The 56,760-nt window shown below is 64.7% G+C and carries 57 protein-coding genes and 1 tRNA gene (1 of these 58 only partly in view); 18 read left to right on the plus strand and 40 right to left on the minus strand.

The annotated features are described in order from the left end of the window. Window positions 1–227 precede the first annotated feature (227 nt). Entirely contained in the window at window positions 228–875 is a 648-nt protein-coding gene (locus AB0366_RS25355) for a pyridoxamine 5'-phosphate oxidase family protein (RefSeq protein ID WP_366246430.1), read from the minus strand. 148 nt (window positions 876–1,023) lie between these two features. Between AB0366_RS25355 and AB0366_RS25360 the strand changes: the two genes are divergently transcribed. Further along, the gene (locus tag AB0366_RS25360; RefSeq protein ID WP_366246432.1) at window positions 1,024–2,421 is read left to right on the plus strand and encodes a PLP-dependent aminotransferase family protein; all 1,398 of its coding nucleotides are present in this window, start codon (window positions 1,024–1,026) and stop codon (window positions 2,419–2,421) included. Here the strand turns inward: AB0366_RS25360 and murA are convergent. Beyond that, entirely contained in the window at window positions 2,414–3,667 is a 1,254-nt protein-coding gene (gene murA, locus AB0366_RS25365; RefSeq protein ID WP_366246433.1) for a UDP-N-acetylglucosamine 1-carboxyvinyltransferase, read from the minus strand. The genes AB0366_RS25360 and murA overlap by 8 nt on opposite strands. A 54-nt stretch (window positions 3,668–3,721) precedes the next feature. Here murA and AB0366_RS25370 point away from each other — a divergent pair, with 54 nt between their 5' ends. Further along, complete coding sequence (locus AB0366_RS25370; RefSeq protein ID WP_128645507.1) at window positions 3,722–4,324, plus strand: cob(I)yrinic acid a,c-diamide adenosyltransferase; 603 nt, start codon at window positions 3,722–3,724, stop codon at window positions 4,322–4,324. Here the strand turns inward: AB0366_RS25370 and AB0366_RS25375 are convergent, their stop codons facing one another. From AB0366_RS25375 to argS, 22 genes are all read right to left on the minus strand, one after another. Then, the gene (locus AB0366_RS25375; protein WP_094647098.1) at window positions 4,325–4,762 is read right to left on the minus strand and encodes a DUF2550 domain-containing protein; all 438 of its coding nucleotides are present in this window, start codon (window positions 4,760–4,762) and stop codon (window positions 4,325–4,327) included. It abuts the gene before it with no gap. A 29-nt stretch (window positions 4,763–4,791) separates the two neighbouring features. Next, on the minus strand, window positions 4,792–5,151 hold the full coding sequence (locus AB0366_RS25380; protein WP_366246506.1) for a F0F1 ATP synthase subunit epsilon: 360 nt from the start codon (window positions 5,149–5,151) through the stop codon (window positions 4,792–4,794). 30 nt (window positions 5,152–5,181) lie between these two features. Further along, the gene (gene atpD, locus AB0366_RS25385) at window positions 5,182–6,630 is read right to left on the minus strand and encodes a F0F1 ATP synthase subunit beta (protein WP_094638681.1); all 1,449 of its coding nucleotides are present in this window, start codon (window positions 6,628–6,630) and stop codon (window positions 5,182–5,184) included. Window positions 6,631–6,633: 3 nt separating this feature from the next. Next, entirely contained in the window at window positions 6,634–7,605 is a 972-nt protein-coding gene (locus AB0366_RS25390) for a F0F1 ATP synthase subunit gamma (protein WP_121873648.1), read from the minus strand. A gap of 52 nt (window positions 7,606–7,657) precedes the next feature. Further along, on the minus strand, window positions 7,658–9,301 hold the full coding sequence (gene atpA, locus AB0366_RS25395; protein ID WP_037193380.1) for a F0F1 ATP synthase subunit alpha: 1,644 nt from the start codon (window positions 9,299–9,301) through the stop codon (window positions 7,658–7,660). Window positions 9,302–9,389: 88 nt separating this feature from the next. After that, the gene (locus AB0366_RS25400; RefSeq protein WP_121873649.1) at window positions 9,390–10,217 is read right to left on the minus strand and encodes a F0F1 ATP synthase subunit delta; all 828 of its coding nucleotides are present in this window, start codon (window positions 10,215–10,217) and stop codon (window positions 9,390–9,392) included. A gap of 8 nt (window positions 10,218–10,225) precedes the next feature. Continuing rightward, complete coding sequence (locus tag AB0366_RS25405; RefSeq protein ID WP_121873650.1) at window positions 10,226–10,786, minus strand: F0F1 ATP synthase subunit B; 561 nt, start codon at window positions 10,784–10,786, stop codon at window positions 10,226–10,228. A 7-nt stretch (window positions 10,787–10,793) separates the two neighbouring features. Then, window positions 10,794–11,033 (minus strand): ATP synthase F0 subunit C, encoded by a 240-nt coding sequence (locus AB0366_RS25410; RefSeq protein WP_128645511.1) that lies wholly within the window; start codon window positions 11,031–11,033, stop codon window positions 10,794–10,796. A 78-nt stretch (window positions 11,034–11,111) separates the two neighbouring features. Continuing rightward, window positions 11,112–11,888, minus strand: coding sequence for a F0F1 ATP synthase subunit A (atpB, locus tag AB0366_RS25415; RefSeq protein WP_183130561.1), 777 nt, complete (start codon window positions 11,886–11,888; stop codon window positions 11,112–11,114). Window positions 11,889–12,278: 390 nt separating this feature from the next. Further along, window positions 12,279–12,710, minus strand: coding sequence for a hypothetical protein (locus tag AB0366_RS25420; protein ID WP_366246507.1), 432 nt, complete (start codon window positions 12,708–12,710; stop codon window positions 12,279–12,281). Window positions 12,711–12,776: 66 nt separating this feature from the next. After that, complete coding sequence (locus tag AB0366_RS25425; RefSeq protein WP_121873654.1) at window positions 12,777–13,988, minus strand: MraY family glycosyltransferase; 1,212 nt, start codon at window positions 13,986–13,988, stop codon at window positions 12,777–12,779. Window positions 13,989–14,006: 18 nt separating this feature from the next. Further along, a complete protein-coding gene (locus AB0366_RS25430; protein WP_121873655.1) occupies window positions 14,007–14,669 on the minus strand; it encodes an L-threonylcarbamoyladenylate synthase in 663 nt (220 codons plus the stop codon). Between the two features lie 66 nt (window positions 14,670–14,735). Further along, on the minus strand, window positions 14,736–15,620 hold the full coding sequence (gene prmC / locus AB0366_RS25435; RefSeq protein WP_366246436.1) for a peptide chain release factor N(5)-glutamine methyltransferase: 885 nt from the start codon (window positions 15,618–15,620) through the stop codon (window positions 14,736–14,738). A 34-nt stretch (window positions 15,621–15,654) separates the two neighbouring features. After that, entirely contained in the window at window positions 15,655–16,464 is an 810-nt protein-coding gene (locus AB0366_RS25440; protein ID WP_121873657.1) for an SHOCT domain-containing protein, read from the minus strand. Window positions 16,465–16,571: 107 nt separating this feature from the next. After that, window positions 16,572–17,648, minus strand: coding sequence for a peptide chain release factor 1 (gene prfA / locus AB0366_RS25445; RefSeq protein WP_314145325.1), 1,077 nt, complete (start codon window positions 17,646–17,648; stop codon window positions 16,572–16,574). A gap of 98 nt (window positions 17,649–17,746) precedes the next feature. After that, entirely contained in the window at window positions 17,747–17,980 is a 234-nt protein-coding gene (gene rpmE / locus AB0366_RS25450; RefSeq protein ID WP_008715081.1) for a 50S ribosomal protein L31, read from the minus strand. Window positions 17,981–18,179: 199 nt separating this feature from the next. Continuing rightward, window positions 18,180–20,300 (minus strand): transcription termination factor Rho, encoded by a 2,121-nt coding sequence (gene rho / locus AB0366_RS25455; protein WP_366246437.1) that lies wholly within the window; start codon window positions 20,298–20,300, stop codon window positions 18,180–18,182. A 308-nt stretch (window positions 20,301–20,608) separates the two neighbouring features. Further along, a complete protein-coding gene (thrB, locus tag AB0366_RS25460; RefSeq protein ID WP_366246439.1) occupies window positions 20,609–21,541 on the minus strand; it encodes a homoserine kinase in 933 nt (310 codons plus the stop codon). Window positions 21,542–21,560: 19 nt separating this feature from the next. Next, window positions 21,561–22,628, minus strand: coding sequence for a threonine synthase (gene thrC, locus AB0366_RS25465; protein ID WP_366246440.1), 1,068 nt, complete (start codon window positions 22,626–22,628; stop codon window positions 21,561–21,563). Next, window positions 22,625–23,926 (minus strand): homoserine dehydrogenase, encoded by a 1,302-nt coding sequence (locus AB0366_RS25470; RefSeq protein ID WP_121873660.1) that lies wholly within the window; start codon window positions 23,924–23,926, stop codon window positions 22,625–22,627. Before AB0366_RS25470 ends, thrC begins: the two co-directional genes overlap by 4 nt. Beyond that, entirely contained in the window at window positions 23,923–25,344 is a 1,422-nt protein-coding gene (lysA, locus tag AB0366_RS25475; protein ID WP_366246442.1) for a diaminopimelate decarboxylase, read from the minus strand. Before lysA ends, AB0366_RS25470 begins: the two co-directional genes overlap by 4 nt. Next, entirely contained in the window at window positions 25,341–26,993 is a 1,653-nt protein-coding gene (gene argS, locus AB0366_RS25480; RefSeq protein WP_366246443.1) for an arginine--tRNA ligase, read from the minus strand. The genes lysA and argS overlap by 4 nt, the downstream gene beginning before the upstream one ends. Window positions 26,994–27,224: 231 nt before the next feature. Here argS and AB0366_RS25485 point away from each other — a divergent pair, with 231 nt between their 5' ends. The 8 genes from AB0366_RS25485 to AB0366_RS25520 all read left to right on the plus strand — a co-directional run bounded on the left by AB0366_RS25485 (window position 27,225) and on the right by AB0366_RS25520 (window position 33,434). After that, window positions 27,225–28,106 carry a DUF3105 domain-containing protein gene (locus tag AB0366_RS25485; RefSeq protein ID WP_366246444.1) on the plus strand — a complete coding sequence of 294 codons (882 nt, stop codon included), beginning with the start codon at window positions 27,225–27,227 and terminating at the stop codon, window positions 28,104–28,106. Then, entirely contained in the window at window positions 28,106–28,828 is a 723-nt protein-coding gene (locus AB0366_RS25490) for a DUF305 domain-containing protein (RefSeq protein WP_366246445.1), read from the plus strand. The genes AB0366_RS25485 and AB0366_RS25490 overlap by 1 nt, the downstream gene beginning before the upstream one ends. 68 nt (window positions 28,829–28,896) lie before the next feature. After that, window positions 28,897–28,969, plus strand: a tRNA-Arg gene (locus tag AB0366_RS25495). A gap of 60 nt (window positions 28,970–29,029) precedes the next feature. After that, window positions 29,030–29,911: a hypothetical protein gene (locus tag AB0366_RS25500; RefSeq protein ID WP_366246446.1), complete on the plus strand. Its 882-nt coding sequence runs from the start codon at window positions 29,030–29,032 to the stop codon at window positions 29,909–29,911. Between the two features lie 14 nt (window positions 29,912–29,925). Continuing rightward, window positions 29,926–30,513 (plus strand): class I SAM-dependent methyltransferase, encoded by a 588-nt coding sequence (locus tag AB0366_RS25505; protein WP_366246447.1) that lies wholly within the window; start codon window positions 29,926–29,928, stop codon window positions 30,511–30,513. 81 nt (window positions 30,514–30,594) lie between these two features. Beyond that, on the plus strand, window positions 30,595–31,938 hold the full coding sequence (locus AB0366_RS25510) for a DUF2254 domain-containing protein (protein ID WP_366246449.1): 1,344 nt from the start codon (window positions 30,595–30,597) through the stop codon (window positions 31,936–31,938). 35 nt (window positions 31,939–31,973) lie between these two features. Further along, on the plus strand, window positions 31,974–32,507 hold the full coding sequence (locus tag AB0366_RS25515; RefSeq protein WP_121873715.1) for a MarR family transcriptional regulator: 534 nt from the start codon (window positions 31,974–31,976) through the stop codon (window positions 32,505–32,507). A gap of 102 nt (window positions 32,508–32,609) precedes the next feature. Beyond that, window positions 32,610–33,434, plus strand: a complete 825-nt coding sequence (locus AB0366_RS25520) for a hypothetical protein (protein WP_366246451.1) — start codon at window positions 32,610–32,612, stop codon at window positions 33,432–33,434. Between the two features lie 47 nt (window positions 33,435–33,481). Here AB0366_RS25520 and AB0366_RS25525 read toward each other — a convergent pair whose 3' ends face one another. The 7 genes from AB0366_RS25525 to AB0366_RS25555 form a co-directional block, all read right to left on the minus strand. Next, window positions 33,482–34,258, minus strand: coding sequence for an enoyl-CoA hydratase (locus tag AB0366_RS25525; protein ID WP_366246452.1), 777 nt, complete (start codon window positions 34,256–34,258; stop codon window positions 33,482–33,484). Then, window positions 34,255–35,163: a 3-hydroxyisobutyrate dehydrogenase gene (gene mmsB, locus AB0366_RS25530; protein WP_094633230.1), complete on the minus strand. Its 909-nt coding sequence runs from the start codon at window positions 35,161–35,163 to the stop codon at window positions 34,255–34,257. The genes AB0366_RS25525 and mmsB overlap by 4 nt, the downstream gene beginning before the upstream one ends. Then, complete coding sequence (locus tag AB0366_RS25535; protein ID WP_366246454.1) at window positions 35,160–36,218, minus strand: enoyl-CoA hydratase/isomerase family protein; 1,059 nt, start codon at window positions 36,216–36,218, stop codon at window positions 35,160–35,162. Before AB0366_RS25535 ends, mmsB begins: the two co-directional genes overlap by 4 nt. Continuing rightward, window positions 36,215–37,354: an isobutyryl-CoA dehydrogenase gene (locus AB0366_RS25540; protein WP_366246455.1), complete on the minus strand. Its 1,140-nt coding sequence runs from the start codon at window positions 37,352–37,354 to the stop codon at window positions 36,215–36,217. Before AB0366_RS25540 ends, AB0366_RS25535 begins: the two co-directional genes overlap by 4 nt. A gap of 7 nt (window positions 37,355–37,361) precedes the next feature. Continuing rightward, the gene (locus AB0366_RS25545) at window positions 37,362–38,870 is read right to left on the minus strand and encodes a CoA-acylating methylmalonate-semialdehyde dehydrogenase (protein WP_366246456.1); all 1,509 of its coding nucleotides are present in this window, start codon (window positions 38,868–38,870) and stop codon (window positions 37,362–37,364) included. Between the two features lie 77 nt (window positions 38,871–38,947). Further along, complete coding sequence (locus AB0366_RS25550; protein ID WP_366246457.1) at window positions 38,948–39,700, minus strand: SWIM zinc finger family protein; 753 nt, start codon at window positions 39,698–39,700, stop codon at window positions 38,948–38,950. Continuing rightward, window positions 39,700–42,534: a DEAD/DEAH box helicase gene (locus AB0366_RS25555; RefSeq protein WP_366246458.1), complete on the minus strand. Its 2,835-nt coding sequence runs from the start codon at window positions 42,532–42,534 to the stop codon at window positions 39,700–39,702. The genes AB0366_RS25550 and AB0366_RS25555 overlap by 1 nt, the downstream gene beginning before the upstream one ends. A gap of 81 nt (window positions 42,535–42,615) precedes the next feature. On the opposite strand from AB0366_RS25555, the gene AB0366_RS25560 reads away from it, so the two are divergent. From AB0366_RS25560 to AB0366_RS25570, 3 genes are all read left to right on the plus strand, one after another. Continuing rightward, window positions 42,616–43,521: an NADP-dependent oxidoreductase gene (locus AB0366_RS25560; protein WP_366246459.1), complete on the plus strand. Its 906-nt coding sequence runs from the start codon at window positions 42,616–42,618 to the stop codon at window positions 43,519–43,521. A 98-nt stretch (window positions 43,522–43,619) separates the two neighbouring features. Beyond that, window positions 43,620–44,342 carry an HNH endonuclease family protein gene (locus tag AB0366_RS25565; protein ID WP_366246460.1) on the plus strand — a complete coding sequence of 241 codons (723 nt, stop codon included), beginning with the start codon at window positions 43,620–43,622 and terminating at the stop codon, window positions 44,340–44,342. 10 nt (window positions 44,343–44,352) lie between these two features. Then, a complete protein-coding gene (locus AB0366_RS25570; RefSeq protein WP_366246461.1) occupies window positions 44,353–45,180 on the plus strand; it encodes a shikimate 5-dehydrogenase in 828 nt (275 codons plus the stop codon). Between the two features lies 1 nt (window position 45,181). Here the strand turns inward: AB0366_RS25570 and nagB are convergent, their stop codons facing one another. From nagB to AB0366_RS25585, 3 genes are read right to left on the minus strand one after another with little or no spacing between them, the layout of a single operon-like run. Beyond that, entirely contained in the window at window positions 45,182–46,006 is an 825-nt protein-coding gene (nagB, locus tag AB0366_RS25575; RefSeq protein WP_366246462.1) for a glucosamine-6-phosphate deaminase, read from the minus strand. Next, window positions 46,007–47,191 (minus strand): amidohydrolase family protein, encoded by a 1,185-nt coding sequence (locus AB0366_RS25580; protein ID WP_366246463.1) that lies wholly within the window; start codon window positions 47,189–47,191, stop codon window positions 46,007–46,009. Next, entirely contained in the window at window positions 47,188–48,435 is a 1,248-nt protein-coding gene (locus AB0366_RS25585; protein WP_121873684.1) for a PTS transporter subunit EIIC, read from the minus strand. Before AB0366_RS25585 ends, AB0366_RS25580 begins: the two co-directional genes overlap by 4 nt. A gap of 176 nt (window positions 48,436–48,611) precedes the next feature. On the opposite strand from AB0366_RS25585, the gene AB0366_RS25590 reads away from it, so the two are divergent. After that, window positions 48,612–48,842: a glucose PTS transporter subunit EIIB gene (locus tag AB0366_RS25590; RefSeq protein ID WP_032393491.1), complete on the plus strand. Its 231-nt coding sequence runs from the start codon at window positions 48,612–48,614 to the stop codon at window positions 48,840–48,842. After that, complete coding sequence (locus AB0366_RS25595) at window positions 48,839–49,303, plus strand: PTS glucose transporter subunit IIA (protein ID WP_366246464.1); 465 nt, start codon at window positions 48,839–48,841, stop codon at window positions 49,301–49,303. The genes AB0366_RS25590 and AB0366_RS25595 overlap by 4 nt, the downstream gene beginning before the upstream one ends. Window positions 49,304–49,305: 2 nt before the next feature. On the opposite strand, the gene AB0366_RS25600 is transcribed toward AB0366_RS25595, so the two are convergent. After that, window positions 49,306–50,052 (minus strand): GntR family transcriptional regulator, encoded by a 747-nt coding sequence (locus AB0366_RS25600; RefSeq protein WP_037193713.1) that lies wholly within the window; start codon window positions 50,050–50,052, stop codon window positions 49,306–49,308. A gap of 178 nt (window positions 50,053–50,230) precedes the next feature. On the opposite strand from AB0366_RS25600, the gene AB0366_RS25605 reads away from it, so the two are divergent. Together AB0366_RS25605 and AB0366_RS25610 are read left to right on the plus strand one after the other, a co-directional pair. After that, complete coding sequence (locus AB0366_RS25605; protein WP_366246466.1) at window positions 50,231–51,448, plus strand: benzoate/H(+) symporter BenE family transporter; 1,218 nt, start codon at window positions 50,231–50,233, stop codon at window positions 51,446–51,448. Between the two features lie 10 nt (window positions 51,449–51,458). Next, window positions 51,459–51,932 (plus strand): thioesterase family protein, encoded by a 474-nt coding sequence (locus tag AB0366_RS25610; protein ID WP_121873686.1) that lies wholly within the window; start codon window positions 51,459–51,461, stop codon window positions 51,930–51,932. 4 nt (window positions 51,933–51,936) lie between these two features. On the opposite strand, the gene AB0366_RS25615 is transcribed toward AB0366_RS25610, so the two are convergent. Together AB0366_RS25615 and AB0366_RS25620 are read right to left on the minus strand one after the other, a co-directional pair. After that, window positions 51,937–52,962, minus strand: coding sequence for a phosphotransferase family protein (locus AB0366_RS25615; RefSeq protein WP_121873687.1), 1,026 nt, complete (start codon window positions 52,960–52,962; stop codon window positions 51,937–51,939). 115 nt (window positions 52,963–53,077) lie between these two features. Next, window positions 53,078–53,404, minus strand: coding sequence for a hypothetical protein (locus tag AB0366_RS25620; protein ID WP_121873688.1), 327 nt, complete (start codon window positions 53,402–53,404; stop codon window positions 53,078–53,080). Window positions 53,405–53,996: 592 nt separating this feature from the next. Here AB0366_RS25620 and AB0366_RS25625 point away from each other — a divergent pair. Further along, a complete protein-coding gene (locus tag AB0366_RS25625) occupies window positions 53,997–54,710 on the plus strand; it encodes a hypothetical protein (protein WP_366246467.1) in 714 nt (237 codons plus the stop codon). A gap of 45 nt (window positions 54,711–54,755) precedes the next feature. On the opposite strand, the gene AB0366_RS25630 is transcribed toward AB0366_RS25625, so the two are convergent. The 3 genes in view from AB0366_RS25630 to AB0366_RS25640 are tightly spaced (each overlapping or abutting the next) and all read right to left on the minus strand, a layout consistent with a single transcriptional unit that may run on beyond the window. Continuing rightward, window positions 54,756–56,177 carry an NAD(P)(+) transhydrogenase (Re/Si-specific) subunit beta gene (locus tag AB0366_RS25630; RefSeq protein WP_366246468.1) on the minus strand — a complete coding sequence of 474 codons (1,422 nt, stop codon included), beginning with the start codon at window positions 56,175–56,177 and terminating at the stop codon, window positions 54,756–54,758. Further along, window positions 56,177–56,500 carry an NAD(P) transhydrogenase subunit alpha gene (locus tag AB0366_RS25635; protein WP_068048360.1) on the minus strand — a complete coding sequence of 108 codons (324 nt, stop codon included), beginning with the start codon at window positions 56,498–56,500 and terminating at the stop codon, window positions 56,177–56,179. Before AB0366_RS25635 ends, AB0366_RS25630 begins: the two co-directional genes overlap by 1 nt. Next, a protein-coding gene (locus tag AB0366_RS25640) for a Re/Si-specific NAD(P)(+) transhydrogenase subunit alpha (protein ID WP_121873691.1) crosses the window boundary here: on the minus strand, window positions 56,500–56,760 show its 3' end. Its footprint extends 858 nt past the window's final position; the window shows 261 of its 1,119 coding nt (coding positions 859–1,119); its start codon lies beyond the right edge, outside the window; its stop codon occupies window positions 56,500–56,502. Before AB0366_RS25640 ends, AB0366_RS25635 begins: the two co-directional genes overlap by 1 nt.

Genomic DNA, 56,760 nt, shown 5'->3' on the forward strand with positions numbered 1-56,760 from the left:
GTCCAACCTCGTTCACCCTGTCCGTGAAGACCGGGTCGGTGTCCGTCGCTCTGACTCGACAAAAGTTACGCCACCAACCACACCAACGCAAATCGGCAGGTCGACTGACACTCTCGAGGCATTCACGCAGCTCGACCTCGTAGTGTCACGTCACCGCGCCTGCCACATGCCCCAACGCGCAGATGTGATGCCAGCCACAGCCCGAACTGCCACTGCCGCAACAGCGTTCACCCCCGCATCGCGTTCCGGCGCACATTGTCCACATGCTCCGGCACTGGAATATCCCCCGTGAGGTCCGCGGCAGGTTCGGCGGGGCCGAGTGCCTCCCACACCGGAACAACTCCGGCCCACACGTCTCCCCGCTGGATGTCGAGGTCGTCGTCGACCGGTCCACCGGACCGCGATTTCACCGATGCCTCGTACATCGGAAGCGCCAGCACTGCGGTGGCAGCCAGCTCTTTCCGCGTATGCGAACGCACATGCGCGCTCCTTCCGGGGACCACCTGATCGACTATCGCGTCCAAGGCTCGAATCCGTTCGTCGGCGTCCTCCACTCGGCGAGGCCGGCCGACCACGACGGCACTTCGGTAGTTCATCGAATGGTGGAATGCCGATCGGGCCAGGACCAGTCCGTCGATAACAGTTGTGGTGACGCAGATGTCCTGGTCAGGAGCGTCGATCATGCTGCGTGACGCCACGGATCCGTGCAGGTACAGCGTGCCTTCCCTGTCCGGACCGGCGGGATCGACGCCGAACACCGTCGGTACGACGCGAGGCACCCCAGCGACGATCACGCCGAGATGACAGATGCGCGCCGAGCGCAGGACGTCGAGCAGCGCCGCCCGTTCGAGGCCGGCACGATTTCTACCCCTCATCACTACGGTTCGCGCTGTCGGGGAAAGAGGCACGTCGTCGGCTGTCATGGTGTCCAGGATGCGGCACGAGTGGCCTTCCGTCATGGTCCAATGGAGATGACTTTGTACAGGCCACTTTTACACGGATGCCGAAGGAGACCGAAACTCGATGCTCCCGATCTCTCTGTCGATCACCATCGATCGCGCCGACGCTCGGACGCTGCCCGTCCAATTGGCCGATCGCATCCGATCCGCAATCGACGACGGAGAGCTGCAACCCGATTCTCGATTGCCCAGTACCCGAGCGCTTTCCGTCGATCTGGGCATTGCGCGTGCGGTCGTGGAGAAGGCATACGAACAGCTCGTCGCAGAAGGCTGGCTCGATGCCCGGCGCGGTTCGGGCAACTACGTCCGACGAATCCCCCACGCAAGTCGATCGGCTGCGATGGCCTCGAGCGCACTTACTGCCCCACGAACACCCCCGCGGATATCGCTCCGCCCGGGAATCCCGTGGACTCCACCCTCGGCATCCGATGCCTGGAAGCGCGCGTGGCGCGATGTCGGCGGCACACCACCTCCCGGCGACTATCCGGATTCCGCCGGCACTCTCGAACTGAGGACTCGCGTCGCCGAACTACTCCGCCGCGCACGCGGACTGCACACCACTCCAGCGTCGATCGTGATCACGACGGGCAGCATTCACGGTCTCGATCTCGCCCTGGGTGCGCTCTCCGTTTCCGAATCCGTCGAACATGTTCTTGCACTGGAGAATCCGGGATACAAGTCCGCTGCTGCTCTCGCGACGCACCGCGGGTGGTCCCTACACGACGTTCCCGTCGATCGCGATGGCTTGATCGTCGAACAGCTCGACTCGGCTCCTCCGCGGACACCAGCCGTGTACGTCACGCCGTCGCATCAGTACCCGACCGGCGCATTCATGCCCATCGGCCGTCGCCGCGCCCTGGCGGACTGGGCACGCGGCAACGATTCGATGATCATCGAGGACGACTACGACTCCGAATTTCGTTATGGTGCAGCACTTTTGCCCACAGTGGCCGAACTGGCACCCGATCGAACCGTCTACCTCGGCACCGTATCCAAGACCCTCGGTGCCGGGATACGTCTCGGCTGGATGGTGGCACCCCAGGCGATGGTCGACCGCATCTCGGCAACGCGCCGCGCGATCGGCGACCACCCATCGGTTCCCGTCCAGCAGGCAATGACGTCCATGATGCGCGACGGCGAATGGGACAGAGCCGTCCGAACTGCGCGGCGAATATATCGCACCCGTGACCGCATGGTCGCCGCAGCGCTGGCCAGGTTCGGCGAGCTCCGGGGAGTCGGAGCCGGGCTGCATACGGTGTTGATCGTCGATACCGGCACAGCGCGCGACGTCGCTGCCGCGTGTGCAGCGAGTGGCGTGGACGTACCGACACTCGAACACTCGACCCGCTCGCACACAGCCCGGGGTGGAATCGTCGTCGGATACGGATCCGTCTCCGACGACGAATTGGACTATGCCATAAGCATATTGGTCGAAGCGCTGGAAGCCGCGCTACTCAGCTGACCCGCTCGATGCTGCCACCGAGTGCACTCAGGTTCTCGACGAATCTCGGATAACCGCGATCGATGTGGAACACGTCATGCACCTCTGTCGTACCGTCGGCCACCAACCCCGCGAGAACCAAGCCGGCCCCGGCCCGGATATCGGAGGACCATACCGGCGCACTGGACAGCTGCGGTACACCGCGAACCACGGCGTGGTGGCCATCGGTACGCGCGTCGGCCCCAAGCCTGATCATCTCCTCGACGAACCGGAATCGAGCTTCGAAGACGTTTTCGGTGATCATCGACGTGCCGTCGGCGACGGTCGCGAGTCCGATGGCCATCGGCTGCAGGTCGGTCGGGAACCCTGGATACGGAAGCGTCGCGAAATTGACCGCCCTCGGGCGCTCGTGCTGAACGACGCGGAAGCCGTCGGGCTCGCTGGTGACCTCGGCTCCGGCAGATCTCAACTTGTCCAACACCAACGACAGGTGCTTGGGGTTGACCCCACGGACTCGTACATCCCCACGAGTCATGGCAGCGGCGATGCCCCAGGTCGCAGCGACGATGCGATCGCCGATCACCCGATGGGTCGTCGGCTTCAGCGCGCTCACACCCCGAATGGTCAAGGTCGATGTACCTGCACCGCGGACGTCGGCACCCATCTCGTTGAGCATGTTGCATACGTCGACGATGTCCGGCTCACGCGCGGCGTTGTCGATCACCGTCTCCCCGGTGGCGAGGACTGCGGCCATCAAGATGTTCTCGGTGGCACCAACGGAAGGAAAGGCCAGTCTGATGTTCGCGCCGCGCAGCTCGTCCGCTTCCGCGACCACACACCCGTGTTGAATTTCGCTGCGTGCTCCGAGCAATTGGAGACCGGACTGGTGCATGTCGAGGGGACGCGACCCGATCGCGTCACCACCCGGCAGTGCCACGACAGCTCTCTTGCATCGCGCAACCAACGGTCCAAGCACACACACCGAAGCTCGGAACTGGCGAACTGCCGCGAAGTCGGCGTGAAACTTCGGCATGGCCGGAGTGGTGATGTGAACGACCGATCCCTCCAACTCGACCTCACAGCCGAGCCCACGCAACACCTCCGCCATCAGTGGCACGTCCAGGATGTCGGGGCAATTGGTGATCGTGCTCGTGCCCTCTGCCAGCAGCGCTGCCGCCATCAACTTGAGGACGCTGTTCTTTGCACCACCGACCGCCACCTCACCGACGAGGCGATTTCCACCGTTGACCAAAAAGCGTTCACTCACGTCGACAGCGTAGCCAGCGGGACCGACCGACACCCGCGCGGTACCGTAGCGCGCATGGCCGTCCACCTCACCCGCATCTATACGAGAACCGGCGACGACGGGACCACCGGGCTGAGCGATTTCTCCAGAGTGTCCAAGAACGACGAACGTCTGATCGCCTACGCGGACTGCGACGAGACCAACGCAAGCCTGGGTGTGGTTCTCGCACTGGGCAACCCGCCCGAATCGGTGCATTCGGTGATCCGCACCATCCAGAGCGATCTTTTCGACGCGGGGGCCGATCTGTCGACTCCGGTCGTCGAGAATCCGCAGTACCCGCCTCTGCGCATCGATCAGAGCTACGTCGACCGCCTCGAAGGCTGGTGCGACGAGTTCAACGAGGAGCTTCCCGCTCTGACGTCGTTCATTCTGCCAGGTGGAACGCCGCTGGGAGCGTTGCTACACGTGTCACGGACGGTGGCCCGACGCGCGGAGCGGTCGGCATGGGCCGCCGTGCACGCGAGCCCGGAGACAACGAGTGCCTTGCCGGCGAAATACCTCAACCGACTCTCGGATCTACTGTTCATTCTGAGTCGTTACGCCAACCCCGAAGGCGACGTCCAGTGGGTTCCCGGATCGAGCCGCGCGCCGAGCGATCCGACTACCGACGAGAGCTGATCAGGCCGCCGGTCGTCGGCGACGCGAGCGGCCGGAGGGCCGAGACTCGACCCAGGACAGGAAAGCGGTCAACGCACTTCGGTCCAGGGCGATCTCGAAATACTTACCGTTGTCGGACAGTTCCAACACCGCGATGTCGGGTGTCATGATGTCGAACTCGGTGTCCCGTGGGGCTCGTCGATCACCCACATGGATGTCCTGCCGACCCAGCCGATGATCGGGGCCGGGGCGAAGACTCGACAGCTTGAAGAAGACGAGGGTGTTGTCGCCGTATCGAATGATGCCGTGGCGCCAACCGGCACCACCGTCCGACGGCAGCACTCGCATGATCGCCGCAGTTCCCCCGCGGCGAAGAACCATCAGACGGTACGCAAAAGCCGCGACGAGCCCTGCGAGCAGCACAACCAGAATGATCAGAACAATCAATCCGTAGTGCATCGCAGGTCTCGTCGCGGCTTCTCGTGAACCTAGGACCGCTCGACAGCGCGGACACGACCCTTGGCCACAGCAATGGCCTCGAGGTCGTCGCCGTTCTCTGCCACTACAGCCCGTGCCGCCTCGACATCGATGTCGTCGGCGAAATCGGCCGATTCTGCCAGCACGGTGACCGTCTTGCCGGTCACCGACAGGAATCCACCGTGAACGGCTGCGATGAGCTTCTCGCCGTCCGTGGTCGTGATCGACACCGTGCCGCCCTCGATCAACTGCCCGAGGACAGGCTCGTGGCCCAGCATGATGCCGATCTCGCCTTCGGTGGTCTCAGCGCTGACGATGGTCGCGGTACCGGACCACAGCTTTTGCTCCACAGCGACCAGGGAGACCTCCATGCCGCTCTTCTCGGAAGAAGTCACGTCGGTCTACTTTCCGGCCATCTTCTTCGCGGCTGCCTCGACATCGTCGAGACCGCCACAGCTGTTGAAGGCCTGCTCGGGAAGGTGGTCGTACTCACCCTTGGTGACCTTGTCGAATGCCTCGATGGTGTCGGAGAGCGACACGACCGAACCGGCCTCGCCGGTGAACTTCTCGGCAACGATGAAGTTCTGGCCGAGGAACTTCTGGAGGCGGCGTGCGCGGCCGACCAGAACCTTGTCCTCTTCCTGAAGCTCGTCCATGCCGAGGATGGCGATGATGTCCTGCAGCTCCTTGTACTTCTGCAGGATCCGCTTGACCTCGTTGGCGACGCGGAAGTGCTCCGCACCGACGATGCCGGGCTCGAGGATGCGCGAGGTGGAGCTCAGCGGGTCCACAGCGGGGTAGATACCCATCTGCGAAATCGGACGCGAGAGCTCGGTCGTCGCATCGAGGTGCGCGAACGTCGTGGCCGGGGCCGGGTCGGTGTAGTCGTCGGCGGGAACGTAGATCGCCTGCAGCGAGGTGATCGAGCGTCCACGGGTCGAGGTGATGCGCTCCTGGAGCTCACCCATCTCGTCCGCCAGCGTGGGCTGGTAACCGACGGCCGACGGCATACGACCGAGAAGGGTCGACACCTCCGAACCTGCCTGGGTGAAGCGGAAGATGTTGTCGATGAACAGAAGAACGTCCTGTCCCTGAACATCGCGGAAGTACTCCGCCATGGTCAGTGCCGACAACGCCACGCGCATACGCGTGCCGGGCGGCTCGTCCATCTGGCCGAAGACGAGGGCGGTGTCCTGGAGGACGCCCATCTCTTCCATCTCGAGGTGAAGGTCGGTGCCCTCACGGGTACGCTCGCCGACTCCTGCGAACACCGAGGTGCCCGAGAACTCGCGTGCGATACGAGTGATCATTTCCTGGATCAGAACGGTCTTGCCGACACCGGCACCACCGAACAGACCGATCTTTCCGCCCTTGACGTACGGGGTCAGAAGGTCGATGACCTTGATGCCGGTCTCGAGGATCTCGGTCTTGCCCTCGAGCTGATCGAAGGCTGGTGGCTTGCGGTGGATGCCCCACTGCTCGCCGTCGCGGCCGAGTCCGGGGGTGTCCAGGCAGTCACCGAGGGCGTTGAACACGTGGCCCTTGACGACGTCACCGACGGGAACCGAGATCGGCTTGCCCGAGTCGATGACTGCAGTGCCGCGGACGAGTCCGTCGGTGGGCTGCATCGAGATGGTGCGAACCAAGTTGTCGCCGAGGTGCTGTGCGACCTCGAGCGTCAGGGTCTTGGCCACGGTCGGCAGAGTGATCTCTGCGTTGAGGGCGTTGAACAGTGCGGGAATCGAGCCGCGCGGGAACTCGACGTCCACAACGGGGCCGATGACCCGAACGACACGGCCGGACTGTGTGTCCGCTCCGCTCGCGTTCTCTTGGGCTACTGCTGCGGTCATTGCTTAGTCACTTCCTGCGCTGTCGGCCAACGCGTTGGCGCCACCGACGATTTCGCTGATTTCCTGGGTGATCTGGGCCTGCCGAGCCTGGTTGGCCTGACGGCTCAAGGTCTCGACCAATTCGTTCGCGTTGTCCGTCGCTGCCTTCATGGCGGTACGACGCGCCGCGGACTCCGACGCTGCTGCATCGAGCAACGACGCGTAGATCCTGGTGCTGATGTACTTGGGCAGCAGCGCCGAGAGCAGAGTTCCTGCTTCCGGCTCGAACTCGTACTGTGCCTGCACATCTGCGGTCGGCGAGTCGCTCAACGCGTCTGCACCCATCTGGTACTCCTCGTCGGTGTACGAGATTTCGAGCGGTGCCATACGACGAACTTCGGGCTTCTGCGTGAGCATCGACACGAAGCGGGTGTAGACGATGTGCAACTCGTCCACGCCCTCGACGGTGCCTTCACCGTTGGGAGCGTCGACCTCGGTGCCCGAGCCGGCCATGAACAGCTCGACCAGGTGCCTGCTCGCCTTGGCCGCGTCGGCGTACCCAGGCTCCTGCGAGAAGCCCGTCCAGGCACCCTTCACATCCCGCTCGCGGAATGTGTAGTAGCCCAGGCCTTTTGCGCCGAGGACGTAGATGACCGGATCCTTGCCCTCGGAGCGGAGCAGCTGGAACAGCTCTTCCGTCTCCTTGAGCACGTTGGAGTTGTAGCCGCCGCACATACCGCGGTCGCTGGTCACGACCAGAACTGCGGCACGCTTGGGCTCGGTTCGCTCGTTGAGCAACGGGTGATCGAGCGAGCTCGATGCACTCGCCAACGCGGAGAGCACCTTGGTGATCTCTTCCGCATACGGCTTCGACGCGGCAACGCGGGCCTGGGCCTTGGTGATTCGCGATGTCGCGATCAACTCTTGTGCCTTGGTGATCTTCTTGGTCGAGTTGACCGACTTGATGCGGGAGCGAAGCTCGAGAATGCTTGCCATCTAGCTGTTCACGCTCCCTTCTGTGCTCGTCTTGTCACCTGTCATCGCCGGCCTACTTGCTGACTGTCTTGCGAGTGACGTTGACCTGCTCCTGGCTGACCTCATCGGCGTTCAGAGTGTCGGCCTCGGCCTCGTTGACGACGCGGTTGCCGTCCGAGTCGACGAATCCGGCCTTGAACTTCTCGGTCGCCTCGGTCAGCGCCTTCTGGTTGTCCTCGTCGAGAGCCTTGCCACCGGCAATGCTGTCGTAGACGCCGCTGGCGTTGCGGTGCAGATCCTCGAGCAGTTCGGTCTCGAAGCGACGCACGTCGCCGACGGGCACCGAGTCGTACGTGCCCTGGCCTGCGAGCCAGATCGAGACGATCTGGTCTTCGACGGCAACCGGGGCGTACTGATCCTGCTTGAGGAGCTCGACCAGACGTGCGCCGCGCTCGAGCTGCGCCTTGGAGGCCGCGTCGAGGTCGGATGCGAACGCCGAGAAGGCTTCCAGCTCGCGGAACTGAGCGAGCTCGAGGCGAAGAGATCCGGAGACCTTCTTCATGCCCTTGGTCTGTGCCGCGCCGCCGACTCGGGACACCGAGATACCGACGTTGATCGCGGGACGAACGCCCTTGTTGAACAGGTCCGACTCCAGGAAGACCTGGCCGTCGGTGATCGAGATGACGTTGGTCGGGATGTACGCCGAGACGTCGTTGGCCTTGGTCTCGATGATCGGCAGAGCCGTCAACGATCCGCCACCGAGCTCGTCGGACAGCTTCGCCGAGCGCTCCAGCAGACGGGAGTGCAAGTAGAAGACGTCACCGGGGTATGCCTCGCGGCCCGGCGGACGACGCAGCAGCAGCGAGATGGCGCGGTACGCCTCGGCCTGCTTGGTCAGGTCGTCGAACACGATGAGGACGTGCTTGCCCTGGTACATCCAGTGCTGGCCGATGGCCGAGCCGGTGTACGGGGCGAGCCACTTGAAGCCGGCCGAATCGGACGCGGGAGCCGCGACGATGGTCGTGTATTCGAGTGCGCCCTGCTCCTCGAGTGCAGCCTTGACGCCTGCGATCGTGGAGCCCTTCTGGCCGATGGCGACGTAGATGCAGCGAACCTGCTTCTTCTCGTCACCGCTCTCCCAGTTGGCCTTCTGGTTCAGGATCGCGTCGATGCAGACCGCGGTCTTGCCGGTCTTGCGGTCGCCGATGATGAGCTGACGCTGGCCGCGGCCGATCGGGGTCATGGCGTCGATCGCCTTGATACCGGTCTGCAGCGGCTCCTCGACGGGCTGACGCTCGAGCACCGAGGCAGCCTGCAGTTCGAGGGCGCGGGTCTCGGAGGACTCGATGTCGCCGAGGCCGTCGATGGGCTTGCCCAGAGGGTCCACGACGCGGCCGAGGTAGCCGTCGCCCACGGGGACCGACAGCACGTCTCCGGTGCGCTTGACTTCCTGGCCTTCTTCGATGTGCTCGTAGTCACCGAGGATGACGGCACCGATTTCGGTGGCATCCAGGTTCAGCGCGACACCGAGGACTCCGCCGGGGAATTCCAGGAGTTCGTTGGACATCGCCGACGGCAATCCGGACACGTGAGCGATTCCGTCGCTCGTGTCCGTAACCGTGCCGACCTCCTCGCGGGAAGACTCCGGTGAGTAGCTCGCGGTGAAGTTATCGATCGCGCTACGGATCTCGTCGGAGGAGATCGTCAGCTCCGCCATAGTGTTTCCTGCTCTTCCTTCAAATGATCGCGGGGTGAAATGTCTCGAAAGTCGAGACGCTTCTTCTCGTTACTGTGTCCGTGTCGGACTATTTGAGCGTCTTTCGCAATGCAGCGAGGCGGCCTGCCCCGCTACCGTCGATGACCTCGTCGCCGATACGAACGACAAGTCCGCTGAGCAGTTCGGTATCGACCTCTACATGCACCGTGACCTGCTTGCCGTACGTGCGGGTCAAGGTTGCCGTCAGCTTCTCGAGCTGACTGTCGCTCAGTGGGGCTGCGCTGCGGACGTGTGCAACCGCGCGGTCACGCTGTTCGGCGGCCAGATCGGCCAGTCCGTTCAGTACGTCCGCGGGAGCCGTCTTTCGCGGACGCGTCACAGCCTGAACTGCGAGCGCCTCGGTGACCGCGGTGACCTTGCCGTAGAGCAGGCGACCGAGCAGTTCACGCTTGGCCTGCGAAGGCTTCGAGCGATCCGACAGGGCCTGCTCGAGCTGCGGGTTGGCTGCCACGATCCGCCCGAGCCGGAACAGTTCGTCCTCGACCGTGTCCAACTGATCCTGATCGGCCGCGGCGCGAAGCAGAGCTTCCCGTCCCAGCTCGACCAGCGAGTTCAGCAGGTCACGAGCGGTGGACCAGCTTTCACCGGCAGCGGCCTTGACGATCGTCGCCGTTGCACTCGACACCTGGCCGGAGAAGACCTCTCCGGCCAGATCGCTTCGCCGAACGCCCTCGACCGACGAATCGGCGAGAGCGGTACGCAACGTGCGCTGCGCGTCGAGAGTGTCGACGACGGCGAACAACTCGGCACCGGTCTGAGCAGCGACGGCTGTTGCCTCGCCTGCCGACGCGGACCCCAGAGCTTCGTGGGCAACCGACCGCGTGCGGGCGAGTGCCTCACGAGAAGTTGCGTACATGGTTCGACTCACTTTCCGGATGCGGAGTCCGCGGTGACGGAATCCAACTCGTTGAGGAAGCGATCGATCGAACTGGAACGCTTCGCGTCGTCGGACAACTGCTCTCCGATGACCTTCTCAGCGAGTTCGACGGCCGTGCGTCCCAGATCTCCCCGAAGCTCGGTGACGATCTGCTGACGCTGAGCAACGAGCTGATTGTGACCTGCAGCCACGATCCGGTCGCTTTCTTCCTGCGCCTTTTCCTTCATCTCGGCGAGAATGGCCTGCCCCTGGGTGCGCGCTTCCTCACGGATCTGCGCGGCCTCGGAACGGGCGTCGGCCAGCTGAGCGTGGTACTGCTCGAGTGCAGCCTTGGCTTCCGCCTGTGCCTCTTCGGCCTTCTTGATTCCGCCTTCGATGAGCTCGGAACGCTCAGCGAGAACCTTGGTGAAGCGCGGCACCACGTACTTCCAGAAGAGGAAGCCGATTGCCGCGACACAGACGAGCGACCAAACGATGTCGTAGGTTGCGGGCAGAAGAGGGTTGTATTCCTCCCCCTCCGCCGCCAGCAACGTAATCGCGTTTGTCATCGCGCTCTCAGAGAATGAAGCCGGCGACGAGGCCGATCAGGGCGAGGGACTCGGTGAATGCGATGCCGAGGAACATGGTGGTACGGAGCTGGCCGGCCAACTCGGGCTGACGAGCGGTTGCTTCCATGTTCTTGGCAACGACGAGGCCGAGGCCGATGCCGCCGCCGATTGCTGCGAGGCCGTAGCCGATGGCTCCGTAGCCGGTCGCGTTGATTTCCTGCGCCTGGGCCAGAACTTCAAGGCTCATTGGGTTTTCCGTTCCCTTTCTTCGGTCCACATCCGGGTGTCGGAGGTGGCGGTGTAGCTGGTTCGGTCAGTTGGTCGGTCAGTGCGAGTCTGCGTGCAGCGACAGATCGATGTAGATCGCCGTGAGCAGCGCGAAAATGTAGGCCTGGAGGAAGATCACCAGCATCTCGAACAACGTGAACAGGAAGCCCATGATGAGCGAGGGTGCCGCGAAGATCTTCAGCCCGGCCGACGCCTCGAAGAGGAAGAACTGGGTCGCGCTGAAGAACAGCACGAGCATGATGTGGCCGGCCAGCATGTTGGCGAGCAGACGCACCGTCAACGTGAACGGGCGAAGTACGAAGTTCGAGACGAACTCGAGCGGGATCAGCAGCACGTGCATCGCCGGCGGAATGCCCGGGATGACGATGGTGCCCTTCACGAACTTCCCGACGCCGAACTTCTTGACGCCTGCGTAGATGAACGCGACGTACGCGACCGCAGCGAGCACGATCGGTAGACCGATGCGCGCATTCGACGAGATGTTCAGAAACGGAATGACAGCGCTCGCGTTCACCGCGAACACCGTGAAGAAGATGGTCATGATGACGGGCAGGAACCGACGACCCTGTTCTTTACCGAGCACATCTTCTGCGACGTGGATCCGAACGAAATCGAGAGCGATCTCTCCGACGTTCTGAAGACCACGCGGAACGATCTTCGGGCTGCGGAGGGCAACCACCATGAAGATGATCAGAATCGCCGACATCAGGATGCGGATGAGCATCAGCCTGTCGAGCTCGAACGGGGTCCCCTCGAACAGCACCGCGGGAGGAAAGAAATCGGATAGTGACGGCGGACTGTATTCCGCAGCCAGGGTGGTGACGCTCAGCGGTCTCTCCCGTGTTCGGGCCGCAGCCGGGTAACGACTGCGGTTCGATCGGACAATGACGATCTATCAAGTCGACGAAAATCGGCTCGCAATCGTCAGAGGCTGAGGCCCGGTCTTCATCGGCCAAGCGTCTGTCGGGTGTCGGCGACTCACGTCGACTCGGCAACTCTCAGGGCGGAACCTTACGTTGCCGAAGTCGATGACTCCGGGCCTACTGTAAGGAAGCTCACGCTGACTGCTACCTGCGGGGGTCGAGTCCAGGGAAAAAGTCTCTTTCGTCCCAGTCTTGCCCACCGCTTGATGCAAACTTTATCAACAGAACTACGACGTTGTGTAGGCGGCCCTCAGCTTAACCGATTACGACAGGCTGTCGTACTACCGATCGTCGGTCTTGTCCTCGGCGGGGACGCTGTCCACGTAGGCGACCTTGGTCTTGACGACCCCGAAGACCTCCGCACCGAGCACGACGACGAGCGCTCCCAGAATCGTCAGGCCCAACGCGTAGCGGTTGTAGAAGTCGGCGTCCTTGAGTGCGACCAGCACGATCAGCGCAATCACCATCTTCACCAACCAACCGCCCAACAGCAGGGCTCCGACCGCCGAGGCCGGAAATCGCGTGGTGAGAGCAACAGACAACGCCGTCGTGATGACGAAGCCTCCGCCGATGGCCACACCGATGATCGATCCCCACAGGCCGGGCGTTCCGGCCGCGGCCACGGATATACCTACGCTCACCACGGTCAGCACCACCAGTCCGATGAGTCCGTATCGGACTGCTGCGCGAAGCGGCGCGAATTGATCGGGCATGGACTGCGGAGTGAAGGTCACAGTTGTCGAGGGTACCCAGCTCGCGACCGCGAACAACCGACGGGATCAGCCGCCGCGTCGGGCGCTTCGCGCTTCCGACCCCTGCGATCGGTCCACCCTCAGTGTGGGCACAGCCGTGACGACCAGTGCGAACACCAGACCGGCTGCGACCAGAAGCACCACTATTCGGCGGTCCAACAGGGACGACCCCACCGCCCCGAAGGCGAGGACACCGACCCACAGGTAGATCACCAGCACCACCCGGCGGTGCGAATGTCCGATCTGCAGTAGCCGATGGTGCAGGTGCATCTTGTCGGGGCTGAAGGGACTCCGCCCTGCTCGCGTACGGCGGATGACAGCCAGCAGCAGGTCGAGGATCGGGATGAGCATCACGGCCCCGACCAGCAGAAGCGGCGACAGCAGACCCAGCAGGTCGCGTGGGCCGTACGCCGTCAACGGGATCCGCCCGGAGGCACTGGTCGAGATCGTGGCCAACGTCAGACCGATGAGCATCGATCCCGAATCTCCCATGAAGATGCGCGCGGGTTGGAAGTTGTGCGGCAGAAACCCCAGACACGCGCCCGCCAGCGCCGCTGCGATCAGCGCCGGCGGGTAGACGCCGACGTCGCCGCCCTGCTCCTGAAGCAACCCCACGGAGAAGATGCAGATCGCCACCGAGGAAATGAGCCCGAGACCGGCCGCCAGCCCGTCGAGACCGTCGACGAAGTTCATCGCATTGACGATCACGACGGTGATCAGAACGGTCACCAGTCCGGCTTGCAGTTGGTCGAGCACCAGGGTGCTACCCGGCTGACCGGGCTCGCCTCCCCACGGCTGATACAGAACGACCCAGCTCACCCCCATGATGACGAGGACTCCGGCCGCCGTCACCTGGCCGACGAACTTGGTCAGGGCGTCCAGACCCCATCGGTCGTCGATGACGCCGACCAGGACGATCACGAAGCCGGCAACCAATGCGGCGGGAATGTCGCGGTTGTAGGCGACGTCGAATCCGCGAGCCAGCGCAGGCAGCTGCGACGCGAAGAGCAGCGCAGCCAGCATGCCCACGTAGATTCCCACTCCCCCGAGCCTCGGGGTGGCCTGCACGTGGACGTCACGATCACGAGGAACAGCGACGGCACCGAACTTGATGGCCGCCACACGGACACCGCCGGTGGCGAAGAAAGTGACGACGGCGGCAGTGAGAAAGACCAGCAGTAGCTCGCGGATAGGAACGCCTGCACCCAGATTCGACTGAGCCAACATCTCGACGCTCATGCGGCACGGACAGGCATGTCAGGACGCTCCCGGAACCAGGCTTTCGGCGGTGACACCGAGAACCTCGGCAATCTTCTCGGTGGGAATGGCACCGACCCGGAGAATTCGCGCTCGATCGCTCGTCAGATCGATGATGGTCGACGCCACCGCGTGATCGGCCGGTCCCCCGTCCAGGTAGACCGCCGCCGAGCCGCCGAGTTGATCTCGCGCCTCCGTCACGGTGGTGGCGGGTGGACTGCCGGAGATGTTGGCACTGGACACTGCGAGCGGGCCGACCTCGCGCAACAGCTCGAGTGCAACCGGGTGCAGCGGCATCCGCAACATGACGGTGCCCTGGGCGTCACCCAGATCCCAGGCCAAGGATGGAGCCTGCTGCACGACGACGCTCAGTGCGCCGGGCCAGAAGGCACGAATCAGGTCTCGGGTGCGTGGCCGGACACTCTGGACCAGGCCGTCGATGGTGTTCCACGAACCGACGAGCACGGGAACCGGCATATCGCGTCCCCTGCCCTTGGCCCGCAGCAGATCCGTAACAGCGCTGCCGTCGAATGCATCGGCGGCGATCCCGTACAGGGTGTCGGTAGGCATGACGACGAGTCGGCCGGACTTCAGGGCACCGCGGGCAGCGGTCAATCCGGCAGCGCGCGCGTCGGCTTCACGGCAGTCGTAGACGGTACTCACGGCACCTATCCTTCCACCTTCGATAACGAAGTGATGTCAGGTGTCGCCCGCCTGCCGTTCCCGTAGTCAGGCCGGGGCCGAGTGTGCCCGTGCGGCGACGACGAACCGTGGTCTACCCGCCAGATCCGGATGCGCGGTGACCTCGGTGAACACTCGTCGCCTGGACAGCAGAGCCGCAACCTCGCTGCCATTGGAGTCGTCGTGTTCGATCGCGACGCCGCCGCCGATCCGAAGCCAGCGGGCGATGTTGCCGATCATCGGTTCGATGACGGACAGTCCGTCCGCACCGCCGAACAGCGCCATGTGCGGGTCGTGATCGATCACCTCGGGGTCCAGGTCTGCCCCCTCCGGGATGTAGGGCGGGTTGGCGACGATCATGTCGACTGCACCGTCGAGTTCGGTCAACAGATCTCGGGCCGTGACGTCGCCGTGGTGCAGTGTGATCGGGGTGTCGCCGTGGCCGCTACGCAGATCGGCATTGCGCCGGGCCCACGCCAATGCAGACGGGTCGAGTTCGACGGCATGGACGACGGCGTCGGGCCGAGCGTTGGCGATCGCCAGTGCCAATGCGCCCGAGCCCGTGCACAGATCGAGAATCACCGGCGGATGGTGGTCGACGTTTTCGAGGAACGCCAGAGCCCAGGCCAACAACAATTCGGTTTCCGGCCGAGGCACGAACACGCCCGGTCCTACTTCGACGTCGATGTTGCCCAGCGAGGTCGTTCCCGTGATGTATTGCAGCGGAATGCGTTTCGCGCGCTGCTCGACGGTGCGGAAGTACGCCTCGACAACCTCGGGTTCGACGAGAGGAACCAGACCGAGACGGCCGCGATCCACGCCGACGAGGTGTGCGGCGAGCAGCTCCGCATCGACCCGTGGGCTCGGCACACCGGCAGCATCGAGCATCGACGTTGCTTCGAGGATGGCCAGACGTAGCGGCTTGCGACTCACCAGTACAGACTGCCACGAGGCACCGACAACCCTGTCACACGCGCCCCAGCAACTCCGACTTCTTGGCGTAGAACTCGTCGTCGGTGAGGAAGCCCTTCGCGTGCAGACCTGCGAGTGCCTCGATCGCAGCCGTGATGTCGGAGATGTCCACGCCCGACGGGTTGCTCTGAGGCGTCTGGTTCGAGGACTGCTGCGAGGAGGACGGTTGCGTGTAGCTCTGCGGAGCGGCTTGCGGTGCCGCCTGGTTCTGCGAGTTCGTTCCGCTCGACTGCTGGTCGACGCGAGGCAGGCTGCCGGCGGTGAACGTGCCGTACTGGCTGGTGAACTCGAGCGAGCCCGGTCCACCGCCCTGCTGTTGCTGGACTCCGCCGATGGAGTGATCGAGAGTGTCGTACACGGCCAATTCGCCGCCGACCAACACCGCGAGGCGTCGAGAACCCGGGAACACTGCGTACTGCGAGCCGTTCTGACCCCCGCTCGAGCTCGGTGCACCGAGATCCGACGGCCACCACGAGCCGCCGCCGAACGAGTTTCCACCGAACGAGCTGTTGCCGGTCTCCCTGGGCGGGTACACCTGATGCTGCGCCAGCACTGCAGACAGATCGCGGCAGAGGCCGTCGACCCGGCTCTTGAGTCCGTGATCGAACATGTTGCCCACCATGGTCATTCCGCCGCGCATCCACTGCCCACTGCCGCCGAGCTCGGGGATGTTGAACTGCGCCATGGTGCCGCGGCCGTTGTTGACGGCGTCGAGCATCGTGCGGACGGCGTCGGTCGAGACGCCGTAGCGCGACGACAGCTCGGACACGGCGTTCTCGCCTGCGGGGGTCAGGGGCTGGTTCATGTCTGGTGTGCCTCTCGGGGCGCTGTTACGGGGTCGAACCTGGCCGCCAGGGTATCGCACCGATCGGCGAATCGGCCCGGCGAAATCTGTAAAGCTATGTGCCGCAGCTACTCTGCTTGCATGCGCGCGTCGCGGTCCGCCTTGGCGAGCGCGTCGAGCAACGCATCCATCTCGCCGTCGAGCAGGGCGTCGAGGTTGTGCGCCTTGAACCCGATGCGGTGATCGGTGATGCGGTTCTCGGGGTAGTTGTAGGTTCTGATCCGCTCCGAGCGGTCGACGGTGCGCACCTGGCTGGCTCGTCCGGCCGAGGCCTCTTCGTTGGCCGCTTCCTCAGCGGCCGCCTGCAGACGAGCGGCGAGAACCTGCATCGCACGCGCCTTGTTCTGCAGCTGCGAGCGCTCGTTCTGGCAGGTGACCACGATGCCCGTGGGAAGGTGCGTGAGCCGGACCGCGGAGTCGGTGGTGTTGACGCCCTGGCCGCCCTTGCCGGACGAGCGATACACGTCGATGCGCAAGTCGGTTTCGTCGATCTGAACTTCTTCGACCTCGTCCGGTTCGGGATACACGAGAATTCCGGCCGCAGAGGTGTGCACGCGTCCCTGTGATTCGGTGACGGGTACTCGCTGCACGCGGTGGACCCCACCCTCGAACTTCAACCGGGCCCAGACGCCGTCGAGCGGATCCTTGGTCTTGATCGACAGGGTCGCGTCCTTGTATCCGCCCAGGTCCGAGACGTTCGCGTCGAGGACTTCGACCCGCCACCCGCGGCGTTCGGCGTAGCGCACGTACATCCGCGCGAGATCGGCTGCGAAGAGTGCCGATTCCTCGCCACCCTCACCCGACTTGACCTCCATCACGATGTCGTCGCCGTCGTGCGGGTCACGTGGTGCCAGCAGGTCGGTCAGAGTCTGCTCGAGCTGCAACACGGTCGCCTCGAGATCGGGAATCTCGGCCGCGAACGACGAATCGTCGGCCGCCAACTCACGCGCGGCTTCGAGGTCGTCCTGCGCGGAGGTCAGCTTGGTGTGCGCGGACATGATGGGGGCCAGTTCGGCGAATCTCTTGCCTGCTCTGCGGGCCGCGGACGGATCGTTGTGCAGAGCTGGGTCGGCGAGTTGCTGCTCGAGTCCGGAGTGTTCGGCAAGGATGTCGTCGATGGCCGAAGGCTTGTCTGTTCTCGCCATGGGGATGACTCACTCTCGAACGCGGGTGCAACTGGGTGTGGACACAAAAAAAACCGACGCCCGTCCTGTGAATCACAGGACGGGCGTCGGCGGAACAGCTAGCTGTCTGCGTCGGCCTTCTTGCCGGCGCGCTTGCCGTAGCGAGCCTCGAAGCGAGCGACGCGGCCGCCGGTGTCGAGAATCTTCTGCTTGCCGGTGTAGAAGGGGTGGCACTGCGAGCAGACCTCGACGCTGATGCGCTCTTTGTCGGTGGTGCTTCGGGTCTCGAAAGTATTGCCGCAACCACAGACGACTGTCGTCAGTGTGTAGTCGGGGTGAATTCCTGCCTTCATGGTGTCCTTACCGTTCTTTGTAATGGTCGCCGGGTCGCCTTCGCCGATCGAAGACGTGAACCGGAACCGGACTCGGCCGTTGATTATGCCAGAGCGTGCATCCGCCCTGCTAATCGTCGGTACTTCTGTGCCGACAGATGCTTACAACGCACGCACCTGCCGGCTTGTTCCCCGGGCGAAAGATCCGGGGAACACCCGGTCAGTCGTTGTTGCCGCCCGGCGCGGTCTTGGAGACCTCCATGAGGAATTCCAGGTTGTTCTTACTCTTCTTCAGGCGATCGACCAGCAGGTCGATGGCCTGATGCGAGTCGAGACCGGACAACACGCGCCGCAGCTTGTGCACAACGGCAGCCTCGTCGGGAGCCAGGAGCAGCTCGTCGTGGCGGGTGCTCGACGGGTTGATGTCGACGGCCGGGAACACGCGGCGTTCGGCGATCTTGCGATCGAGCTTGAGCTCGGCGTTGCCGGTGCCCTTGAACTCCTCGAAGATCACGGTGTCGCCGGTGGATCCGGTTTCGACCATGGCCGTGGCGATGATCGTCAACGATCCGCCGTGCTCGATGTTTCGAGCCGCACCGAGGAATCGCTTCGGCGGGTACAGCGCGGTCGAGTCGACACCACCGGACAGAATTCGGCCGGATGCGGGCGAGCTGTTGTTGTACGCACGTCCCAGACGGGTGATCGAGTCGAGCAGAACCACCACGTCCTGGCCGGCTTCGACCAGGCGCTTGGCCCGTTCGATCGCCAGCTCGGCCACCGCGGTGTGGTCGCCCGGCGGCCGGTCGAACGTCGACGCTATGACCTCGCCCTTGACGGAGCGCTGCATATCCGTCACTTCCTCGGGACGCTCGTCGACGAGGATGACCATCAGATAGCACTCGGGATTGTTGATCGCGATCGCGTTGGCGATGGCCTGCAGAACACTCGTCTTACCTGCCTTCGGCGGGCTGACGATGAGCGCGCGTTGGCCCTTGCCGATCGGCATCACCAAGTCGATGATGCGCGTGGTCAGAATGTTCTGCTGCGTCTCGAGGCGCAGCCGCTGATTGGGGTACAGCGGGGTGAGCTTGCCGAATTCCGGACGCTTGCGCGCGGCCTCGACCTCTCCCCCGTTGACGGTGTCCAGACGCACGAGCGGGTTGAACTTCTGCCGCTGACCGGACTGCTCGCCCTCGCGTGCCACTCGAACCGCGCCGGTCACCGCGTCGCCGCGTCGAAGGCCGTTCTTGCGCACGAGGTTCATCGACACGTAGACGTCGTTGGGTCCGGCGAGGTAGCCGGAAGTGCGGACGAACGCGTAGTTGTCGAGCACGTCGAGGATGCCGGCTACCGGCTGAAGAACATCGTCCTCGCGAATCTCGGTGTCGCGCTCGCGGCCACCGCCACCCTCGTTGCCGTCGCCACGGTCGCGTCCGCGACGGCGTTCACGGAACCGCCGTCCCCGACGTCCGCGGCCTTCGCCGTCGTCGTCCTGGTTGTTGTCGCGGTTGTCGCGCGGACCGTTGTTGCGATCCTCGTTGCGACCGTCGCCCTGATTGCGATTGCGACCGCCCTGATTGCGACCGCCGCCGTCGCGGTTCGAGTTGTCCCGGTCACCCTGATTGCGGTTTCCGTTGTCACGGTTGCCGCTCTCGCGGTTGGAGCCGTCCCGGTCGCCTTGATTGCGGCTTCCGGAGTCACGGTTCGCGTTGTCGCGGTTGCCGTCGGCGTCACGCGGTTCGCGCTCCGACCCGTCCTGGCGGTTACGTTCGCCGCGGCTACGACGGGGCCGCTCGGTGGCGGCGCTGTCGCCGGTCTCGTCCGACTTCTCGGCCTGCGGCGCGGCTGCGGGCGAATCGGTCGCCGCGGGTGCGGATCCGGCCGAATCGTTGCTGTCGTCGAGTGGGAGTTGATCGGGAGCACCGGCGCGCCGACCTGCGGCACGACGTCCGCGTGTCCGGCGACCCGTCTCGGGAGCCGCATCGGCAGAATCGCTCGATTGCGTCGCGGTTGCGTCCGAGGACGGCGCTTCGGGAGCCGACTGCTTCGGTGCCGCCTCGGCTGCCGGCCGATCTTCGACGGCAGGCGCGGATGCAGCGGCACGACGCGACCTCGGTGCGTCGGATTTCGGTGCGTCGGATTTCGGCGCGTCCGACTTGGCCGGTGCGCTGCCCGACTGACGCTCGGAAATCGCAGCGATCAGATCGCCCTTGCGCATACCGGAAACGCTCTTGATACCGAGTTCACCAGCGAGGCTGCGCAGCTCGGTGAGAACCATTCCGGACAGGCCTGCACGTCGGCGTGACGTTTCGGGCGCAGAGATTAGTTCCGTATCGGTCACGGAGGTCCTTTCCTTCCCTCGCTCGCTCGATGCGCAGCCGAGGGTTCGTTCCGCAGTTCGGCGTTCTGCCGAGCTCGGATATTGCCGTTCATGTTCGACGCACTCCGTCGACGACACCATCGATCCGAGACCGCAGAGAACCACGGGGAGGATCGAGTCAGGAGCGTCACATCACTCGGACGTTTGAATCCCCCGAATACAGCGACCTGATTGCCCTGACGAAACCGGCGTCTGAAGCGCACGATGTACGGACAGGGTTCACCATAGCGCCGTTGTCCCCACTCGGCAAGAACCCTACTCGTCGGTTGTCACGCGACGGTGACTCCGTCGGCCACGTCGAGGTCGAGCACCCGCCACCCCTCTGCCGATGCAGCCTCGCGCAGATCGGCCGGAAACTCCTCGGTGCACAGCGCCATGACCGTCGGGCCCGCGCCGGACACCACGGCTGCGATGGACCGCGCACGCAAGGTGGCGATCCAGCGAGTGGTGTCGGGCAACGCCTGGGCGCGCTGGCCTTGATGCAGCAGGTCCTCCGTCGCGGACATCAACAAATCCGGACGCTCGGTCAGCGCCACCACCGCAAGTGCACTTCGGCTGACGTTGAAGGCCGCGTCACGATGGGGCACCAACTCGGGCAACAGTCCCCGGGTGTGCGACGTCGACGAGCGTTCGGACGGTATGAGCACGACGACCTTGATGCTCGGGTGCACCTCGAGCCGCACGGCTGCGTAGTTCCGCGCCGTCACACTGGCATTGGGCGGTTCGCTCCAGGACACGACCGCACCGCCGAGGCAACTCGCCGATGCGTTGTCGGGATGACCCTCGAACTCCGACGACAGCTGGACGAGCTGCCCCTCCGACAGCGCGAGCGACGGATCCACTTTCGCGGCCAGCGCATTCGCGGCAGCCAGGCCACCGACCACAGCCGACGCGGAGGAACCGAGGCCCCTCGAATGCGGAATCACGTTGCGGCAGTGGATATCCAAACCGTCGGCCCACACTCCGGCAGCTTCGAGTCCCCGCTCGATGGCGCGCACCACCAGATGCGTCGGACCCCACGGCACGTCCGCCGAACCCTCACCGTCGACGTGAATTCGAAGTCCCGACGCGGTGGTCGTGACCTCGATCTCGTCGTACAGCCCCAAAGCGATTCCGAGACTGTCGAATCCGGGTCCGATGTTGGCACTGGACGCCGGAACGCGCGCGGTGACCGTGAGCCCGATGGGGAGTGTCGTCGTCATTGCCGGAGATTCCGTCAACTCAGGCCAGCTCGAGCGCAGCCGCGACAGCGACGGGATCGACCGAGATGGGTTCTACGGCAGGCATTCCCGACAGCGCTGTGTCGGGATCCTTGAGGCCGTTTCCGGTGACCGTGCACACGACGGTCAGGCCCGGTTCCAGCCAGCCTTCCTTCCGAGCTGCGAGCAGACCGGCGACGCTGGCCGCGGAGGCGGGCTCGACGAACACGCCCTCGGTCTTCGCGATCAATCGGTACGCCTCGAGGATTTCCTCGTCGGTCGCTGCGCGGAATGCTCCGTTCGATTCTTCCTTGGCGTTGACGGCACCGTTCCAGGATGCGGGCGAGCCGATCCGGATCGCGGTGGCGATCGTTTCCGGATCCTTCACCGGCGCACCGTGAACCAGAGGAGCGGCGCCTGCGGCCTGGACTCCGAGCATCCGCGGCTTGCGCGTGGTGAGACCGTCACGGAAGTACTCCGAGTAGCCGCGCCAGTACGCGGTGATGTTGCCTGCGTTGCCGACCGGCAGTGCATGGATGTCCGGTGCGTCGCCGAGGGCGTCGCAGATCTCGAAGGCCGCGGTCTTCTGGCCTTCGATGCGGACGGGGTTCACGGAGTTGACCAGACCGATGGTCGGGAACTCGGCCGTGGTCTTGCGGGCCAGTTCGAGACAATCGTCGAAATTGCCCTGCACCTGAATGATCTTGGCTCCGTGCATGACTGCCTGAGCGAGCTTGCCCATGGCGATCTTGCCCTGCGGAACCAGTACGGCACAGCTCATTCCGGCCTTGGCCGCGTAGGCGGCAGCGGAGGCCGAGGTGTTGCCGGTCGAGGCGCACAGAACGGCTTCCTGGCCTCGGGCGAGCGCATCGGTGACGGCCATGGTCATCCCGCGGTCCTTGAAGGAGCCGGTGGGGTTGAGTCCCTCGACCTTCAGATGCACTGTGCACCCGGTCAGTTCGGAAAGGTGCCCGGCCGGCAACAGCGGGGTGCCGCCCTCGCGCAACGTGACGGTCTTCCAATCCGGGCCGATCGCCAGACGCGAGCGGTATGCCTCGATCAGACCGGGCCAGGGGGTGTGGACGCTCATACGGTGGTGCCTTCCAATCGGAGAACGCTGGCGACGTTGACGACGACGTCGAGCTGCTCGAGGGATGCAACGGTGTCGGACAGTGCGGAGTCGGCCGCGAGGTGCGTGACGACGACGAGCCTGGCTCCGTCACCCGAGCCCTGCTGACGCACCGTGGAGATGCTGACGTCGCGCTTGGAGAACTCTGCCGCCACCGTGGCGAGAACGCCCGGCTTGTCCGCGACCTGCATGCTGACGTAGTAGCGAGTGAGGATGTCACCCATGGGGGCCACCTTGAGCTTGGCGTACTTGGATTCGAGTGGGCCCCGTCCGCCGTAGAACTTGTTGCGAGCGGCCATCACCAGGTCGCCGAGTACTGCGGACGCGGTCGGCGCACCACCGGCACCCTGGCCGTAGAACATCAGGCGACCGGCGGCCTCTGCTTCGACGACCACGGCGTTGAACGCACCGTTCACCGATGCCAACGGGTGGTTCAGCGGAACGAGCGCGGGGTAGACCCGAGCGGAGATCCGCTCCTTGCCCTTGGGCGTGACGATCCGCTCGCAGATCGCCAACAGCTTGATGGTGCAGTCCAAGGATTTCGCGGTTTCGAGATCGTCCGAGGTGATTTTGCTGATTCCCTCGCGATAGACGTCACCGGCAGTGACCCGCGTGTGGAATGCGATGGACGCCAGGATGGCAGCCTTCGATGCAGCGTCGTAGCCTTCGACGTCAGCGGTCGGATCGGCCTCGGCGTAGCCCAGACGCCCTGCCTCGGCGAGGGTTTCGGCGTAGTCCGCTCCGGTCTCGTCCATGGCGGAGAGGATGAAGTTGGTGGTGCCGTTGACGATGCCGGCAACCTTGTTCACGCGGTCACCCGCGAGAGACTGCATCAGCGGACGAACCACGGGAATGGCTCCGGCCACGGCGGCCTCGAAATACAGGTCGGCACGGGACTTCTCGGCCGCGTCGGCGAGCTCTCCGGTGTACTCGGCCAGCAGGGCCTTGTTGGCCGTGATGACGGACTTGCCCTTCTCCAGAGCAGACAGCACCAGCTTGCGGGGAATGTCGATGCCGCCGAGTACCTCGACGACGATGTCGACGTCGTCGCGGCCGACCAGTTCTGCCGGGTCGTCGGTGAGCAGCTCGGCCGGTACTCCACGATCGCCGTCGACTCGACGCACAGCGATGCCTCGAATCGCCAGTGGCGCACCGATTCTGGCCTCGAAGTCCTCGGCGTTCTCGGTGAGGATGCGGACGACCTCGCTACCGACGTTTCCGAGTCCGAGTACGGCGACGCCTATCGGCTTCGATGTCATGGCTGAACCTCCAAGCTGAGCAGATCTTCGATGGTTTCCCGCCGCAGGATCAGGCGCGAGTGCCCGTCCTTGACCGCAACCACAGCGGGCCGCGTCAGCAGGTTGTAGCGACTGGACATGGAGTAGCAGTAGGCCCCGGTGGCCGCTACTGCGAGCAGGTCACCCGGCCCGACGTCTGCCGGCATCCATGTGTTCTTGATGACGATGTCGCCGCTCTCGCAATGCTTTCCGACCACCCGAGCCACGACGGCCTCGGCATCGCTCGAGCGCGAGACCAATCGACAGTCGTATTCGGCCTGGTACAGCGAGGTGCGAATGTTGTCGCTCATGCCGCCGTCGACGCTGATGTAGCGCCTGCGCGTCGACTTGTCGACGGTGACATCCTTGATCGTGCCGACCTCGTAGAGCGTGACGGTGCCCGGTCCGGCGATGGCGCGGCCGGGCTCGACGGCGATCGTCGGAACAGGCAGTCCCACTGCGGCGGACTCCGTCTCCACGATAGCGGTCAACTTCGCCGCGAGCTGCTCCACCGGGGGCGGATCGTCACTCGGCACGTACGAAATACCCATGCCGCCACCGAGATCCAGAGTCGAGATCTGTGCGGTCTTGTCGACGCCGAACTCCGAGACGATGTCTCGCAGCAGCCCGATCACCTTGTGCGCCGCCAGTTCGAAGCCGTCGACCTCGAATATCTGCGAACCGATGTGACTGTGCAGTCCCACGAGGCGAAGGTTGTCGGCGGCGAACACACGCCGGACAGCGTCGAGCGCAGAGCCGTCGGCAAGCGAGAAGCCGAACTTCTGATCCTCGTGCGCGGTGGCGATGAACTCGTGCGTATGCGCTTCGACCCCGACGGTGATGCGAATCAGAACGTCCTGCACCACACCGGCTGCGCCGGCGACGCCGTCGAGACGGTCGATCTCGATATTGGAGTCGAGAACCACATGCTCGACGCCTGCGCGTACGCCCGCCTCGAGCTCGGCGACCGATTTGTTGTTGCCGTGCATGGCAATTCGATCAGCCGGGAATCCGGCGGCCAACGCAATGGCCAACTCGCCTCCGGAGCAGATGTCGAGTGAGAGCCCTTCGTCGGCCACCCAGCGTGCGATCTCACCGCACAGGAAAGCCTTGGAGGCGTAGTGCACTCGTTCGGGTGCCCCGAATGCGGCGGCCATTTCACGGCACCGCGAACGGAAGTCGTCCTCGTCGATGACGAACAACGGTGTGCCGTACTGCTCCGCGAGATCGGTGACCGACACTCCGGCGAGACGGACGGTGCCGTCCTCACCGCGCTCGGCGTTGCGGGGCCACACCTGCTCGGGCAGCGTCGTCATCTCCGACGCGTCGGCCGGGCGATGGGACATCGACTCTTTCGCGGGGGCATCGGCATGCTTGGGTCCCGCCGGATGTGCGCTCACATTCGCTCCGGTGCGCTGACCCCGAGCAGTTCGAGGCCGTTGGCCAGGACCTGCCGGGTCGCGTTCCCCAACGCCAGTCGTGCAGTGTTCACAGGTCCGGGCTCCTCGTCTCCTTGTGGAAGTACTCGACACGCACCGTAGAAACGGTGATAGGCCCCCGCCAGCTCTTCGAGGTAGCGGGCGATCCGGTGTGGTTCGCGTAGTTCAGCGGCACTGGCCACCACTCGTGGGTACTCGCCGATCGTCCTGATCAGCTCGCCTTCCTGCTCGTGGGTGAGCAGGCTCAGATCCGGCTGCTGCGCGCTGATTCCCAGTTCGGCGGCGTTGCGCGCGAGCGAGGCCAGCCGGGCGTGGGCGTACTGGACGTAGTACACCGGATTCTCGTTGCTCGCACTCGCCCACAGCGCGAGGTCGATGTCGATGCTGGAGTCGACGGACGAACGGATCATGACGTACCGGGAGGCGTCGACGCCGATGGCTTCGACCAGGTCGTCGAGGGTGATGACGGTTCCGGCACGCTTGCTCATCTTCACCGCAACGCCGTCGCGGACGAGGTTGACCATCTGGCCGATGAGGACCTCGACGGTCTCGGGGTCGTCTCCGAACGCCGCCGCGGCGGCCTTGAGCCGCCCGATGTATCCGTGGTGATCTGCTCCGAGCATGTAGATGCACAGATCGAAGCCGCGCTGCCGCTTGTTCTGGAAGTAGGCGATGTCTCCAGCGATGTAGGCGGCGTTGCCGTCGCTCTTGATGACGACGCGATCCTTGTCGTCACCGAAGTCGGTGGACCGCAGCCACCAGGCCCCGTCTTCCTCGTAGAGGCTCCCCGAGGTCTTGAGGTATTCGACCGACTTGTCGACGGCTCCGGACTCGAACAGCGAGTTCTCGTGGAAGTAGACGTCGAAGTCGACGCCGAACTCGTGCAGGTTCGCCTTGATCCGATCGAACATCAACTCGGTGCCGATGGACCGGAACGCCTCTTCCTGCGCCTCGGTGTCCAGCGCGAGCGCATCGGGTCGCTCGGCGAGCACGTGCGCTGCGATGTCGGCGATGTATTCGCCCGCGTAGCCGTTGTCTGGTGCAGGCTCACCCTTCGCTGCGGCGATGAGCGAGTGAGTGAAGCGCGCGATCTGAGCGCCGTGATCGTTGAAGAAGTACTCGCGGGTGACCTCTGCCCCGTGGGCGGACAGGATGCGGCCGAGTGCATCGCCGACGGCTGCCCACCGGGTACCGCCGAGGTGAACCGGACCGGTCGGGTTGGCCGAGACGAACTCGAGATTGACCTTCTTGCCAGCCATCGAGGACCCGTTGCCGAATGCCGAACCTGCCGCGAGCACGCGGGCAACGATCTCGCCCTGCGCTGCAGCGGCCAGTCTGATGTTCAGGAATCCGGGGCCTGCGACGTCGGCCTCGGCGATGGCGGCGTCGGCGGCAAGAGCCTCGGCGAGCCAGCCGGCGAAGTCGCGAGGATTGGCTCCGGCCTTCTTCGCGACCTGGAGTGCCACGTTGGTCGCGTAGTCGCCGTGCTCGGGATTGCGGGGACGCTCGACGGTCAGCTTCGCAGGGAGGACGGATGCATCCAGGCCACGGTCGGCAAGCACCTTCGCGGCGGTCGCGTGAAGCAGTTCGGCAAGATCGGCGGGAGTCACAGGTAGCTATCCTATTGGCTGGTGCGCGGCGTCCTCGCATCCACTGCCCGTCTGCCCGCGAGCAGCCTCGGCCGACGCGGTCCGCGCAGGCTCTGAGCACGCTCTCAGGCAGAGAACGTACAGTGAGGGCGCTATGCGCCGACGCTCATCCAATGTTGCCGTCACCAGCAGATACGCAGCACCAGCGCAACCGACCACCACCTTTCCTCGACTGAGAGAGCAACTACAGCGATGCCAACGGGTCCCGACAAAGGCAGTCAGAACAAGTCGGCTGCGAAGGCAGACAAAGCCATCAATGCAGCCAACAAGAAGTCAGCTCGCAAGAAGAAGGGCGGCGTGCCCACTGCCACGGGCAGGCAGATTCCCTGGCTGACGGTTGCCGGTGTCGTCGTTGTCGTCGGTCTCGTTGCCGGCCTCGGGATCAATCTTTATCCGAAGTACCAGGACCGAGCCGAGGCGCAGAAGTTCGAGCCCAGCGAGGCCAATCAGGATCCATCGACCGGCATCGAGGGCGTGACGATGCAGGAGTACCCGGCCGCTCTGCACGTCGGGCGCACGCAGCGAGTCGCCTACGACCAGTCGCCGCCGTTCGGTGGACCGCACGATGCCGTGTGGGCCACCTGCACGGGAATCGTCTATCCCGAGGCCATTCGTACCGAGAATGCGGTGCACTCCCTCGAGCACGGTGCCGTCTGGGTCACCTACAACCCCGACGATCTGAATGCGGACCAGGTCCAGACCCTTGCCGATCGCGTCGACGGCGAAACGCAAATGATGATGTCGCCGTACCCCGGTCTCGACTCCCCGGTCTCGCTGCAGTCCTGGGGCCACCAGCTCAAGTTGGACAGCGTGGACGACGAACGCATCAGCCAGTTCATCTCCGCTTTGCGCCTGAACCGCTTCGCCTACCCCGAGGTCGGTGCCAGCTGCGCATCGGTGCCGGGCACAGGTGACAACGCCTTCGATCCGGACAACCCACCGCTGTTCGATGCCTCCGCGCCCGGCCCGGATGCGGTGCCGATGGACGGTGCAGGAATCACTCCCGACGCCAGCGAGACCGGCGGGGCCGGCGGAATGCAGCTGCCGAGCGATCTCCAGATCCCCACCAACTGATGACCGACCCGACACCGACCGAGGATGCGGCAGCCACCACGTCCGCGACCAAACCGAGTCAGCGCACCGCCCTGGTGGCGTTGGCGCTGATCGCCGTCCTGGCGATCGGCTTTGCCGTGGGCTTTCTGGTGCAGAGCCCATTGGGCGGCGACGACAGTGCACCCGCCGCGGACTCGGTAGATGTCGGTTTCGCTCAGGACATGACCGTGCACCACAACCAAGCCATCGAGATGGCCGCGGTGGCGTTGACCAATGCTCCCGATCAGGCCGTCAAGAGCCTGGCCTTCGACATGCTCACCTCGCAGCAGAACCAGGTGGGACAGATGCAGGGTTGGTTGGCTCTGTGGGATCGAGCACCGATCTCGACCGACGGCTATATGAACTGGATGGCCGAGGACGACTCGCACGGTCACTCGATGGGCGGGATGTCCATGGATCCCGGATCCTCGGATCCCACCCGGGCCATGCCGGGCATGGCCAATTCGACCGAACTCGCCGCTCTTCGCCAGGCCACCGGCTCGGACGTCGACGTGATGTTCCTCCAACTCATGCTGCGCCACCACGAGGGCGGCCTGGCGATGATGGAGTACGCGCAGACTCACGCGCAGTCGCCTGCGGTGATCAATCTGGCGAAGTCCATGGTTGCCACTCAGACCAGCGAGTCGACGCTGATGAAGCAGATGCTCGCCGAGAAGGGTGCGCAGCCGCTGCCCGAGGGGTGATTTCGACTCCCGTCGCACATGCGCTAGTCTTTCGTACAGCCCAACAGGCACACCGGTTCGTCCGGTGCGCCCCCGTAGCTCAGGGGATAGAGCGTTCGCCTCCGGAGCGAAAGGCCGCAGGTTCGAATCCTGCCGGGGGCACACATCTTTCACGCACGTCACCGTCGTACGGTGACTGCTCGAACGAGACGGTGGACTTCGATGTCCGAGAATCTCCCCCGAGTCGAGACCATCGTCGACGATTTGTACTCACTCCCTCCCGCCGATTTCGTCTCGCATCGTGCCGGATATGTCGCCCGGTTCAAGAAAGCCGGCGACAAAGCCGGTGCCACCCGCATCGGTGCCCTCCGCAAGCCCACGGTCGTGGCGTGGTTGGTGAACACACTCGCTCGGCGAGACGAATCGGCGCTAGCGGAACTGTTCGATCTGGGTGAGCAACTCGAACGAGCCCAGCAGCGCGGCGACGGACCCCGACTGCGTGAATTGTCCACTGCTCGAAGCACTTCTATACGCGCCCTGACCGATCGAGCAGTCTCGCTGGGACGCGGCCTCGGCGCGACCGTCGGCGACAACGCTGCCCGCGAGATCTCCAACACCCTGAACGCAGCGATGGCCGATGCCGAGATACGCGACCGCGTCCGTACCGGCAGAACCGTGGTGGCCGAAACGTACAGCGGCTTCGGGCCTGCGCTGCTCTCCCTCGTTCCCGACCCGCCCGACGATGACGATGACGAATCCGACCCAGCGTCTCCGGAGATCGAGGACGACCGGCAGAAAGCCGACGAGGCCGAGCGGAACCGACTGCTCGCCGAACTCGACTCGGCCGAATCCGATCTCGATGCCGCTCGAACCGAAGCCGACGAAGCCCAGGCCGACACCGAACGAACGGCGTCCGAACTACGAAGCGCTGCAGCGGAAGTAGAGCGAATCGAGGCCGAACTGGAGGCAGCCAAAGCCGCAGCGCAGGCTGCGCGAGAAGCAAACGAGGCCAGTGTCGTACAGGCGGAGTCGACGGCGGAGGCAGTCGAGGCGGCCCGCGCCCGGGTCGCCGAAGCCCAGTCGGCCCTCGAACAATTGACCTGACCTACCCTGACGGGGTGACCACACGCTGGCAAGCCGAGAACTCCGCAGACGATTCCGCGCGGTACATCGAGCGATTCGACCGCCTGGCCGAACGCGGCGTGGATCTGCACGGCGAGGCCCGCATGGTCGACGCGGTCGTCTCCCCCGCGTCGAGCATTCTCGATGCCGGATGCGGCACCGGCCGACTCGGGGTGGAGTTGGCCCGACGCGGACACCGTGTGACCGCAGTGGATCTCGATCCGGTGCTGGCCGAGGCCGCGCGAGCACACCCGGAACTCGACGTGCATGTCGCCGATCTGACGACGCTCGATCTGGGATGGACGTTCGACGCGGCCGTGGCAGCGGGCAACGTACTGGTCTTCATGAAGCCCGGCACCGAACGCGCAGCGCTCCAACGTATCTGGGCCCACCTGACCGACGGCGGGGTGTTCGTCACCGGATTCGCCACCGATCGCGAGTACACCGTCGACATGCTCGACGAGGACCTGGCGGCGGTCGGTTTCGTCCTCGAGCACCGATTCGCGACGTGGGATCTGCGGCCCTGGCGCGCCGACGCGGACTGGGCCGTCACCGTGGCACGAAAGCCGACTCTGCTGGCCTGAGACGAAACGAATCGACCCTTTCGATCACCATGATTCGAATACCGAGGGTTGATTCGGACGCCCACGGGAAGACTGTGCGTCATGAAGGAACACATGGCGAAGCTGCGGGAATCGTTCTGGTTCATTCCTGCCGTCCTCGGAGTTGTCGCACTCGTGCTCGCGCAGGCCCTGGTGAGTCTCGATCGCTATCTGCTCGATACTCGCGTGGATCTGACGGGCTCGTTGCTCTATCACGTGGGTGCCAGTGGCAGCCGCGACATCCTCGGTGCCATCGGCGGCTCGATGCTCGGTGTGGCCGCGACGTCGTTCTCCATCACCATCTCGGTTCTCGCCACCGCCAGTTCTTCGTACGGCCCCCGCCTGGTGCGCAACTTCATGGCCGATCGCGGCAACCAGGTGGTGCTCGGCATCTTCGGTGCCACGTTCCTGTATTCGCTGATGGTGCTGCGGTCGATTCGCTCGATCGAATCCGACGGGTCGGTCTTCGTCCCGGACATCGCCGTCAACGTTGCCGTTGCGCTCGCGGTGGTCGACGTGGGTGTGCTCGTCTACTTCATCCATCACATCGCGCAGTCGATCCAGGTGGCGACGCTGTCCGGCCGTGTCCGAGACGAACTGTCGGAGTCCGTCGACGCGCTGTACCCGCCCGAGCAACCCGCTGATGCAGCGTCGGCGGAGGGCATCGTCAAGCCGCCCGTCTACACCACGGTGTTGGCCGAGGAGTCCGGCGTGATCATCGACATCGACGAAAACGGCTTGCTGGACATCGCTGCCGACACCGACACATTGATCGACATCCATCGAGTGCCCGGTGAACATGTCGTTGCAGGTGAGCCGCTGGCCGATGTTCTGGCCGATCGCTCGGCCGACATCTCCGACGATGCGTTCGCGCGAGTTCGAGGGTCGTTCGACATCGGCACCAGTCGAACACCCCGGCACGACATCGCTTTCGCCGTCGAGCAGATGACCGAAATGGCGGTGCGCGCCTTGTCGACGGGGGTCAACGATCCGTACACGGCACGCAACGCCATCGACGATCTCACGGTCGGACTCGTCGCGGTCGTCCAGCGCCCCATGCCCTCTCGTGCTCGCTGCGGCTCCGACGGCACCGTGCGGGTGATCACCCGCCGCGTCGCCGTTCCGTCGCTGATCGACCACGCCCTCGATGCCGTGCGGATCTACGGCACCGGCAGCCCGATGGTGGTGCAGGCAGGCATACGTCTCGCCGAGCGAGTCGGTCGCGCGGCACAGTCATCAGAGAACGTCGACGCCGTACTGACCCAACTGGAGCTGCTGGACAGCGCGTTGGCATCGGGCGACGCCGACACCGCCCGCACAGCCGATGCCCGAGAGCAGATCTCGCGCGCAACAACCGCGATCACCGATCGGGTTCCCCTCGCAGTACCTCGCGTCGTGATTCGGTAGACGCCATAACCGGACACCGTGGGAGGATGGTCGGTATGCCAGCACCGTCTCCGCTTCCCCTCGATCCCATTGCAGAGGCACACCGCCAGTGGACCGAGCACGGGTGGTCCGAGGCCGCCGACGGTATGGCAGCAGTGACGTCGTTGATGCGCGCGCAGCAGATCATGCTCGCCCGAGTCGAGGAAGCGTTGAAGCCGACGGGGCTGACCTTTTCGCGCTACGAGTTGCTGACGTTGTTGACCTTCACCAAGAACGGCGCTCTGCCGATGGCGAAGGCGAGCGCACGTCTGCAGGTTCATCCCACGAGTGTGACCAACGCTGTCGATCGCCTCGAGTCGGTGGGATACGTTCGACGCATCCCGCATCCGAGCGATCGGCGCACCACGCTGGTCGAAATCACCGAGCAGGGACGCACGTTGGCAGTCGAGGCCACCGAGCGCCTGAACTCGCTGGTCTTCGCACGCCCCGGGCTGGCGCGTGACAAGTTGATGGCGCTCGTCCGGATCCTGGCGGAACTGCGTTCGGATGCAGGCGATTTCGACAGTGATGACATAACCACATCGTTCTGAGTTCGATGGTGACTCGTCACAAGACAATGGCACACCCGTACCGTTCGTGGTGCAATGGCACCGGGAACAGGGCGGAGTCGATCTGCTGAAGGGCGGGGCGGGGTGCTGGTGTTGGGGGTCGGGGCGGGTGCGCACGGTGCACGCGCAATTCTGACGTATCTGGACAGCCCCCACCGCACACCCATCGTGTCGCGGACGGTGCGCCGCGCTCCCGGTCAGTCGCTGTCCACCACGATCGCCACCGGCGTCGACGCAATCCACTCCATCGCCGCGACGATGTCCCTCCCGGTGCAGTTCTCGGCCATCGCCTACCGGGTTGCCACCGATCCCGGCTCGGTCGCCACCCGAGGCACGGCCCGCACGGCATCGCTCGTTCCGGAAACCGCTGCGCAAGTGCGCTATCTGCGTTTCATCGGACTGGTACCCAATCACGGCGTCACCGTGTTGTGCGACATCGGAAGCACCGGAACCACGGTCACCGTCATCGATCTCGCGTCCACTCGCACCCTCATGACGCGGCGCACCGCCACGTTCTGCGGCGACGATCTCGATCACTCGGTTCGTAGGCTGCTCTCGTCCAACGGCGTTCGCGTCGGAATCGACGCCAGCCGATCCATCAAGGAGCAACTGAGCGTCGACTCCGTCGTCAGCACCACCGATGCATCCGGCGCTGCACGGCATGTGCTGACCCGACGCGACTTCGACGATCTGATCGCCGGACCGGTGCGGTACGCGGGCATGCTGGTGGAGCAGACCATCGAATTGTCCGGTGCCCGACCGCAATCCATCGTCGTGGTCGGCGGCGGCGCGAACATCACCTCGATAGCGCGGTCTCTCGAGCTGAGGACCGGCCTGACGACGCTGGTGCCGTCGATGCCGGAGTTGGTCTCGGCCCGTGGGGCCGCCCTCCTGTCCCCGGACAGATAGGGCGGCCCAGGAGTGGAGCCCGCGGAACGACCCGACAGAGCGGCCCCCTACCGGTGCTGGAAGTTTGGTGTCCGCTTCTCGATGAAGGCCGACATGCCTTCCTTCTGATCCTCGGTGGCGAAGGTCGAGTGAAACACGCGGCGCTCGAACAGAACACCCTCGCGCAGGCTCGACTCGAACGATCGGTTCACCGCTTCCTTCGCCATCATGGCGACCGGTAGCGACATCTCGGCGATGGTGGTCGCGGTCGCGATGGCGTCGTCGAGCAGATCGGCGACCGGCACGATGCGCGAGACCAATCCTGCTCGCTCGGCTTCCTCGACCTTCATGTTGCGACCGGTCAAGCACATCTCCATGGCCTTGGCCTTGCCCACCGCACGCGTCAGGCGCTGCGACCCGCCGATTCCCGGAATGACACCGAGCTTGATTTCGGGTTGTCCGAATACCGCGGTGTCCGAGGCGATCAGAACATCACACAGCATCGCGAGTTCACACCCGCCGCCGAGTGCGTAGCCGGAAACCGCCGCGATCAGAGGTGTACGAGCCGATGCCAGTCGATCCCAGGCGGCGAAGAAGTCGTCGAGGTACACGTCCATGTAGGACTTGGGCTGCATCTCCTTGATGTCGGCCCCGGCCGCGAAGGCCCGCTCGGAGCCGGTGATCAGGATTGCACCGATGTCGGAGTCCGCGTCGAGTTCCTCGACCACCGAGACGACTTCACGCATCAGCTCGGAGTTGAGCGCGTTCAACGCCTTGGGACGGTTGAGCGTGATGATGCCGACGCGTCCCCGACGCTCGAGCAGAATGGTCTCGTAGTCACTCACAGGCCTGCTCCGTTCGAGCGCTCGCGGATGTCGTTGATGATGCCGGAGAAGTCGACATCGGTGCCGCCCCCGGACGTTTCCTTGAATCGAGCGTACAACTCGGCTGCCCGAAGGCCGAGGACGCCCTCGACACCGTTGTCGCGCAGTGCATTGGCAGCCAGACCCAGGTCCTTGTCCATGAGAGCCGCAGCGAAGCCAGGCTTGTACTCGTTGTTGGCGGGGCTCGTCGGAACCGGTCCGGGCACCGGGCAGTTCGTGGTCAGTGCCCAGCATTGACCGGACGCAGTCGAGGCCACATCGAACAGTGCCTGGTTGCTCAGCCCCAGCTTCTCCCCCAGCACGAAGGCCTCACTGATGGCGATCATCGACACTCCGAGGATCATGTTGTTGCAGATCTTGGCGGCCTGGCCGTTGCCCGCCGCACCGCAGTGCACCACCTTGCGACCCATGACATCGAGAACCGCTGCAGCAGAGGCGAAATCCTCCTCGGATCCGCCGACCATGAAGGTCAACGTTCCCGCGGCCGCGCCCCCGACACCGCCGGAAACCGGCGCGTCGAGACTGCGGTGGCCGGCCTCGTGCACAAGCTTGTGCGCGGCGTGGGCGTCGGCGACGTCGATGGTCGAGGAATCGATGAACAACGTGCCCGGCGCGGCAGCAGGCAGCAGGTCCGCGTACAACCCGAGTACCAGCCTGCCGTTGGGCAGCATCGTGATCACGATGTCGGCATCGGCGACGGCGGCCACGGCCGATTCCACCACGGTGACACCGTCCTTCGTAGCCTGCTCCAGCGCCGCGGGTACCAGATCGAAGCCCTGCACCGTGTAGCCGGCGGCAGCCAGATTGGCGGCCATCGGTCCACCCATGTGGCCGAGGCCGATGAAGCCGATCGTCTTCTCGCTCATGACTGCTCACCTTCTGTGTGTTCGTTCGACAGGCCCAGCTCCGCGTCCCCGAGAGGCGCGAAGTACCGGTCGACGTCCTCGGGCGTGACGTCTGCCAACGTACGCGGTTGCCATTGCGGGTTGCGGTCCTTCTCGACCACCTGTGCTCGAATTCCCTCGACGAGGTCGTGGCTGGACAGCGACGCGACCGACACGCGGTATTCCTCGTCGAGTACCGCCTCCAGCGTCGGCAGCGTCGCTGCCCGACGCAGCGATCTCAGTGTCACTGCCAGCGACACAGGCGATTTGGACGCAATGTCCTCCGCCGACTTCTGCGCCTCTGGCACTGGGCTGGCGGCCAGAGCGTCCACGATGCCCTGCACGTCGTCACCGGCGTAGCACTCGTCGATCCATTCCTGCTGACCGACAACTGTGGACTCCGGTGCCGGCTCGCTGAACGTCGCGACGGCCTCTCCGACGCTGACCGTCTCGAGTGCCGAGTAGAAGTCCTCCAGCTTGTCGGAGGGGATGTAGTGATCGGCGAAGCCGACCGCGATGGCGTCGGCGGCATTCATCCGCGCCGTGGTGAGCGCGAAGTGGGTGCCGATCTCGCCCGGTGCACGCGAGAGTAGGTACGTGCCACCCACATCGGGAACGAAACCGATTCCAACCTCGGGCATCGCGATCTTCGATCGCTCGGTGACGATTCGAGTGTTGGCATGAGCCGAGAGCCCGACGCCTCCGCCCATAACGATGCCGTCCATGATGGCAACGAACGGCTTGGGGAACCGAGCGATCGCGGCGTTGAGGATGTATTCCTCGCGCCAGAAGTCCTTGCTACCGCTGCCACCGTCCTTGGCGTCGTGGTAGATGGAGACGATATCGCCGCCGGCGCACAGTCCGCGCTCACCTGCTCCGGTCAGCAGAACGACGTCGACTGCGTCGTCGGTTGCCCACTGCGCCAATGCCGGTGCGATCTCCCGCACCATCGCATGATCGAGCGCGTTGATGGCTTTGGGGCGGTTCAGGGTGATCCGACCGATACCGCCGGAGACCTCGAGGATCACGTCGCTCATGCGGCACCCACGATCGATCGAGCGACGACCACCCGCATGATCTCGTTGGTGCCTTCCAGAATCTGGTGCACCCGAAGGTCACGAACTATCTTCTCGACGCCGTATTCGCTGAGGTAGCCGTAGCCGCCCAGCAGTTGCAGCGCTCCGTTGGCGACCTCGAATCCGGTATCGGTTCCGAAACGCTTAGCCATCGCGCACATTTCGACCTTGTCCGAAGCGTCGTTCTGCAATGCGTCCGCGGCCCGCCACAGCAGCGTGCGGGCGGCCTCTAGTTCGGTCTTGAAATCGGCAAGTCGGAACTGGAGCGCCTGCGCATCGAGCAACCGCGCGCCGAACGCCTTGCGCTCGGAGAGGTAGGCAACGGCCTTGTCGAGAGCGGACTGCGCTCCGCCGATCGAACACGCGGCGATGTTGATGCGCCCGCCGTTGAGTCCGTTCATCGCGATACGGAACCCGTCGCCCTCGCTGCCGAGCAGGTTCTCGGCCGGGATGCGGACTCCTTCGAGAACGACCTGCCGGGTGGGCTGGGCATTCCAGCCCATCTTCTTCTCGTTGGCTCCGAACGAGAGTCCCGCGGAGTCCTTCGGCACGATGAACGCCGAGATGCCGCGCGGCCCTGGTGCACCGGTGCGCGCCATCACGACGTACACCTCGGATGTGCCTGCGCCGGAAATGAATTGCTTGACGCCGTCCAACACGTATTCGTCGCCGTCGCGCACCGCCTTGGTGCCGAGCATCGCGGCATCGGATCCCGCGCCGGGCTCGGTGAGGCAGTAGCTCCCCAGCTGGTCCATCGTGCACAGTCCCGGGAGCCAACGTTGCCGTTGCTCGTCGTTGCCGTAGGTGTCGATCATCCAGGCGACCATGTTGTGAATGGAGATGTATGCAGCGATGGACGGGTCACCGGTGGCCAGCTGCTCGAAGATCCGCACCGAGTCGACTCTGGTCAGACCCGATCCACCCACATCCTCGCGAATGTAGATGCCGCCCATTCCCAGTCCCGCTGCCTTGCGCAGCACGTCGACCGGAAAGTGTTTCTGCTGATCCCATTCGATGGCATTCGGTGCCAGGAACTCGTCGGCGAATTCGCGAGCGGTGTCGTTGATCGCTCGCTCGTCCTCGTTCAAGGTGAACATCGCCGGATCAGTCCATGTTCGGAATGACGAAGTGATTCTGCGCTGCAGCCTCTTTGGTGCCCGACGGCCAGCGCTGGGTGACCGTCTTGGTCTTGGTGTAGAAGCGGATGGAATCGGGTCCGTGCTGGTTCAGATCGCCGAATCCCGAACGCTTCCAACCACCGAACGTGTGGTACGCGATCGGCACCGGAATCGGTACGTTGACTCCGACCATGCCCACCTGTACGCGGGAGCAGAAGTCTCGCGCAGTGTCGCCGTCACGGGTGAAGATGGAGACGCCGTTGCCGTATTCGTGCTCGGTGGGCAGACGCAGCGCATCCTCGTAGTCCTTCGCGCGGACGACGATCAGGACGGGTCCGAAGATCTCTTCCTTGTAGATCCGCATGTCGGTGGTCACCTTGTCGAACAGCGTTGCGCCGGCGAAGAATCCGTTCTCGTGGCCTTCGAGGCTGAAGCCGCGTCCGTCAACGACGAGCTCGGCTCCCTCGTCCACACCGATCTGGGTGTAATCGTTGACTCGCTTGAGCGCATCGCTGCCCACGAGCGGGCCGAAGTCCGCGTTCTCGTCATCGGAGCGACCGATCTTCAGCTTCGCCACGCGCTCGGTCAGCTTGGCGACCAACGCGTCGGCGGTCTCCTCCCCGACCGGAACCGCGACGGAAATCGCCATGCAGCGCTCGCCTGCCGAACCGTAGGCGGCACCGAGCAGAGCGTCGGCGACCTCGTCGAGGTCGGCGTCGGGCATCACGAGGGCGTGGTTCTTGGCTCCACCGAAGCACTGTGCGCGCTTGCCGTGCTGGGCTGCCGTCTCGTAGATGTACTGCGCGATGGGCGTCGAGCCGACGAAGCCGATCGCCTTGACGCGGTCGTCGGTGAGCAACACATCGACGGCATCCTTGCCGCCGTTGACGACGTTGAACACACCCGGCGGCAGTCCTGCTTCGAGGAAGAGCTCGGCAAGCTTGAGTGGGACGGACGGGTCGCGCTCGGAGGGCTTGAGGATGAACGCGTTTCCGCAGGCGATGGCCGGTCCGGCCTTCCACAGGGGAATCATCGCGGGGAAGTTGAACGGGGTGATTCCGGCTACGACGCCGAGCGGCTGACGCATCGAGTAGACGTCGATTCCGCCGCCTGCACCTTCGGTGTACTCGCCCTTGAGCAGATGCGGGACGCCGACGGCGAACTCGACGACCTCGACGCCACGCTGGATGTCACCCTTGGCGTCGGCGATCGTCTTGCCGTGCTCGGACGACAGCAGACGGGCGAGCTCTTCCATATCGCGAGTGACCAAGGCGAGGAACTTCATGAGCACCCGCGCACGACGCTGCGGGTTCCACTTGGCCCATTCACGTTGGGCCTGTTCGGCATCGGCGATGACGGCCTCGACCTCCGATACGTCGGCCAGGGGAACCCGGGCCTGAACCTCGCCGGTGTTGGGGTCGAAGACGTCCCCGAAGTTTCCGGAGGTGCCTGCGACATGCTTGCCGCCGATGAAGTGCGTGAGTTCGCGAGCCATGGAGTTTGTCCGTCCTCGAGCGTGGAAGTGAAGTACGCCCATCCTATAGTCGGATGTCCATGTAAGTCCAGGAGTCGTCACATCCGGTCGTAGAACTGCCTCAGATCGGCACCGGCGCGACTGACCTCGGCCTCGGTGGAGCCGTCGGCGCGGAAGATGCGGCGCAGGATCAACGGATCGAGATCGTCTATCGCAGGAGCGAACGTCACCTGGGGAAGTTCGGGGAACGACGCGCGATCGGCGAACCAGTCATCGGGGTCGAACTCGTCGTCCGCATCACCGACGCCCTCGATCAGTTGATCGAGATCGACTCCACGCAGCGTCAGGATGGTGGCGGCGGACGCGTCGATGTGCTCGGCGGCGATGTACATCAGAGCCGCCGCGTGTTTGCAGGGCCACCCGTCGTCGGGGCATGTGCAGTCGAAATCGAGCTGCCCCTTGTCGTGCGGCAGCAATACCGACGCCAACGCCTGCGGAATGGCATTGGAGGCCAGCTCGGCCAGCATGCCGGGGTTCGATCGCACCCTGCCGACCAGTGCGGCAACCTCACCCTGCGTGAGCGGGTCTACGGTGACCGAGGCCGAGAACGGCTCGAGCTGACTGCCCTGCACCTCGCCGTAAATCTGCCCGCGCTCCACCCCGAGAGTGAGCACCTGCCCTTGGCGCGCATACGTTCTGCCCCGAGCGATCCGACCCGGATCCGCGAGGTCCTCCATGGCCGCCACGAAATGCCTGCCCCACCACGTCTGCCCGAAGGCACCGCGCTTGTTCCTGGACTCGATGCCGCCCTTGGCTTTTCGACGCTTTCCGTACTGCGAGAAGTCGACCATCACTCCCCCACCGCATCCTCGCTGAGGCGGAACAGTTCCTGCAGCTCCGCGGTGTCCATTTCGGTCACCCAGTTCTCGCCGGTGCCCACCGCCAGATTCGCCAGATCCTGCTTGGAGACGAGCATCGAGTCGATCCGTTCCTCCACGGTGCCCACGCACAGCAGTTTGCGCACCTCGACGTTCTTGCGCTGTCCGATGCGAAAGGCCCGGTCCGTCGCCTGATTCTCCACCGCCGGATTCCACCAACGATCGAGATGAACGACATGATTGGCGGCCGTGAGATTCAGCCCGGTGCCGCCGGCCTTGAGCGAGAGCATCATGATCGGCGGACCGTCGTCGCTCTGGAACTTCTCCACCATCTCGTCGCGCTTGGCCTTGCTCACGCCGCCGTGCAGGAACGGCACCTCGGTCCCGAATCGCTCGGCGAAGTACGGTGCCACGAGCTCACCGAACTCCCGGAATTGCGTGAACAGCAACGCTTTCTCGTTGTCGCCCAGAATCGAATCGAGCATGTCCTCCACCAAACCGATCTTGCCCGAGCGATGCTGCCCCCTCTTGAGCACCGGAGAGCCGTCGGACAGGAAATGGGCGGGGTGATTGCACACCTGCTTGAGACGAGTGAGCGCGGAGAGCACGGCACCCTTGCGCTTCATGCCCTTCGCGTCGGCGATCTGCGCCATCATCTCGTCGACGACCGCCTTGTACAGCGCGGCCTGCTCGGCCGTGAGGTTGGCGCGCACGGTCATCTCGTTCTTCTCGGGCAGATCCGAGATGACCGTCGGGTCGGTCTTGACGCGGCGCAGAATGAACGGCGAGGTGATGGCGCGCAGACGCGAGACCGCGTTCTCGTCGTTCTCGCGCTCGATCGGAACCGAGAATCGCTTTCGAAAGTCCGACGGCCTACCGAGCATGCCCGGGTTGGCGAAGTCGAGAATGGACCGCAGCTCGTCCAGGCGATTCTCGACCGGTGTTCCGGTGAGCGCCAACTTGTGATCCGCGGGGATCGCGAGCGCCGCCTTGGCCTGCACGGTGCCCGAGTTCTTGATGTGTTGCGCCTCGTCGAGGACCACACGACGCCACGTCTGCTCCGCCAACTGCGCACGATCCTTGGCCATCAGCGCGTACGTGGTGACGATCAGATCGTGTTCGGCAATTGCCCGGTCGAGCTCCTCGCCCTTCGACCGGGCCGGCCCGTGATGCACCAGCACTCGCAGAGCCGGGGTGAATTTCGCCGCCTCACGCTGCCAGTTGCCGACCACCGACATCGGTGCCACCAGCAGCGTCGGCGTCGAACTCTTCTCGTGCGCGAGCAGTGTCAGTACCTGCAGAGTCTTGCCGAGCCCCATGTCGTCGGCGAGCACCGCCCCGAGACCGAGCCGACTCATGAACGCGAGCCAATCGAGCCCGCGCTGCTGATACGGCCGCAGAGTCGCGTTCACACCGGGCGGTACCGGGATCGTCGCCGGCACCGCACCGGGCTCGAGCAACGTGGCCGCCCATCCCGAGGCTCGAATGTCCTGGACCGGAGCCGGCGGCGGATCGGCCAGCGTCATCTCGCGCATCAGCGTGCTCAGCGCCGTCCCGTCGCCGTGATGCTCGGCGACGTACTTTGCGGCTCGCGCGAGCTGACCGCCGTCGGCCAGCACCCACTGACCGCGCAGCCGCACGAGATCGCCCTTCGAGACGGCGAGTCTGTTCATCTCCGCCTCGGTCAGCACCATGTCGCCGAGTTGGAGCTGCCAGTCGTAGGACACCAGCTCGTCCATGCCGACCGCACGATCGGCGGCCGCTTTCGTCACCGCGGGCGAATCGACGCGCAGCCTCATCGACGGATCCAGCCTCGTCCAGGCCCGAGGTAGCAGAACCGTCGTTCCGGTGGCCTGCAGTGCCGTCGCACCGTGTTCGACGAGGTCGATGACCACCGACGTCGGAAGCAACAGGTCGAGGGTGCCTTCCTGAGACGGCAGATCACGCAGTCTCGGGTACGCCGCCACGGCCTCGCCGAGCTTGCGCACGGCGATCGAGAGCAGGGTGGCATCGACCTTGCGGCTCATCGGAACCGGCCGCGGCGCTTCACCATCGGCTCGTAGACACACCTGCAGCGTCCAGTACGACTCCACTGCTTCCTCGGAGGAACCGTCGACGGCGTCATCGTCGTCATCGGGTTCGAGCAGGCGTAGCACCAGGGACGGCTCGTCGACGGTGAGGCTTCCGCGCCAGTTCTCGAGCAACGTCGAGATCTGTTGCGTGCCATCTGGATACGGGTCGTCGCGAATCAGAGCAGACAACAGCGAATGCTCCGAGTCGGGTCGACCCAGAACCGATCTGACGATCGGATCGGTGAGCTCCTCCACGATGTCGTCGAGGATCTTCTTGGGTCGCTCACCCGCACGCTGCACCGACGGCATGGCGACGGCGAGTTCGCTCAGCCAGGCCCGTTGACGCTCACCCCCGACCAGACGCCACCGTGGCCACCACTGCCCGTCCATCAATTTCAGGGCCGGAACGACGCGACCGCCGCGGACCCAGCGTTCGATTCCGCGGGCGACGTGTGCCAGGTAGCGGAGGTCACCGGAGATCGACGCGTGCTCGGACGGCGTCCGCAGCAAGAGATCGGCTGCGTCGTGCGGGGCGAGCGCGATGGCCGGAACCTGCACCGGGGCCTGCGCGGTGGCACTGCGTCCGGACGCCGGCAACGAGACATCGGCACGGTGCCGAAACGTCCGGGTGAGAACGTGCGCGTGGGTCGGCGGCAGATCCGGTTCCTCGCCGCTGCTGATCTCGTCGTCCCACAGCATCAGCCCGGCACCGGGAGACCAGAGACCGTGCAGCATCGGTCCATCCAACCAGCAAGCACCGACACACTCGAGGTGAGGCGCTCCCGAGCGAGTCGCTGGGTGAGGCACAGTAGGTACATGATCGCGTACGGCTTCAGTGAATACGGCGGACCCGACACCGAATACCTTCTGGACCTACCCGTTGCGGAGCCGGGACCTGGACAGATTCTCGTGGCGGTCCACGCCGCCGGGGTCAATCCTGCCGACTGGAAGGTGCGGGCGGGCAATCGCAAGGACACCGTGCAGATCACCTTGCCCGCGGTTCTGGGTCGGGAAGTATCGGGCACGGTCGTGTCGACCGGTGCCGGTGTGGCCGACTTCTCGGTGGGCGACCACGTGTTCGGAGCCACCGCCTCGGGACATGGAGGCTATGCGCAGTACACCGTGCTCAACGCGTCGAGCACGGCCCACAAGCCGGAGGCCGTCTCGTGGGCAGCCGCCGCCACCCTGCCGGTGGCTGCCGGGACCGCACACGACGCGCTGCGCCGGCTCGCCGTCGGCACGGGCGATTCCATCCTGGTGCTCGGGGCCGGTGGCGGCGTGGGTTCGGCCGTTCTGCAACTCGCGCGCGCCGACGGTATCGACGTTCTCGCCGTCGCGAGTGCAGGCAAGCGGGAGTGGATCGAGAGCCTCGGAGCCGAATTTTTCGCCTCTGGCCTCCACTTCGTCGATTCGATCTCGCGACCGGTGAACGGCATCGTCGACCTCGTCGGAGGCGAGACGTTGCGTGCTGCCGCGACCGCTGTGACGGCGGGGGTACCGATCGTGAGCGTCGCCGACCCGATGCTCGCGGCGCAGTGGGGCGGTTCCGGAGTCGATCGCGACCGCACCACCGCAGCGTTCGCGCGGCTGGCGGACCTGACCGCGTCGGGCGTCATTCGTCCGCGTATCAACCATGCCTTCCCGCTCGAGCGTGCGGGTGAGGCTCTCGCCCTCGTCGAGGACGGACACGTGCTCGGCAAGGTCGTGGTCGAGGTTCGCTGACGCCGGGTGCGGGTGAGCGGATCGCTGTCGGTACCTTCCGGCACACTGCTGTCGCGAGGGACCGATGACCGAGTACGAAGATCGACGATGGGGCGTGCGTGAGAAAGCTGTGGGTAGCGGTACTGCTGGTGATCGCTGCGGCAGTGATGGCTGTGTTCGGCTCGTGCGACCGGCCCGTCATCCCCGGTTTCTCCCCCGCCGAACCGGCTCCGGGTAGTCCCACTCGCACTCAGATCGAGCAGTTGCTCGCCCAGGTTCGTGTGGTCGCCGCCAGGCCCGATGCCCTCGGCTACGAGCGTGGATGCAAGAGCGGCGAAGGGTGTGTGTTCGGCCCGGCGTGGACGGACGACTACGACGGGCCGGGTGGTCACGACGGCTGCGGTACCCGCGACAACGTCTTGGCGCTGTCGATGACCGAGGTCGAGTTCCGCGCAGGCACTCGCGACTGCGTCGTGCTGTCGGGTTCGCTCGCGGATCCGTACTCCGGTGAGCCGATGCAGTTCACCAAGTCCGACGCCGGAAAGATTCAGATCGATCACGTCTACCCCCTGTCCGCTGCATGGGACATGGGCGCGAACACGTGGTTGCCCGACAAGCGCGTTCGATTCGCCAACGACGTGGCGTTCAATCTCCTCGCGGTCAACGGGGCGGACAATCAGAGCAAGAGCGACAAGACACCCTCGCAATGGTTGCCGCCGAACGCGGCCTACCACTGCTTCTATGCGGGCAAATACCTGTCGGTCGCTGCCCAATACGAGTTGCCGATCACGCAGGCCGATCAGAGTGTTCTCGCCTCGGTCGCCTCGACGTGCGCGGCGTAACGTCTCAGCGATGGCAACAGCACACCCGCGCAGCGTCCTCGACCGTGAGACACAGCTCTGTATGTCCCTGTCCGGCCGACCGAGCAACATCGGAACTCGTTTCCACAACTATCTCTACGACGAGTTGGACCTGAATTTCGTCTACAAGGCGTTCACCACCACCGACCTCGCCGCCGCGGTGGGAGGCGTTCGCGCGCTGGGCATTCGAGGCTGCGCCGTCTCCATGCCGTTCAAGGAAGACGTGATCGAACTGGTCGACGTGATGCAGGAGTCGGCGAGCGCGATCGAATCCGTCAACACGATCGTCAACGAGAACGGCGTCCTCCACGCATACAACACCGACTACCAGGCCGTCGCGAACCTACTCGCCGCGAGTGGCTTCTCGACCGACTACTCGGTGGCCGTCACCGGCAGCGGCGGCATGGCCAAGGCTGTCGTTGCCGCACTGCGAGATTCGGGATACACCCGGGGCACCGTCGTCGCCCGCAACGCGAACACCGGCCCGGCCCTCGCCGAGACCTACGGCTACGACTGGTCGGCCGCAGCAGTGGGCGCAGACCTGCTGGTGAACGTGACCCCGGTGGGTATGGCCGGCGGGCCGGACGCTGATTCGGCACCGTTCACCGAACAGCAGATCGACGCAGCGAAGGCCGTGTTCGACGTGGTCGCCATGCCGTCGGAGACGCCACTGATCGTTGCGGCCCGGGCGGCGAACAAGCCCGTGATCACCGGCGCTCAGGTCATCGCTCTGCAGGCGGCGGAACAGTTCGTTCTCTACACCGGAGTGCGGCCGTCGGACGAACAGATCGCGCGCGCATCGGAGTTCTCGCGCAGCTGACTCACAGGTGCTGCCACCGGGGCTTGTTGGCGTAGGCGTACCGGTAGTACTCCGCAAGTGCGAGCGACGACGCCGCGGCCTCGTCCAACAGCACCGTTGCGTGCGGGTGCCATTGGATCGCCGAAGCCGGACAGTGCGCCGACAACGGCCCCTCGACGGCTGCCGCCACCGCGTCGGCTTTCGACTCCCCCGTTGCGATCAACACCAGGTGGCGCGCCTCGTCGATGGTGCCGAGACCCTGCGTCAGTACGTGATGCGGCACGTCCTCGGGCGAATCGAAGAAACGGGCATTGTCGACGCGAGTCTGTTCGGTCAGCGTCTTCACCCGCGTCCGTGATCTCAGTGATGATCCGGGCTCGTTGAAGCCGATGTGTCCGTCGGTGCCGATTCCGAGGATCTGAACATCGATGCCGCCTGCGGCTGCGATCGCCGCGTCGTACCGCTGTGCCTCGGCCGCGATGTCGTCCGCTTCGCCGTCGGGCGAGAACACTGCGGCGTCGTCCAGATCGACGTGGTCGACGAAGTTTTCTCGAATGAACGAGAAGTAGGACTGCTCTGCTGTTTTCGCCAGTCCGATGTACTCGTCGAGCAGGAAGGCTCGACATCGCGCGAACGACAGGCCGTCGTCCCGATGCCGTCGCGCCAATTCGCGGTACGTGCCCACCGGGGTGGACCCGGTTGCCAGTCCCAGTACAGGAGTGGAGCCTGCGGAACGACCCAGGGGCGCAGGAGTGGAGCCTGCTCTCGCGACTCGTGCGACTCGTTCGACGATGTCGGCGGCCGTTCGATTCACTGCGTCGGCCCCCTCGAGGATCACGACCTCCATCTAGCTGTCCTCTCCGATTGCTGTTCCGCCTCTTATCACCTGTAACGGCTCGAACGCCGCGTCGACCACCAGCACGTCGGCTCTCATGCCCTGTTCGAGGCAACCGACGTCGGAACCGAGGCCTATCGACGCCGCCGGAGTCGACGATGCAGCCCGAACCGCATCGACCAGTGGCACACCGGCGTCCAGCACGGCGCGGCGCAACAGGTCCAGTACGGTCGCGGTTCCGCCCGCGATAGGAGCGGTCTCGGAATCTGCGTCGCGGGACAACCGTGCGACCGAGTGGTGGACGGTCACATCCAGTGGCCCGAGCCGATAGCGGCCGTCCGGCATACCGGCCGCGGCCATCGCGTCGGACACCAGCGCGATCCGTGCGCCACCGACGAGATCGAACACCGCGCGCACGGTCTCGTCGGCGAGGTGCACTCCGTCGCCTATCAATTCGAGCACCATCACGCTGCGCGCCGCGGCAGCCAAGCACTCGCTCACCGGACCCGGCGACCGATGATGCCAGGTCGGCATTCCGTTGAACAGGTGCGTGGCCGTCATCGGACCGTCCCCCAGCGACTCGATACCGCGTCGAGTGGTGAGGGCATCGGCGTCCGTGTGCCCGATGCTCGGGAGTATTCCGTTCTCCCGCAACATCTCTGCGATGGCGGTAAAACCGTCGATCTCGGGCGCAAGGGTCATCGACTGCACCGCTCCCCGGCCCGCGCTCAGTATGTCGCGGAGCAGTCCGGGATCTCCGCTGCGCAGCGACGCCGGATCCTGTGCGCCGCAGCGGGCGACCGAGAGGAACGGCCCCTCGAGGTGGACTCCGGCGATGTCACCGGACTCGTACAGATCGGCCAACAGCGACGTCTGCGTGATCAGCCGTTCCGGCGGTGCCGACACCAGTGAGGCGAGCATCGTCGTTGTCCCGCGGGAGCGGTGATGCCGTACCGCCGTCATGAGATCGATGGCCGGTGAATCCGGAAAAGAGGCCCCCGCTCCACCATGGCAATGCAGATCGACCAACCCGGGCAGGATCGTCGAATTCGTCTGCGGTACTGCCTCACCGGGCCACGCCGATGCAGGTCCGACCCACGAGATCCGGTCTCCCGTCGACGCGAGAACTCCGTCCTCGAGCACCTGGTCGCGCGTGACGACCCGCCCGCGGTGCGTCGTCGTAGTGGATGCGGTCATGCCCGATCGGGTTCGAGCACTGCGTCGTCCTCACGTCCGGGGGTGCGCAGGTTCCACTTCTTGATGACGAAGCTGAACAAGAAGTAGTAGATCACCGCGTACACCAGGCCGATCGGGATGAGCAGCCACGCCTTGGTGGCGATTCCGTAGTTCAGCAGATAGTCGATGCCGCCGGCGGAGAAGAAGAAACCGTCGTGGATCCCGAGAGCATTGGTCAACGCCATCGAGGTTCCGGTCAACACCGCGTGAATGATGTAGAGCGGCCAGGCCACGAACATGAACGAGTATTCGAGCGGCTCGGTGATGCCGGTGACGAAGGCAGTCAGGCCGGTGGACAACATGATTCCGCCGACGATCTTCTTCTGCGACGGCTTTGCGTTGCGGTAGATCGCGAATGCCGCAGCGGGAAGAGCGAACATCATGATCGGGAAGAATCCGGTCATGAACACTCCGGCGGACGGGTCGCCGGCGAAGAACCGGTTCAGATCGCCACGGACCAATTGGCCGCCTGCATCCTGGTAGTCCCCAACCAGGAACCAGACGACGGAGTTCAGAATGTGGTGCAGCCCAGTGGGAATGAGCATGCGGTTGGCGAAGCCGTAGATTCCGCTGCCCACCACACTGTGGTCGGCGACGGTGTTGCCCACCCACTGGAGAGCGCTGTAGAAGAGCGGATAGACGAACGACATTATTACGGCGACAACGAGACCGGTGATCGCCGTCATGATCGGCACCAGACGACGGCCACTGAAGAAGCCGAGATAGTCCGGCAGCTTCTGTCGATAGAAGCGCTGCCAGAGAATTGCCGAGAGCAGTCCGATGACGATGCCTGCCAATACGCCGTAGTCGATCACGGCCGGGTCTCCGTTGGCATCGACCTTTCCGTCGAGCACGACCGGCGACATTGCCGTGAAGACGCCGTTCATCACCATGTAGCCGACCACCGCTGCGAGCGCGGTCGAACCATCGGACTTCTTGGCCCAGCCGATGGCGATACCGACTGCGAAGATGAGGGGAAGCCAGGTGAACACCGCCTGACCCGCGGCGGAAATGACCGCAGCGGTGGTCTCCAGTGCGCTGAATCTCCCCAGCAGGTCATCCTGACCGAGCCGCAGGAGAATTCCGGCGGCGGGCAGAACAGCGATCGGGAGCATGAGGCTGCGTCCGAACCGCTGCAGCCCGGCCAATGATCGAGATTCCTTCTTCGGCTCGGTATCGATCGAGTCCGTCTTCTTCGGGGTCATGGCGACCTTCTCTTCGAGGCTGGTCCTTCGAGGGCGATTTCGCTGTTGTGACCGGGTGCCATCAGGGGTACTGTCCGGTCATTACCAGTTGTAGTTTGGCCAGGTGGCAAGCACATGTCAACCCGGCCGTGTGATCCACCCGACAGACATACGCCGACAGAAAGCGGGAACCCCACATGTCCAAAGCGGACGCGATCGTCGAAGGCCTCGGCGGTGCCGACAACATCGTCGAGATCGAAGCGTGCATCACTCGGCTGCGCACCGAGGTCAAGGACGGGTCGTTGGTGAACGAGGCAGCGCTCAAGGCGGCAGGTGCCCACGGCGTCTTTCACAAAGGAACCGCAGTTCAGGTCATCGTCGGCCCCGAAGCGGACACGCTCGCAGAAGACATCGGCGACATCCTGTGAGCGACGCCAGGGTGATCCTCAGCCCTGTTGCCGGCCAGGTCATCTCACTCGCCGACGTGCCGGACCCGGTGTTCTCGGCGCAGATGGTCGGCTCCGGTGTCGCGCTTCGCCCGGCCCCGAACGACGGGTCGGTCGAGGTTCGTTCGCCGGTCGCGGGCACGATCCTCAAACTCCATCCGCACGCGTTTGTCGTCTTTACCGAGGACAAGGCTGGTGTGTTGGTGCACATCGGTATCGACACCGTGAAAATGAAGGGCGCGGGCTTCGAACTCGTTGCAGCAGAGGGTGATCGAGTCGAGGCAGGCGACCTCGTCGTCACCTACGATCCCGCAGCGATCGCGGCGGCGGGCTACTCGGATGTCGTTCCCGTCGTCCTGATGGATTCGAAGCCGGATTCGGTGACGAGTGCGAACATCGACAACACCGTGGCAGTGGGCGACCTACTGTTCGAGCTGCCCTGATCTCACCGGCGCTGCGGGGTGCGTCGCCCGCCTTCGACTTCCATCGACAGTTGATACCGATCGCAGCGGTACCAGCTCTCGGTGTGTTCGAGCGGCTCGTCGCCGCTGAAGGAGACTCGGTCGAAATACAGCACGGGGGCACCGCGCTTGGTGCCGAGCAGGGTGGCGGTATCGCTGTCGGCCGCAGTGGCTTTGACGGTCTGCTCGGCCCGGTCGATGGTCAACCCGTAATGGATCTGTACGGCCTCGTACACCGATTTGCTCAGGTCGTGCTCGATCAGGCCGGGAAGCAAGGAAGCCCGGTACCACGCGTCGTCGACGCTGACCGGTTCGGCATCGGCCAGTCGTAGACGTTTGACGTGGTAGGTCTGTTCTCCGTCGGCAAGGCCGAGAGCACGAGTCGTTGCCGCCGAGGGGCTTTCGAGCCGCGCGAACAGCACCACCGTGGTGGGCGTCAATCCTTGCGCGCGCATCTCCTCCGAGAACGACGCCAGGTGCAAACGCGACTGCACGGTGCGACTGGCCACGAACGTGCCCTTGCCACGGACCCGCACCAGGTGTCCGTCGTTGACGAGCTGGCCGATGGCTTCGCGAACGGTGATGCGGCTGACGCCGTAGTCCTCCATCAGTTTTCGCTCGCTGGGCATCAGATCGCCGGGTTGCAGCTCCTTGGTGCAGCGGTGCAACAGGATTGCGCGAAGCTGTTCGTGCTTCGGGACCTGACTGTCCCTCAGATGTACGGGCATCACCACTGCGCCGGCCTTTCCGTCACTCGCCGAACCAGCGGTACGGACTGGTCCGGTCCAACCCAGAGACTACGTCACGTCGAGGGTGCCCCGACAGCATTCGGCCACCGACGCCTGGCGCGACTCGGCTCGATGGGAAACGACGCGACAGGCGACGGCCCACAGTGCATCATCGTCAGTCGTGACCACTGCCGACGCCTCCGACGGACCGACGCCGCTCTCGACCCCCATCAGCGCAGGAATCGTGGCCTCACTGGTCGGCTTCACCAGCTCGTTCGCCGTCGTGCTGACGGGCCTGCGGGCGGTAGGTGCAAGCCCGACAGAGGCGGCCTCCGGCTTGCTGGCACTGTGCGTCACCCAGGCCGTGGGCATGATGTGGCTCGCGCGCAGATACCGACAGCCCATCACGCTGGCGTGGTCGACGCCGGGCGCTGCACTGCTCGCCGGAACCGGTGTGGTCGTCGGAGGGTGGCCCGCCGCGGTGGGTGCCTTCGTCACTGTCGGGGTGCTGATCCTCCTGACGGGCCTGTGGCCGAGACTCGGCGCGCTCGTCTCGAGAATTCCGGTACCACTCGCGCAGGCAATGCTGGCCGGAGTACTCCTTCCGCTCTGCGCGGCACCGGTCGTCGCCTTCGCCGACTCCCCCGCCCAGGTAGCTCCGGTGGTACTCGTCTGGCTCGTCGTACTTCGGTTCAATGCACGCTGGGCAGTTCCTGCAGCATTCGCCGCGGCGGCGGCGGTCATCGCGGCCGACTTGATCGGCGGCGACACCCCCATCGCGGCCTCGGATCTGATTCCCCGAATCGACTGGACGGTTCCGCACTGGAGCTGGCAGGCCACAGTAGGTATCGCGGTGCCGCTGTACATCGTCACGATGGCGTCGCAGAACATCCCCGGCACCACGGTCATGGCATCGTTCGGGTTCCGAATTCCTTGGCGTGCGTCGATGACCGTCACCGGAACCGGCACTGTCCTCGGCGCATTCGCCGGCGGTCACACGATCAACCTCGCCGCGATCAGCGCTGCGCTCTCGGCGAATCCCAGTGCCCATCCGGACCCGAAGCGGCGATGGGTCGCCGCATTCTCCGCCGGATCCTCCTACCTGGTGCTGGCACTGCTGTCCACGGCCCTGGCGACCCTGGTTGCCGCAGCTCCCGCAGGTGTGGTGGAAACCGTTGCCGGACTTGCCCTGTTGGGAACTCTCGCGGCGTCGTTGTTCGGCGCACTCGAACATGCGTCGGACAGAGAAGCAACGGTTCTGACTTTCCTCGTCGCTGCGTCCGGCCTGACATTCGCAGGAATCGGCTCCGCGTTCTGGGCCTTGGTCGTCGGTCTGGTGGTCCGAGCAATCCTGCGTCGGCAGTCCCCGGCGATGCCCGCTACCGACGCCACTGGTTAGGGTCACGTTCATGACCGATCAGGTGAACCCCGGGCCGGAGTTGTCGCATGCATCGGACTTTCCGGCACTGTGGCCCGTGACGACGCGATGGGACGACAACGACCACTACGGCCACGTCAACAACGTCACCTACTACGCGTATTTCGATACCGCTGTCAACGGTTGGTTGATGGAGACGACGGGACTCGATATCCGGACACTGCCGGCGATCGGTGTCGTCGCCGAGACCTCGTGTCGATACCTGTCCGAGTTGAGCTTTCCGGATCGCCTTCAGGTGGGCCTGGCCGTCGAGAAGCTCGGCACCCGAAGCATCGTGTACTCGCTCGGGTTGTTCCGCGAGGCCGGCGACGATGCGTTGGAGTTGGCGGCGAGGGGTCGATTCGTACACGTGTACGTCGACGGAGTCACTCGCAGACCGGTGGCGATTCCGCCCGAAATCGAGAGCGCCGCTCGCACTCTGGTGATCGGGACCGCGTCGATCTGACCGACTACAGGCCGATCTCGTCGGCTGTACGCAACGCCCTGGTGACGATGTCGTCGATGAGCGTCGTGGTCGGCCCGCCTGCCACGGCCCGGTTTCGCGAATCGGCTTCCATCCGGCGCATGACGCCTTCGGCGATGATCGAGAGCTTCCACAGCGCCAGCACCTGCCAGAATCCGACATCGGAGACGTCACGCCCGGTGTGCTGCGCATACGACTCGACGAGCTCGGCCCGTGTAGGAAAGCCCGGCAGAGTCGACGCCATGAACGGACCGGCGACCCCGTCGTCGGCTTGCGGCCAGTAGGCCAGCAGGCCGCCGAGGTCCGCCAACGGATCTCCGAGTGTGCACAGCTCCCAGTCGACGACCGCGGCGACACGGCCGTCTTCGCGGGCCGTGATGACGTTGCTGAGGTGGAAGTCTCCGTGCACCAGAGTCACCTCGTGCTGCGGAGGGATGTTGGCTGCCAATCGAGTTGCCAGCGAGTCGATACCGGGTACGTCGCGAGTGCGCGAGGATTGCCACTGCTTGGTCCACCGGGCGAGTTGGCGAGCGGCGTACGGCTTGTGGCTGGCCAGATCGGCCAGACCCGAGGATTCCAGATCCACGCGGTGGATGTCGGACAGCGCCACCGTGAGGCCGAGCCCGATTCGGCGTCGGTGATCGGGGTCGAGTTCTTCGGCTACCGACACCGAGTCGACGACGATTCCGTCGACGAAACTCATCAGCACGAGCGGAACCTCGGACACCGAAGAATCCTCGGTGATCGCAATCATTTTCGGAACCGGCACCGCCGTGTTCTGCAGGCCCGACAGAATTCGATGTTCACGCACGACATCGTGTGCGGACGCCAACAGTTTCCCCAGTGGTGGACGTCGAAGTACCCAACTACTGCCACCGGCGTCACGAACCGCGTAGGTGAGATTGGACTGACCGTTGCCGATCCGATGAAAGGTGAGAGGCGAGGTTGCGCCGATTCCCAATCCTGCGATCCAGGTCGTTACTGCTTCTTCGTCCAGTCCCACTGCGCCCATAGAAGAACCCTCACTTCGCCGCGCGACACCGTTGTCGACTGCCGTCATCGGAATTCGACCGATAGTAGCGAAGCAGAACCTGCTCGGGTGCGAAGGACTCCAGACCCGGGACGAGTCAGCTGGCGCGCACGAACGCGGGGACCAGAGCCGGAGTAGCAGTTGCCGCGGCCGGCACCGCTGCGCCGTGGCGCTTGACCGCGATTTCGTCCACTTCACCGATGAGCATTGCTACCAACGTCTCCGGCTCGGCCGCCCACACCGAGGAGATGTTGCGAACCTCGGCGGGTGCGAAGAGGCCGCTGTTGGTGAGTGCATCGATCCACTCGGCGACTGCCTCGGCGGTAGGCTCGGGCACGGTGGACCGGTCGAGGGAATCCGCTTCGAACTCGTTGCAAAAGAACGCGCGGACCATGTCGAGCTGTCCCTGAGACATTGCGGTCATGTTCTTCTCCTTCGAGTTTCCGGCGTCCGTAGGTGTCGAGTACCCGATTCCGACGGGTTGTGACGGGTACCACGGCCCGTTTCCAGATCGTTATCGATGTGCCTGTAACGGTCGAATGCGGGTTTCCGATGCGGCTGAAACTACGCCCTTTTGGACGGTCTCGCCCAGGGTGAACTGGACTATGTGAGTATCGTCACATAGATAGACCCATCCAATCAACGCCTTGCAACGAAGTCATAGTTCGCTTCACGAAATGCTGTGACGGGAAACAATCCGAGGGCAAATGCCCAGCTGAGCGGACCGAGAGCCGCTCGAGGGTGCGCATCGGCGGCCGGTATGCGAGCGACGCCGATCCGACCCACTCGATTCGGTTGCAGGTGAGAGGACCGTTCGATCGATAGAAACCAGTCCTGACCCCCGATTGAATCATTGAAACCGACTTCGAGAATTTGACGGCGTGGTCACCGTTACCCGACACTGCATGATTCCGTACAGGCGGTCTGACGTGATCGAACCGTTACCAGAGCGACTATCAGCCGGTTCCCATGTTCCTCACATCCGGCGTTCAGCCGGATCGGGCACGGTGGCGCTCATGCCACCACCGAGCCTGGACTCCGGACCGATCCGCGCATCACCCGACGCCGGGACGCTCGCGGCGCCGCCCGGCACCACGAGCCGACCACGCCGGCGAGCCGTCGTCGCTCGCTTGGCCGTGTCCGGTGCCTCTGCGGTCCTGTTGCTGATCTTCCTGATGTGGGCCCCGCATGTCGCACCCTCGACGTCCGGGGAATCGACGACCGCCTCGGCACTGGCCGCTCACGTACTCGATGCGATCGATGTGACCGCGGTGTTGATCGCCGTCGCCGTCCTCGCCGTGGTGGCGCTGATACGCAAGCTGCCGTTCGGAATCGGGGTGGTGATCGCCTGCACCATCGGTGCCGTCGTGACCAGTGCGCTGGCTCGCGAGATCCTGGGAGCGTCGGTGCCGTCCGCAGACCTTCCGAACGGACAACTCGTCGCCGTGGTCTCCCTGCTCGCGGCGGCATCCATGGTGGCGTCCACAACGTGGCGGCCCGTGATCCTCGGTCTGGGAACCGTCGCAACGCTGGCGGTGGCGGCAGCTGCCCTGATCGTCGGATCCGCGTCCGTCACCGGGATAGTGAGCGCAGCATCGATCGTGTTCGTGTGGTGGCCTGTGTGCTCGATCGTCATGCTCTATTCGCCTGTCGCCGCTGCCCGTGAAGCTCGCAACCCACTCGACACGGCCGCTCTGGCCGTTCAACGCAAGATGGGGCGCTCCCGGTGATGAACAACCGGAACGCGCCCCATCGATACTGCTGACGGCTCGTGACTAGAGGGCTTTGAGCTCCTCGGTCACCTCGGACACCGACTTCTTCGCATCACCGAACAGCATCGAGGTGCCCTCGGCGAAGAACAACGGGTTCTCGATGCCTGCGAATCCGGACGACATCGACCGCTTCAGAACGATGACCGACTTCGACTGATCGACGTTCAGGATCGGCATCCCGTGAATCGGGCTCGACGGATCGTTGCGCGCAGCCGGGTTGGTCACGTCGTTCGCGCCGATGACCAACGTGACGTCGGTGCGGGCGAACTCGTCGTTGATGTCGTCCATCTCCTTCATCGCGTCGTACGCGACGTCGGCCTCTGCCAGGAGCACGTTCATGTGCCCTGGCATGCGACCGGCGACGGGGTGAATGGCGTACTTGACCTCGACGCCCTTCGACTCGAGCAGCTTGGCCATGTCCTTGACCGCGTGCTGTGCCTGCGCAACGGCGAGGCCGTATCCGGGAACGACGATGACCTGGTTGGCGTAGGCCATCTGGATGGCAGCGTCGGCCGCGGACGTGGCCTTCGCCGTTCCCCCACCTGCACCCGCGGGACCTGCAGCAGCGTCACCGCCGCCGAATCCACCGGCGACGATTGCCGGAATGGAACGGTTCATGGCCTTCGCCATGAGGTTGGTCAGGATCGTGCCCGAGGCGCCAACGATCATGCCTGCAACGATCATCGCGGTGTTGTTGAGCGCCAGACCTGCGGCCGCCGCGGACAAACCGGTCAGAGCGTTGAGCAACGAAATGACGACCGGCATGTCCGCGCCACCGATGGGCAGCACAACCGTCAGACCGAGAACTCCGGCGAGTACGAGGACCGCAACGATCCACCACTGCGACACCCCGCCGCCCGGAGTGGCGTTGATGCCGATGACCACTGCAGCTGCCACAGCGCCGATCAGCAGCAGAGCGTTGAGCGGCTGCTGCAACTTGCCGATGGTGATGGGCGAACCGGGCAGGGTCTCCTGCAGCTTGAGGAACGCGATCAGCGATCCCCAGAACGAGATGGACCCGATGATCGCCGCGAACAGCGACCCGATGACGATGTGGACCGTAGGCGATTCACCGTGCTTGAAGTTCGAGAAACCCGACGTGTCCAGGAATTCGGCCCAGGCGATCAGCGCGACCGTTCCACCGCCGACGCCGTTGAACAGAGCCACCAACTGTGGCATCGCGGTCATCTTGACCCGGCGAGCAGGCGGGATACCGAGCGCAACGCCGACGACCAGACCGACGACGATCAGAATCCAGTTACCGGTGTCTCGGATGGAGATCAGCGTCGCCACGACAGCGAGGAACATGCCGATCGCGGCGATCTGGTTGCCACGCACGGCCGTCTTCGGTCCGGTCAGACCCATCAGGCCGTATATGAACATGCCGAAGGCGACGATGTAGAGAATGTTGACGAGATTGTCCATCAGGAGTCAGCACCCTTCGTGGCCTTGGCAGGGACCGGCTTGGACTTGAACATGCCGAGCATGCGGTCGGTGACCACGAATCCACCGATGACGTTGACGGTTCCGAACACGAGGGCGACGAACAGGATGACCTGCAGGCCGATGGACGGATCCTCGACCTTGCCGAGCACCACCAGGGCACCGAGCACGACGATGCCGTGGATGGCATTGGTTCCCGACATCAACGGGGTGTGCAAGGTGTTGGGCACCTTGGAGATCACCGCGAAGCCGACGAACCCGGACAACACCAGGATCGCAATGTTCGCGAGCAGCGGGGTGTACATCAGTTCTCCTTCTCACGTGTCACGCAGGCACCGGCAAGAACCTCGTCCGAGAAATCGGGGGCGAGCTTGCCGTCGACCAACATGAGTTCGAGCAATGCCGAGATGTTCTTCGAGTACAGCTCGCTGGCGTGCTCGGGCATCGAGGCCGGCAGGTTCAACGGCGAGCAGATGGTGACGTCGTGCTTGACGACGGTCTCGCCTGGCTCGGTGAGTTCACAGTTGCCACCGGTCTCACCCGCGAGGTCGACCACGACACTGCC

The organism is Rhodococcus sp. NPDC076796, from assembly GCF_040702765.1.
Classification (GTDB): Bacteria; Actinomycetota; Actinomycetes; order Mycobacteriales; family Mycobacteriaceae; genus Rhodococcoides.

What these genes read in the sequence shown, in the direction of transcription:
- AB0366_RS25570 (WP_366246461.1), top strand. Translation starts at nt 44,353, where the DNA reads ATGGCAACAGCACACCCGCGCAGCGTCCTCGACCGTGAGACACAGCTC.
- AB0366_RS25490 (WP_366246445.1), top strand. Translation starts at nt 28,106, where the DNA reads ATGACCGACCCGACACCGACCGAGGATGCGGCAGCCACCACGTCCGCG.
- AB0366_RS25370 (WP_128645507.1), top strand. Translation starts at nt 3,722, where the DNA reads ATGGCCGTCCACCTCACCCGCATCTATACGAGAACCGGCGACGACGGG.
- AB0366_RS25440 (WP_121873657.1), bottom strand. Translation starts at nt 16,464, where the DNA reads ATGAACCAGCCCCTGACCCCCGCAGGCGAGAACGCCGTGTCCGAGCTG.
- AB0366_RS25375 (WP_094647098.1), bottom strand. Translation starts at nt 4,762, where the DNA reads ATGCACTACGGATTGATTGTTCTGATCATTCTGGTTGTGCTGCTCGCA.
- AB0366_RS25560 (WP_366246459.1), top strand. Translation starts at nt 42,616, where the DNA reads ATGATCGCGTACGGCTTCAGTGAATACGGCGGACCCGACACCGAATAC.
- atpD (WP_094638681.1), bottom strand. Translation starts at nt 6,630, where the DNA reads ATGACCGCAGCAGTAGCCCAAGAGAACGCGAGCGGAGCGGACACACAG.
- AB0366_RS25545 (WP_366246456.1), bottom strand. Translation starts at nt 38,870, where the DNA reads ATGGCTCGCGAACTCACGCACTTCATCGGCGGCAAGCATGTCGCAGGC.
- AB0366_RS25540 (WP_366246455.1), bottom strand. Translation starts at nt 37,354, where the DNA reads ATGTTCACCTTGAACGAGGACGAGCGAGCGATCAACGACACCGCTCGC.
- mmsB (WP_094633230.1), bottom strand. Translation starts at nt 35,163, where the DNA reads ATGAGCGAGAAGACGATCGGCTTCATCGGCCTCGGCCACATGGGTGGA.
- AB0366_RS25380 (WP_366246506.1), bottom strand. Translation starts at nt 5,151, where the DNA reads ATGGAGGTCTCCCTGGTCGCTGTGGAGCAAAAGCTGTGGTCCGGTACC.
- AB0366_RS25580 (WP_366246463.1), bottom strand. Translation starts at nt 47,191, where the DNA reads ATGACCGCATCCACTACGACGACGCACCGCGGGCGGGTCGTCACGCGC.
- AB0366_RS25485 (WP_366246444.1), top strand. Translation starts at nt 27,225, where the DNA reads ATGCCAACGGGTCCCGACAAAGGCAGTCAGAACAAGTCGGCTGCGAAG.
- AB0366_RS25355 (WP_366246430.1), bottom strand. Translation starts at nt 875, where the DNA reads ATGAGGGGTAGAAATCGTGCCGGCCTCGAACGGGCGGCGCTGCTCGAC.
- AB0366_RS25470 (WP_121873660.1), bottom strand. Translation starts at nt 23,926, where the DNA reads ATGACATCGAAGCCGATAGGCGTCGCCGTACTCGGACTCGGAAACGTC.
- atpA (WP_037193380.1), bottom strand. Translation starts at nt 9,301, where the DNA reads ATGGCGGAGCTGACGATCTCCTCCGACGAGATCCGTAGCGCGATCGAT.
- thrC (WP_366246440.1), bottom strand. Translation starts at nt 22,628, where the DNA reads ATGAGCGTCCACACCCCCTGGCCCGGTCTGATCGAGGCATACCGCTCG.
- AB0366_RS25390 (WP_121873648.1), bottom strand. Translation starts at nt 7,605, where the DNA reads ATGGCAAGCATTCTCGAGCTTCGCTCCCGCATCAAGTCGGTCAACTCG.
- AB0366_RS25620 (WP_121873688.1), bottom strand. Translation starts at nt 53,404, where the DNA reads ATGACCGCAATGTCTCAGGGACAGCTCGACATGGTCCGCGCGTTCTTT.
- AB0366_RS25630 (WP_366246468.1), bottom strand. Translation starts at nt 56,177, where the DNA reads ATGGACAATCTCGTCAACATTCTCTACATCGTCGCCTTCGGCATGTTC.
- AB0366_RS25610 (WP_121873686.1), top strand. Translation starts at nt 51,459, where the DNA reads ATGACCGATCAGGTGAACCCCGGGCCGGAGTTGTCGCATGCATCGGAC.
- AB0366_RS25500 (WP_366246446.1), top strand. Translation starts at nt 29,030, where the DNA reads ATGTCCGAGAATCTCCCCCGAGTCGAGACCATCGTCGACGATTTGTAC.
- AB0366_RS25425 (WP_121873654.1), bottom strand. Translation starts at nt 13,988, where the DNA reads ATGAGCGTCGAGATGTTGGCTCAGTCGAATCTGGGTGCAGGCGTTCCT.
- AB0366_RS25410 (WP_128645511.1), bottom strand. Translation starts at nt 11,033, where the DNA reads ATGAGCCTTGAAGTTCTGGCCCAGGCGCAGGAAATCAACGCGACCGGC.
- nagB (WP_366246462.1), bottom strand. Translation starts at nt 46,006, where the DNA reads ATGGAGGTCGTGATCCTCGAGGGGGCCGACGCAGTGAATCGAACGGCC.
- AB0366_RS25625 (WP_366246467.1), top strand. Translation starts at nt 53,997, where the DNA reads ATGCCACCACCGAGCCTGGACTCCGGACCGATCCGCGCATCACCCGAC.
- AB0366_RS25360 (WP_366246432.1), top strand. Translation starts at nt 1,024, where the DNA reads ATGCTCCCGATCTCTCTGTCGATCACCATCGATCGCGCCGACGCTCGG.
- AB0366_RS25400 (WP_121873649.1), bottom strand. Translation starts at nt 10,217, where the DNA reads ATGTACGCAACTTCTCGTGAGGCACTCGCCCGCACGCGGTCGGTTGCC.
- AB0366_RS25555 (WP_366246458.1), bottom strand. Translation starts at nt 42,534, where the DNA reads ATGCTGCACGGTCTCTGGTCTCCCGGTGCCGGGCTGATGCTGTGGGAC.
- AB0366_RS25405 (WP_121873650.1), bottom strand. Translation starts at nt 10,786, where the DNA reads ATGACAAACGCGATTACGTTGCTGGCGGCGGAGGGGGAGGAATACAAC.
- AB0366_RS25635 (WP_068048360.1), bottom strand. Translation starts at nt 56,500, where the DNA reads ATGTACACCCCGCTGCTCGCGAACATTGCGATCCTGGTGTTGTCCGGG.
- AB0366_RS25550 (WP_366246457.1), bottom strand. Translation starts at nt 39,700, where the DNA reads ATGGTCGACTTCTCGCAGTACGGAAAGCGTCGAAAAGCCAAGGGCGGC.
- AB0366_RS25420 (WP_366246507.1), bottom strand. Translation starts at nt 12,710, where the DNA reads ATGCCCGATCAATTCGCGCCGCTTCGCGCAGCAGTCCGATACGGACTC.
- prfA (WP_314145325.1), bottom strand. Translation starts at nt 17,648, where the DNA reads ATGGCGAGAACAGACAAGCCTTCGGCCATCGACGACATCCTTGCCGAA.
- AB0366_RS25535 (WP_366246454.1), bottom strand. Translation starts at nt 36,218, where the DNA reads ATGAGCGACGTGATCCTCGAGGTCTCCGGCGGTATCGGTCGGATCACC.
- AB0366_RS25515 (WP_121873715.1), top strand. Translation starts at nt 31,974, where the DNA reads ATGCCAGCACCGTCTCCGCTTCCCCTCGATCCCATTGCAGAGGCACAC.
- AB0366_RS25585 (WP_121873684.1), bottom strand. Translation starts at nt 48,435, where the DNA reads ATGACCCCGAAGAAGACGGACTCGATCGATACCGAGCCGAAGAAGGAA.
- rpmE (WP_008715081.1), bottom strand. Translation starts at nt 17,980, where the DNA reads ATGAAGGCAGGAATTCACCCCGACTACACACTGACGACAGTCGTCTGT.
- thrB (WP_366246439.1), bottom strand. Translation starts at nt 21,541, where the DNA reads ATGACGACGACACTCCCCATCGGGCTCACGGTCACCGCGCGCGTTCCG.
- AB0366_RS25615 (WP_121873687.1), bottom strand. Translation starts at nt 52,962, where the DNA reads ATGGGCGCAGTGGGACTGGACGAAGAAGCAGTAACGACCTGGATCGCA.
- AB0366_RS25510 (WP_366246449.1), top strand. Translation starts at nt 30,595, where the DNA reads ATGAAGGAACACATGGCGAAGCTGCGGGAATCGTTCTGGTTCATTCCT.
- AB0366_RS25590 (WP_032393491.1), top strand. Translation starts at nt 48,612, where the DNA reads ATGTCCAAAGCGGACGCGATCGTCGAAGGCCTCGGCGGTGCCGACAAC.